Annotated in this window: 41 protein-coding genes and 1 riboswitch (1 of these 42 running past the window's edge); of the genes, 19 read left to right on the top strand and 22 right to left on the bottom strand. The window is 65.0% G+C overall.

Going from position 1 to position 57671, the window contains the following annotated elements:
* Together NF4_RS23765 and NF4_RS23760 are read left to right on the top strand one after the other, a co-directional pair.
* A protein-coding gene (locus tag NF4_RS23765; RefSeq protein WP_063129594.1) for an MFS transporter crosses the window boundary here: on the top strand, positions 1-6340 show its final stretch. It extends 20810 nt beyond the left edge of the window; 6340 of the gene's 27150 nt are visible here — the last part of the coding sequence; its start codon lies off the left edge, out of view; its stop codon occupies positions 6338-6340.
* A 983-nt stretch (positions 6341-7323) separates the two neighbouring features.
* A complete protein-coding gene (locus NF4_RS23760) occupies positions 7324-8169 on the top strand; it encodes an IS5 family transposase (RefSeq protein WP_198165445.1) in 846 nt (281 codons plus the stop codon).
* Between the two features lie 1132 nt (positions 8170-9301).
* Here NF4_RS23760 and NF4_RS23755 read toward each other — a convergent pair.
* From NF4_RS23755 to NF4_RS23730, 7 genes are all read right to left on the bottom strand, one after another.
* On the bottom strand, positions 9302-10492 hold the full coding sequence (locus NF4_RS23755) for an MFS transporter (RefSeq protein WP_063129646.1): 1191 nt from the start codon (positions 10490-10492) through the stop codon (positions 9302-9304).
* Positions 10493-11102: 610 nt separating this feature from the next.
* On the bottom strand, positions 11103-11390 hold the full coding sequence (locus tag NF4_RS37985; protein ID WP_157120540.1) for a hypothetical protein: 288 nt from the start codon (positions 11388-11390) through the stop codon (positions 11103-11105).
* Between the two features lie 268 nt (positions 11391-11658).
* Positions 11659-12387: a DUF8020 domain-containing protein gene (locus NF4_RS23750; RefSeq protein WP_063129593.1), complete on the bottom strand. Its 729-nt coding sequence runs from the start codon at positions 12385-12387 to the stop codon at positions 11659-11661.
* 72 nt (positions 12388-12459) lie between these two features.
* Positions 12460-13899 carry an aldehyde dehydrogenase gene (locus NF4_RS23745; protein WP_063129592.1) on the bottom strand — a complete coding sequence of 480 codons (1440 nt, stop codon included), beginning with the start codon at positions 13897-13899 and terminating at the stop codon, positions 12460-12462.
* A gap of 80 nt (positions 13900-13979) precedes the next feature.
* Positions 13980-14843: a nitroreductase gene (locus NF4_RS36770; protein WP_084533388.1), complete on the bottom strand. Its 864-nt coding sequence runs from the start codon at positions 14841-14843 to the stop codon at positions 13980-13982.
* An 11-nt stretch (positions 14844-14854) separates the two neighbouring features.
* Positions 14855-15367, bottom strand: coding sequence for a DUF4863 family protein (locus NF4_RS23735; RefSeq protein ID WP_063129590.1), 513 nt, complete (start codon positions 15365-15367; stop codon positions 14855-14857).
* 209 nt (positions 15368-15576) lie between these two features.
* Positions 15577-17040: a peptide MFS transporter gene (locus NF4_RS23730; RefSeq protein ID WP_063814683.1), complete on the bottom strand. Its 1464-nt coding sequence runs from the start codon at positions 17038-17040 to the stop codon at positions 15577-15579.
* A 514-nt stretch (positions 17041-17554) separates the two neighbouring features.
* On the opposite strand from NF4_RS23730, the gene NF4_RS23725 reads away from it, so the two are divergent.
* The 10 genes from NF4_RS23725 (at position 17555) to NF4_RS23680 (ending at position 31395) form a co-directional block, all read left to right on the top strand.
* Entirely contained in the window at positions 17555-18829 is a 1275-nt protein-coding gene (locus tag NF4_RS23725) for an amidohydrolase (protein ID WP_084533386.1), read from the top strand.
* Complete coding sequence (locus NF4_RS23720) at positions 18826-20001, top strand: threonine aldolase family protein (RefSeq protein WP_063814682.1); 1176 nt, start codon at positions 18826-18828, stop codon at positions 19999-20001. The genes NF4_RS23725 and NF4_RS23720 overlap by 4 nt, the downstream gene beginning before the upstream one ends.
* Positions 20001-21563 (top strand): GMC family oxidoreductase, encoded by a 1563-nt coding sequence (locus tag NF4_RS23715; protein WP_063129588.1) that lies wholly within the window; start codon positions 20001-20003, stop codon positions 21561-21563. The genes NF4_RS23720 and NF4_RS23715 overlap by 1 nt, the downstream gene beginning before the upstream one ends.
* Positions 21564-21597: 34 nt before the next feature.
* The gene (locus tag NF4_RS23710; protein WP_063129587.1) at positions 21598-23007 is read left to right on the top strand and encodes an aldehyde dehydrogenase family protein; all 1410 of its coding nucleotides are present in this window, start codon (positions 21598-21600) and stop codon (positions 23005-23007) included.
* Positions 23008-23145: 138 nt separating this feature from the next.
* Positions 23146-23937 (top strand): IclR family transcriptional regulator domain-containing protein, encoded by a 792-nt coding sequence (locus tag NF4_RS23705; protein WP_063814681.1) that lies wholly within the window; start codon positions 23146-23148, stop codon positions 23935-23937.
* Positions 23938-24030: 93 nt separating this feature from the next.
* A riboswitch (glycine riboswitch) is annotated at positions 24031-24123 on the top strand.
* 249 nt (positions 24124-24372) lie between these two features.
* Complete coding sequence (gcvP, locus tag NF4_RS23700; protein ID WP_232330619.1) at positions 24373-27171, top strand: aminomethyl-transferring glycine dehydrogenase; 2799 nt, start codon at positions 24373-24375, stop codon at positions 27169-27171.
* Positions 27168-28286, top strand: a complete 1119-nt coding sequence (gene gcvT, locus NF4_RS23695) for a glycine cleavage system aminomethyltransferase GcvT (protein WP_063129585.1) — start codon at positions 27168-27170, stop codon at positions 28284-28286. Before gcvP ends, gcvT begins: the two co-directional genes overlap by 4 nt.
* A 53-nt stretch (positions 28287-28339) precedes the next feature.
* Entirely contained in the window at positions 28340-28744 is a 405-nt protein-coding gene (locus NF4_RS23690; RefSeq protein ID WP_063129584.1) for a glycine cleavage system protein H, read from the top strand.
* Positions 28741-30009 (top strand): serine hydroxymethyltransferase, encoded by a 1269-nt coding sequence (gene glyA / locus NF4_RS23685; RefSeq protein ID WP_063129583.1) that lies wholly within the window; start codon positions 28741-28743, stop codon positions 30007-30009. Before NF4_RS23690 ends, glyA begins: the two co-directional genes overlap by 4 nt.
* Before the next feature lie 3 nt (positions 30010-30012).
* Positions 30013-31395 (top strand): L-serine ammonia-lyase, encoded by a 1383-nt coding sequence (locus NF4_RS23680; protein ID WP_063129582.1) that lies wholly within the window; start codon positions 30013-30015, stop codon positions 31393-31395.
* Between the two features lie 74 nt (positions 31396-31469).
* Here the strand turns inward: NF4_RS23680 and NF4_RS23675 are convergent, their stop codons facing one another.
* The 5 genes from NF4_RS23675 to NF4_RS23660 all read right to left on the bottom strand — a co-directional run bounded on the left by NF4_RS23675 (position 31470) and on the right by NF4_RS23660 (position 39651).
* Complete coding sequence (locus NF4_RS23675) at positions 31470-32978, bottom strand: hypothetical protein (protein ID WP_232330618.1); 1509 nt, start codon at positions 32976-32978, stop codon at positions 31470-31472.
* A 996-nt stretch (positions 32979-33974) separates the two neighbouring features.
* Positions 33975-36875, bottom strand: a complete 2901-nt coding sequence (locus tag NF4_RS23670; RefSeq protein WP_063129642.1) for a UPF0182 family protein — start codon at positions 36873-36875, stop codon at positions 33975-33977.
* 66 nt (positions 36876-36941) lie between these two features.
* Positions 36942-37364 (bottom strand): hypothetical protein, encoded by a 423-nt coding sequence (locus tag NF4_RS37980; protein ID WP_157120539.1) that lies wholly within the window; start codon positions 37362-37364, stop codon positions 36942-36944.
* A 36-nt stretch (positions 37365-37400) separates the two neighbouring features.
* Positions 37401-38546, bottom strand: a complete 1146-nt coding sequence (locus NF4_RS23665; protein WP_157120538.1) for an FAD-dependent oxidoreductase — start codon at positions 38544-38546, stop codon at positions 37401-37403.
* A 133-nt stretch (positions 38547-38679) separates the two neighbouring features.
* Positions 38680-39651 (bottom strand): alpha/beta fold hydrolase, encoded by a 972-nt coding sequence (locus NF4_RS23660; protein ID WP_157120537.1) that lies wholly within the window; start codon positions 39649-39651, stop codon positions 38680-38682.
* Between NF4_RS23660 and NF4_RS23655 the strand changes: the two genes are divergently transcribed.
* The gene (locus NF4_RS23655) at positions 39645-40349 is read left to right on the top strand and encodes a TetR family transcriptional regulator (RefSeq protein WP_063129580.1); all 705 of its coding nucleotides are present in this window, start codon (positions 39645-39647) and stop codon (positions 40347-40349) included. The genes NF4_RS23660 and NF4_RS23655 overlap by 7 nt on opposite strands.
* 66 nt (positions 40350-40415) lie before the next feature.
* On the opposite strand, the gene NF4_RS23650 is transcribed toward NF4_RS23655, so the two are convergent.
* On the bottom strand, positions 40416-41348 hold the full coding sequence (locus tag NF4_RS23650) for an alpha/beta fold hydrolase (protein ID WP_063129579.1): 933 nt from the start codon (positions 41346-41348) through the stop codon (positions 40416-40418).
* Between the two features lie 209 nt (positions 41349-41557).
* Here NF4_RS23650 and NF4_RS38745 point away from each other — a divergent pair, with 209 nt between their 5' ends.
* Entirely contained in the window at positions 41558-42514 is a 957-nt protein-coding gene (locus NF4_RS38745; protein ID WP_198165444.1) for a hypothetical protein, read from the top strand.
* A gap of 381 nt (positions 42515-42895) precedes the next feature.
* Here the strand turns inward: NF4_RS38745 and NF4_RS23640 are convergent, their stop codons facing one another.
* The 3 genes from NF4_RS23640 to NF4_RS23630 all read right to left on the bottom strand — a co-directional run bounded on the left by NF4_RS23640 (position 42896) and on the right by NF4_RS23630 (position 44294).
* On the bottom strand, positions 42896-43393 hold the full coding sequence (locus tag NF4_RS23640) for a MarR family winged helix-turn-helix transcriptional regulator (protein WP_063129577.1): 498 nt from the start codon (positions 43391-43393) through the stop codon (positions 42896-42898).
* Positions 43394-43429: 36 nt separating this feature from the next.
* Positions 43430-43630, bottom strand: a complete 201-nt coding sequence (locus NF4_RS23635) for a hypothetical protein (protein WP_063129576.1) — start codon at positions 43628-43630, stop codon at positions 43430-43432.
* A gap of 337 nt (positions 43631-43967) precedes the next feature.
* Entirely contained in the window at positions 43968-44294 is a 327-nt protein-coding gene (locus tag NF4_RS23630) for a hypothetical protein (protein ID WP_232330617.1), read from the bottom strand.
* Here NF4_RS23630 and NF4_RS37970 point away from each other — a divergent pair.
* The gene (locus NF4_RS37970; RefSeq protein ID WP_157120536.1) at positions 44287-44652 is read left to right on the top strand and encodes a hypothetical protein; all 366 of its coding nucleotides are present in this window, start codon (positions 44287-44289) and stop codon (positions 44650-44652) included. The genes NF4_RS23630 and NF4_RS37970 overlap by 8 nt on opposite strands.
* Before the next feature lie 414 nt (positions 44653-45066).
* Here NF4_RS37970 and NF4_RS23625 read toward each other — a convergent pair whose 3' ends face one another.
* From NF4_RS23625 to NF4_RS23610, 4 genes are all read right to left on the bottom strand, one after another.
* Entirely contained in the window at positions 45067-45525 is a 459-nt protein-coding gene (locus NF4_RS23625) for a DUF5994 family protein (RefSeq protein ID WP_157120535.1), read from the bottom strand.
* Between the two features lie 104 nt (positions 45526-45629).
* Positions 45630-46640 (bottom strand): hypothetical protein, encoded by a 1011-nt coding sequence (locus tag NF4_RS23620; RefSeq protein WP_063129574.1) that lies wholly within the window; start codon positions 46638-46640, stop codon positions 45630-45632.
* Positions 46637-48025, bottom strand: a complete 1389-nt coding sequence (locus NF4_RS23615) for a fatty acid desaturase family protein (RefSeq protein WP_084533384.1) — start codon at positions 48023-48025, stop codon at positions 46637-46639. The genes NF4_RS23620 and NF4_RS23615 overlap by 4 nt, the downstream gene beginning before the upstream one ends.
* A gap of 524 nt (positions 48026-48549) precedes the next feature.
* Positions 48550-48798 (bottom strand): TetR family transcriptional regulator, encoded by a 249-nt coding sequence (locus NF4_RS23610; RefSeq protein WP_157120534.1) that lies wholly within the window; start codon positions 48796-48798, stop codon positions 48550-48552.
* A gap of 256 nt (positions 48799-49054) precedes the next feature.
* Here NF4_RS23610 and NF4_RS23605 point away from each other — a divergent pair, with 256 nt between their 5' ends.
* Complete coding sequence (locus NF4_RS23605) at positions 49055-51280, top strand: MMPL family transporter (RefSeq protein ID WP_063129572.1); 2226 nt, start codon at positions 49055-49057, stop codon at positions 51278-51280.
* Between the two features lie 4 nt (positions 51281-51284).
* On the top strand, positions 51285-51866 hold the full coding sequence (locus tag NF4_RS23600; RefSeq protein ID WP_063129571.1) for a TetR/AcrR family transcriptional regulator: 582 nt from the start codon (positions 51285-51287) through the stop codon (positions 51864-51866).
* A gap of 144 nt (positions 51867-52010) precedes the next feature.
* Here the strand turns inward: NF4_RS23600 and NF4_RS23595 are convergent, their stop codons facing one another.
* A complete protein-coding gene (locus NF4_RS23595; protein ID WP_063129570.1) occupies positions 52011-53387 on the bottom strand; it encodes an MFS transporter in 1377 nt (458 codons plus the stop codon).
* Positions 53388-53661: 274 nt separating this feature from the next.
* Between NF4_RS23595 and NF4_RS23590 the strand changes: the two genes are divergently transcribed.
* Positions 53662-54240 (top strand): dihydrofolate reductase family protein, encoded by a 579-nt coding sequence (locus NF4_RS23590; RefSeq protein WP_063129569.1) that lies wholly within the window; start codon positions 53662-53664, stop codon positions 54238-54240.
* Positions 54241-54302: 62 nt separating this feature from the next.
* Here NF4_RS23590 and NF4_RS23585 read toward each other — a convergent pair whose 3' ends face one another.
* Positions 54303-55472 (bottom strand): methyltransferase, encoded by a 1170-nt coding sequence (locus tag NF4_RS23585; RefSeq protein WP_063129568.1) that lies wholly within the window; start codon positions 55470-55472, stop codon positions 54303-54305.
* 1949 nt (positions 55473-57421) lie between these two features.
* On the opposite strand from NF4_RS23585, the gene NF4_RS23575 reads away from it, so the two are divergent.
* On the top strand, positions 57422-57671 hold a 250-nt coding region (locus NF4_RS23575; RefSeq protein WP_198165443.1), incomplete at its 3' end, for a hypothetical protein.

The raw sequence follows: 57671 nt of genomic DNA, 5'->3' as shown, positions 1-57671 counted from the left end.
GGCGACCGTCCTCGACGACCCAACCCGGCTCCCCGCCGACGACGCCATACGGCCACTGGTCGAACGGTGGGGACCAGCGGATCGACAGCGCGCGGCGGCCGTCCGGAAGCGGGCCGAAGCGATCATCCGCCTCGACGCGGTGGTCGCCGAACTCCACGACGCACAGCAGGTACTCGACGACGAAGCGACCCGCCGCCACCACGAGCATCGGTATCGCAAGTCTGAAGGGGGCACCTGGCTCACCGACCACGCCAAGCTGGTGCCGGCCGAGCCCGGCAGGAAGCCCACGCTGCTCATCGTTGCCACGCACGGCCGGCACGAGCGGGCTCGGCGTGAGCTGGTTGCCGAGCATGCGGAGTTCGCCGGGGCATTGGCGCGCTCGTCGCCCTACAACGTCGCCTATATAACGGTCAGCCCGCGTGCGGACGGAGAAGTCGACTACCAGATCGAGAGCAAGGAGTACCGCCCGAGCAACGCCGAGATCGGCGCTCGGCTGATGATGGCGTACGCCGATGCCTTGCTCGCGGGTCGGCCGGCGGGTCCGATCGGATTCGACACCTGGATGGAGTCGCTCGGCGGGTTCAGTTCCTCGACCACCCTCGATGAACTGGAAGCGCGGATCGACATCACCGAGGACGTCGACGACACCAGCGCGCGTGCGGCCGTGATCCGGATGCTGACCGAGGAGCATCATCCCCGCGCACGGTGGCGGGACACACCCCCGGACCTCCCGGTCGCCACCACGTCGCACGAGATCGTGGTCGGCGGCGTAGTGATCCAAGTCCAGATGCGCGAGAACGGTGAGGCGAACAGGTGGAATCGGTTCGAACTCGCTCATACCTATCGTGCCGCGGATACGGACAAGGCCGTGGCGTGGATGTTCGCGGGAGGTCTGCGGGCCCGCTCGAAGGAGGCGCTGGCCAAAAAGGTTGCCCGGGCGCTCGGGAACGGCCGGATCGACCCGGCGTTCACCGGTGAGGGGCGACCGCCGGCGTCCGATTCGGCCTCGGATCGCGGCGGGCAAGGCGACAGCCCGATTGGATCTCGACCCGGCCAAGGCCCCTCGGACCGAGCGGCCGCCGACGCCGCGGGACCACTGGCGCTCTTGTCGGCTGCGCGCGCCGGTGACGAGACGGCAAGAGAGCGACTGTGGCAGCGGTTCTCCCGCGATATCGCTATGCGGGTCTCCGCAGGGGCGATGGCCGACCGACCCGATCGGCGCGAGCTGGTCGGGCAGGTCCTGCGGGAGGTCTTCGACCTCGCTTTCGATCCGAAGGGGCCCGTTGCGCCTGTGCGGGACGTCGAGCCATGGTTGCGCGCGATAGCTCGGGACGTAGTCGACCGCATGGTGTTCCGCCATGTGTGCACCGGTGTCGCCACGGTACTGCGAGGGAAGGGGATGGAGTCCAGTCCGGCATACCGCCTGCTGGTGGACCCGATCCCGGCAGCTGCCGCCCAGCAGGCAATGGCAGCGCTGGCCGCCACGCGGCATGACCAGCGGTTGCGGCAGACTTTCTGGGTGGGTGGCAGCCTGGCCGACGGCACGAATCTTCCGCAATTCGATCAAACTGCCGTTCTACAGCTGTTGCGCGTTGTGGCAGAGGCTGTCGGCAAGCACGTTCCGGCGATGCCGGAAGAATCCGACTCATATCCAGTGGACGCGGCACTCGACCAGATTTTCGATGCCACTCATTTCCCGCAGGTGGCACCGGCTGGTCCGCTCGGGGAAATATCGGAGCAAACGGATGAAGGCTCCGACCCGGGTGCTGCCCCGCCCTCGCCCGCGTTGCTGCGGGTGGCCCTACTCCGCGACCCGGACCTGGTGATACCGCATTTCGCGAGTCCGCCCGGACGGGAGGCACTGTATGCGGAACTGTACTTCGGATACAGCCGTCCCATCGACAAAGTAGCGAAAAGCACGGACAGCACCGAGAGCATGGTCAGCGACGGGCTGGAGCATATTGCCCAGGTGGCGGTCGGGAAACTTCCCCCGAAGTTGGTGGCGAGTTATCAGGAGGCGGTTGCAGACCACGCATCAACAATCGAGGGTGTGGCGGAGAAGGCCGGGACAGGCCCTGTCGAGGCCGATAATGCGCTCAACGGTTCTCCCGGTGTAGGTCCCGAGACGCGGCAGAAGGTGTACACGGCAGCTGACCAGCTCGGGTACCAGCGGAGCGACTTCATGCGGCTGCGCCGGGAATTGATGTGCGCTCTCATGTTCCATGATCACCAATCGTCCTGGGGACTGGATGGTCGAGTGCTGGCCGCGGCGACGATGTCCGATCTGGAGAGCGCGTTCGTTCGGCTGGGCATGCTCGAGCAGCAGGTGATCGTATCGCGATTCGAGGCGGTGCGGTCGGTTGCCGAGAGTGCGCAGCATTTGGACATATCGGAGCCCATGGTCCGGATGTTGGAGCGGACCGCGATGCGTGACCTGGTCGAGTCGTTGACTGCGGTGGTGGTTCCTGCGGTGGCCAGGGAGTTCGCTGCTCCTGCGGCTGAGGTGCGGTTCGCCGCGTTCGAGGCCATGGTGCGGTTGCGGCGGTTGGAGCGCGACTATCCCGGGGTGCTGCAACCGGCAGAGTTCGCAGAGGCGGCACAACTGCCCGATTCCGCTGTTCGCCTGATCAACCAAGTCCACGGCATAGTTTCGAAGGAGGACTCCGCCGGTGCGGCGTCGCGGGCCCTGGCGATCCTGCGGGTTGCCCTTCGCGACCCGGATCCTGCGATACCGCATTTTCCGGATCTGCCCGAACCGGAAGTACTGTATGCAGAACTGCACTTCGGGTACGGCTTGCCCATAGACAAGGTAGCGGCAAGCGCGGGCGTCGACCAGAAAAGCGTCTACGACCGGCTGGCGCGCTTCGCCCAGCTGTCTGTCGCGCAGCTTCCCTTGGAGATAGTGGCGAGGCATCGGGTTGCCGGTGCACACCGCACACTTACCACCGAGGATCTGGCGAAGACGGTCAGGGCAAGTTCGGCCAGGATCAAGGTAAGTCCGGCCGGGGTCAGCAGGGCACTCAACGGTTCTCCCGGCGTGGGCCCCGAGACGCGGCAGATGGTGTACGCGGTAGCTGATCGGCTCGGGTACCAGCGGAGCGACTTCATGCGGCTGCGCCGGGAATTGATGTGCGCTCTCATGTTCCATGATCACCAATCGTCCTGGGGACTGGATGGGCGAGTGCTGGCCGCGGCGACGAGGGACGAGCTGCATGGTGCGATCGGCCGACTGGGTGAGACCTCGGAGCGGGTGGTCAGATTGCGGTTCGAGGAGTTGCGGTCGGTTGCCGAGACCGCGGCGCGGCTGGGTATGGCGGAGTCCACGGTCCGGGAGTTGGAGCGGACCGCGGTGCGTGACCTGGTCGGGGAGTTGGCTGCGGTTGTGAAACCTGCGGTGGCCAGGGAGTTCAGTGCTCCTGCTGTGGGGGTGCGGTTCGCTGCGTTCGAGGCCCTGGTGCGGTTGCGGCGGCTGGAGCGCGACTACCCGGGGGTGCTGCAACCGTCACAGTTCGCGGAGGCGGCACAAGCGCCCAACTCCGCTGTTCGCCTGATCAACCAAGTTCTCGGCTCGGCTTCTGTTGCCGGAGAGGGGCAACCGCCCGCTGCCCCCACGCCGGCGCCGGACGGGTCGGCTGCGCGTCCACCGCGGGGTGGTGGAGCGGCGGCGGGGCTACCGCCGGAGCGCTTGTCCTTCGACGATCCAGGCGGCCACGGCCTCGACCGCACCGCGTCCGAGCCTCGCATCCCGGCGCGGCCCACACCGTGGAGCGGGGCTGCACAGCGAAAATCGGATGATCGAGATCCGCGCGGTGGGCCGACGAGATCGTCCGCCTCGGGAGATGCCGACGGCGCAATAGGCTCCCGGCCGGATCGGCTTCCGCCCTCCGATCCGAACAACCCACCCGAGCCCGGCCGGTCGAATATGCACGTCACCATGTTCCGGCCGCTCGGTGCGGTGAACGACGCACGCCCGAGCATGCCGAAAACGGTGGCCGAGGCCGCGACGCAGGAGGCGCTGCGACGCGGGCAGCAGCTGCAAGGGTTCAACAACTTCAACTACGCGCTCCCGGAGCTCGGTCTGTTCGCCCGGATGCGTAAGCCTTCCGAGGGCGTGGACCCGCGGGTGTTGCGGGAGTACGACACCCTGCGGCTACTGGCGAAGTACGAGGTGAAGAATGTGCCCCTGCCGTATGCGAGGCTGACCGATCTGTGTCTCGAGGACCGGTGGGTTGCCACCGAGTCCACACCGATCGTGCTCACGAATATGCTGCCGGGGCGGCAGGCCACCGCATCGGACTTCTACGACAACCGCGATGAGATACTGGCCGGTTTCCGCGGGCTGTGGGCGCAATTGGATCGGATTCCGGAATCGGAAATCCGCGAGCTGTTGCAAGAATCGATGCCCGAAGATCGGGATACCGCAGGGTTTTTCCGATGGATTATCGACAAACAGCGGCGCTTGTTCGAGGATCTGCTGCAAAATCCCGCGGCAGCACGGATTTTCGATGAGCTCCAGATTCCGCGCGATATGTTCGATCTGGTCGAGGCGATGGTCGAGGAGGCCGAACCCGAAGACTTCACGCTGCTGCACGGTGACGTCATTCCGGACAACACGCTGCTCCCGTTCGGGATGGTGGATTGGGATCTGGCACTGCTGGGCCCACGATGCTGGGACAAGGCGATTCTGGACCATCGGGGTGTGGCCGGGATCTTGTCCAGCGCCGATATGCCCGTCAACGTACGGATCGCCAGAGCGATTCTCGATGTGCAGCGGGTAGCGCATGACACCGTGCCCGCAATCCTCGGCCGGGAGATTGACCCCAGTCGTGACACCGCCTACATGGCCAGCTATGCCGCGGTGCTCGAGATGGCGGGCACATCCGCCCGGGGCAGTGCCGATCTGGTCCGACGGGCGTTGGGGCACGACCACCAGTTGGTCGTCGATACCGCGTCGAACCCGAGGGTGATCACAGTTCCGCTCCGTGAGGACGGACAGGCCTTCGACGAGCCCAGGATCCGGAACGTCACACACGCGATCCGAGGGTTCGTCCGTGAAACGATGAGCGACTGGCCCGGCTGGAAACAAAGCGCGGCCGCCGCGACCACCGCGCTGTCCGTCGGCGCAGCGTTGCGCACGTCCGTGGGCAGAGCAGTGCTCACGCTGGTCAGCACCAATGAACCATGGTGGAACCGGGTCACCCGGGTGACTGTGCTGGACACCGGCACCGAACCCGTCGCCCTCGATATTCCCGCCGGCGCCCGCGACTGGATCGGGGAGTTCGAGGACACCCGGCTCAGCGACAACAGCGAGGGATGGAACCGGTCCCTGACCTTCGTCATGCGCACGCGGTACTTCGGCACGGTCAGCGCGGACAAGACTATGACCGCCACGCGGGCGCCGGACCGGCTGATCGGCTCGGAGGTCGCCGGCCCACTGCGCAGGGCACGGGAATATTCGACGCTTGGTGAGCGCGGATCTCAGGCCGTGGCGATGACCGAAGACGAAGCGTCGATGTTGCGCGACCTGGCCTCGAGCACGCGCGCCTTCCGCATCGAGAGCCCTCATCGCTGGAGCACGGTCGTCGCCGATAGTTTCTTCCTGGTCGGCGATCAGCCCGCAGTCGCGCCCACCACCATGAGGGAGGCACAGTTGCTGGCGCTGCTGCACCGCCACGGGGTGACACGCGTGCCGCGCCCACTGTGCGTGCTCGAACCGCAGGCGCCGCATGACGGCTCGGCGCCGGTGATCGTCGAGGAGCGGCTGCCCGGGCACCCGGTCGCTGCCGCCGATTGGGGCCATGTGGTGGACGAGGTCGACGCTCCGGTGCAGACATTGCTGGAACAATTGCGGCAGGTCCCCGCCACCGCGCTGACCGACGGCTATCTCGTCGCCGACGATCCTGCCCGGCTGCTGCGCACATTGGTCGACGAGGACATGCGAACGGCAGCGGCACATGGAGACAAGCTTGCCGCCCATAACATTCCGGCCCAACCGTTCGCCCCGATCCTCGCGATGGCGCTTCGGCCGAAGCGATCCCAGCTGATTCCCGCTGCCCTCACCATCGACAACATCCTGTTCGTGAACGGCCGCGTATCCGGCTTCACCGGATGGCGACGGGTGATGTGGGCTGACCCTGACTTCGCTTGGGCGACACTGGGTTTATCGCTGGGCACCGAGCCCGGCGGCGGAAACCAGCGGGTGTATCGCGACTATCTCCGGATCAGTCGATTGCTCCGGGCGCTGGCCGAGTCGAAATCGGACAAGCTGTCCGCGGAGCTGCGCTCCGATCTACGCTTTGCCCGCGCGCTGTGGGACGCGGCCACCGATCCCGCATCGTAGGAGTCCGAACCGCGCACACCTGCCCGGCACACGCCGTGGGGCTGGGCTGCCGAGTTCCCATCGGATGATCGGCAACGGTGAGCCCCCGAAATGGCCGTTGTCGTGATACGGGTCGAGGATGGTTGTATGACAGCCTCGAACAACACCACCCCTCAACGGGCCGAGTTCCATGTGCACGGCGTCCGCCGTGACCCGCCCGATGCCAGGAAGATCGCAAGAGTACTCAACTGATATTCCGACTCTGTCCTGAACTAGGAATATCTCGCATCCCAATCCGACCTCTCGCCGAGCATCGTTGGCCCCGTGGCCGGCCCCCTGGCGCGACACGGCCGCCCTCGATCATGGCACCGGCAGATCAGGCGGTGACCAGCACGTCACGGCAGATCCTGCTCAGGTATCGCAAAGCGTCCTTGTGCTCGCGCGACATGAAGCCCGCCACGGGCCCCGCCGTTCGCCGCTGTGCGAGCCGGTGGAGGGTATTTATTCAAGGCCTGCAGTATTCGGAGCGGAGCGGTCTTGCGGCCTCGGGGAACCATCGGTACACGCGGTCGCGTCTTTCGTCGGTGCGCACATCCCGGTCACCGAGGTACTCGCCAGCCCAGGCCGTCGGTGGGTCCTGAACAGCGGGCCGCGGATGCGGTCGCGGATCAGCCGGTGCAGCAGCCGCGTGATGTCGGCGTCCCAGTACAAGTTCTCCGGAACGAATTCGGTGTGGGTTGCGCGCGAGGAGTGGTGCCTCACGCCCAGAGAGTTGCGTAGCCGATCCGAGAGCTCACTGCCTGTTCTGGGGCCTGTCCCGGCCGCCCCCGCGGTGTTGACTGTTCATCATGCCGGACTCGAATGCCCCTATGCCCCAGCGGCCCCCACCTCGGTGTTGGGGAACCCGGCGCTGTAAGCGCGTGTCGCTCATGCTATTCGGGGTGTCGGGTCGACGATGTCGGCTGGTGTGCCCGTGTTCGTGCAAGCCTGCCTATGACTCGTCGTTGACCGATGACCAGTGGGCGGTGATAGAAACGCTGCTACCGGCCGTCCCGAACCGGCGCCTGGGTGGCCGGCCCCGGGTGCACCCGCGTTGGCTGCTGGTCGACACCATCTTGTATGTGCTGTTCACGGGGTGCGCGTGCCGTTTGGTGCCGCACAACCTCGCGCCGTGGAACACCGCCTACAAGGTGTTCGCTGTCTGGACCGCTGATGGCACGTGGGCACGAGTGCACGACGAACTACGAGACCGGGTCCGTGACGTCGACGGGCGCGACCCGCAACCGTCGGCGGCGGTGCTGGACTCCCAATCGGTGCGCACCCACCAAAGGGGTGAGCAGATCGGTTACGACGCCGGCAAACGGGTGGCGTGGCCGCAAACGGCATCTACTCGTCGACACCGATGGGTTGCTGCTGCATGCCCTGGTGCATTCGGCCTCGGTGCAGGACCGGCCCGGTGCCCGCCAGGTGCTGGCCGGTATCCGGGCGCGGCTCCCTCTGCTGGGTTGGTCTGGGTCGACGGCGGCTACGTCAACACCGTCGACACCAGCCTGGTCGGATGGGCTGCGGTTACCGAGGGTCTCGAGATCGTGGCGGTGCCCCGCAACGCCGATGTGAAAGGCTTCCAGGTGCTACCCCGCAGGCGGGTGGTCGAGCGAACCTTCTCCTGGCTGACGAGGTGCAGACGATTGGCACGCGACTACGAACGCAAAACCGCCCACGCCGAAGCGATGATCCAGGTCGCGATGATCCGGCTCATGGCCGCCCGCCTTGCCGGTGAAATCGTGGAACCCTCCGGCCCGATCGAAACCGAAGCCGCCCGCCGGATAGCAGAGGACCTCAACAACTGACCAACAAGGTTCGCCAACATCTTCTCAGCCGCCGGATGCCTCCGTAACCACCAGGACCGGGCCGGCCGGGCGAGGTCTGTTGGCCGCCGCGATCCTTGTCGCCGGGGTCGGCGGGGTCTGTTCTCGTGGCACCCGTGGGACGAGGGGCCCGTACCGGAGCCGGCCAAAGATCCACACCACATCACCATCCAGAGCGTCGGTGAACCGCGTGACCCGACCGGGGACTCCGACGCGGACCGACCAGTGTGTTGCATGACCATGAGTGAGATCCGGCCGCTGCTGTCCGCCCGCGGATTCGCCGTGCCCGACCCGGCCGAGGTGCGGCTGCGCACGCGCTGGCGGAGGTGTTCACCCAAGCCCAGGCAGAGTGGGTGACGCTGCAGCTCGACGCCACCGAAACCCAGGTCCGACGCCCCGCTGCCTCCCCGGGCCGGGCGGCGGGCGTTCGTCTTCGGCAACAAGACCCTCAACACCGTCAAGACCAGCATCATCAGCGATGCTGCCGGGCGGGCCCTATGGGTCCGGCGCGACCCGTCCCGGACGCCGGCACGACCAGACCGCGATCACCACCGAGGGCATCGACGACCGCCTCGACCGCCACCCGCCGGGTCCGGATGTTGGTCGACGCCGCTACCGGGCCTGCGCCGCAACCACAAACGCCGGGGCATCGCCCCAACACCGAAGTCGCGCAAGCACACCGAAATCCTCACGGCGACAATCGATATGCGCGCGGGCACGCACACGGCACTCTTCTGGACGAATTCCGGTCGAACACGCCATCGCCGCGCACAAGAACTGGCGCGGCCTGCGTCGCTGACGCCCCCACCGCCACACGCTCCCGCAGACCTACCTTGCCGTCGCAGGGCTGGTCTCCGACCGCGACGTTACCCGGTAAACCGCCCGCCTCCCCATGTCGGCACGTCTCGATCTCAATAGCGGATCAAGTCGTAAGTCCTGGCCCCGATCTGCACACCATGCGCCGACAGCGCACGGCAGATCGACTCGATGCCATAGACCTGGCGGTACTCGTCGATGAACCCGCCGATCATCGGTGTCGCGGGTCGAGTTCCGAAGCGTTACCCGGCAGAGGATTGTGAACGCTACGCGGGTGGTTTCGAGGGCTTTGGGCAACTCAGAGCCTGACTGTTTTGCGCAGGTGAGCGATGGGCAGGAGCATCAGCAGGGCGAGTCCCCCCAGCAAACCGAAGCTGAGAGTGAAACCGCCCGTCAGATCGCGTAGTGCGCCCACCAGGAGCCCGGCCAGCGCCGCGCACCCATAGCCGACGAAGAACGCCATCGCACTGATACGCCCGGCATCTCCAGGGTCGCGGCCAACTAGTACGGGCAGGGCGAGAACTAGCGTGAACAGACCGCCGTGCCCCACACCCAACACTACGATCCACACCCACGCACCCGCGCCCGGCGCGAGGGCCAACCCGAGGAAGCCGATGCCGGTCAGCACCGTCATAGCGGCGAGTCCCCTCCAGGTGCTGCGGCGTTCACCCAGGAGCGCTGGCACGGCCAGCATGGCAACGACCTGAATGGAGATCATCACGGTCAGCATGACACCTGCGGTGGCTGCGTCACGGCCGGAGTCATCGTGTAGAAGGGGCGCAACCCAGGCAAGATCACAATAGTAGAGTGCGGCGTTGACGGCCGACAGGATAGTGATGCGCCAGGCCGTACCGCTGCGCCAGGGTCCTTCTCCGGTCGCAGGTCCGGTGCGGGCTTCGACACCGTCCAGGCTCAGCGAACCCTTACCGGCGGTCCATAACACGGCACCCGACAACGCGAGCACAGACCAGGAGGCGAGCGCTGCCGGCCAGGAGTCGAACGCATTGGCCAATGGTGCGGTCATTCCGGCGGCCACCGCGCCGCCCAGTCCGAGTCCGGAGGTGAATAGTCCAGTGAGTAGGCCGGCCCGGGCAGCGAAACGTGACTTGATCACAGCGGGCAGCAGAGTTTGGACAATGGCGATTCCTGCTCCGACGATCGCCGCACTGCCCAGCTGCCACCATACAGATGTACCGAACAGTCGAGCCCCAGTGGCCAAAGCAATGATGATCAGTCCAGCGAGAACGCCGGACTGTAGCCCATATCGCCTCCCTGCGTAGGCGCCCAGCGGTGCGCACAATCCCATGGCCAACGTCGGGACGGTAGTCAACAGCGACACCTCGGTCGCTGAGAGGTCCAAGTCGGCGCGGATGTCGTCAACCAAGGGCGAGACCGCCGCGATAGCAGGCCGCAGGTTCGCCGCAGCGACGAACAATGCCAGGGCAGCCAACCCCAGGGACGTGCGACTGGATGGCACGGTTTTCAGCATCAGTGCACTCCAACGATCGAGCTCGAACCCGATGGGCCGCAACAACTGAACCTGAAGCTTCCCGCAGGCATGGGCACAAGCGCGGAGCATGTCCGCAATACGGCAACCAGGTGGCTCGTCCGGCTGCGGCCGACCAGGGTTGTTGTTCGGCCGCCGACCAGCGCGTGACTTGGTGAGGAGGAGCACTGTGTCCCCAGGGCAGCAATCTGTTGCACCCGGTGTGCTTGCAGGGCGGACGGGTATCGCCGTTGATCCCTCGGTTCGTCGTTGAACCGCCGCCCTGCAGGCGTAACCGTGACGGAAAACGGAGATGCTCGTTGAACTGCGTGAGCCTCGCCGAACGCAGTTGGGCCGTCGCGTGGGTACCAATCGCTCGTTCCGGCCTGGCGAGGCTTCAGCCACTCGGCTTTCACGTAGGAGGTCCGAACACAAGCGCGCAGCTCATGCTCCACCCATCTCCGGAACCGGTCGGATTTCGCGCCAGCCACAGGGATCGAGCCAGGGTCGGATCGCTGCCCAGTCTTCGCCGGTGAGTTCCACTGTGCCATTCTCGCTCCGACTGTTTTCTCTCTTCTGCCGCCGCAGAGAAGTGCTGACACGCACGTCGCGTTCAGACCTGTTGTGCACGGTCATCAGCAACCTCCCGATCGTATTGTCCGGCCTCGTAACGCAGGACCGCCTCTCGAGCTTCTCCTGGTCCGAGGACACTATGAGAAAGTAATTCCCGTTCCGCGTCAGGGCAGGTATGTTTTGCCCATTCGTATGCGTAAAGGGCTCTTCGCAGCCAATGCGTAGGACTGTCGCCGAACGAGCTGTGCGGATACGGATCGTCCATAACAAGCGCTTCCATTGCTGCCTCGAATCCGGCAGGATTCACCATGATGTCTCGATCCTTCATCGTTATCCCTCTCCTAAGTTCATAAAGGGGCGCGGGCCAATTTTTCGGAAATTGTTGGTTCAACCTCCTTTCGGGAACGAATCGGACAGGTTGCGTGGGGAAGTTGTGCGCTCCTTCCGAAGACGTGAGTTGCCGAGTATTCGCGATATTCCATCACCGACGGTTCTGTTCTTCGTCGACCCGGAGCTGGCCTGAAGTGCATTGAGTGGGCGAACGCCACTCCGGGTGGCGGGACGCCCGGAAACCCGGGCATCCCGCCGGTTTCCGGCTACAATGCGCCTTGCGGGGCAGGTGGGTTGACAGTGTTGAAGAACTGAATACCTGCGGCTACTGCGGCCGGTACACCGACAACAATCATTCCGACCATTCCACCGATGGGGCCGGTGACCGCTGCTGTGGACACGCAGCCGCCGAGGAATCCCGGGATGGCGAGCACCCCGACGGTCGGAACTCCTACGGCAGCGCCGACTGCCGCACCACCGGCAACGCAACCGATGCCGGCACCGATCGCGGTGCCGATCAACGTGCCGAGCGCAACGCCCAAGGAAAGCTGCATGAAGGCATTCGAAATCGCTTGGTTGAACAACGCATCGGAAGCGGCGTCGACATCTTTCAGCATCGGTTCTGTGGAGGTGGGCTGCGCGTCGGCCGGATCGGTACTCGGAGTCAGAGTCGCTGTGCGACCATCGATACTCGCCGCGATCGGCCAGTCCTTCCCATCTCGTTGATAGGTGAGTGGGATCCCGCCGACTACATTGCCCGCAGTGTCGAGCACCCGGAATTCACCATCTTGTACGGACAGTGATCCCAGATCGGTACTGAATACCACAGACCGGCCGACGACGCTGCCCTTATAGTTGATGCCCGGAACGATCGAAGTGTCGATCACCGAACCGGCTGTCGAGCTTTCCGGATTCGCGTTCGCAGTACCGCCGGTCAGCGCGAGCGTAGTGGTCGCCGCGATTGCCATTATCGCGGTTGCGCCCGTTCTCTTCATGGAAACTCCTCGGTTGTGGATGTAGAAATAGTTTGCGCAGGTTTCGAGATCATCTGATTCGAGTACGGAACACTAGAGGTGAACCGACTGCAGATGGGTGTACGCGGCCAACCCCTCGGGCCCGAACTCGCGACTTGCTCCGCTGTCCTTCACGCCGCCGAAAGGAATAGCCGGGTCCGGTATGTATCCGTTTATTCCGATCGTGCCGGTGCGAACACGACGTGCGACCGCCAAGCCGCGGTCGAGGTCAGCGGTCCATACAGTGCCTCCAAGTCCGTAGTTCGATTCGTTCGCGAGTCGGACGGCCTCGTTCTCGTCCGAATAACTGGTAATGGTCACGACCGGTCCGAAGACCTCTTCTTGTGCGATACGGGACGAGTTGTTGACGTCGGCCATGACCGCAGGTGTTACGAACCACCCCTCGGGCAGGTCCGCGGGGCGGCTTCCTCCGGTCGTCAGCTTGCCGCCGTCGGCGATTCCCATCGAGAGATAGGATTCGAAGCGGTCCCGTTGGCGCGCGGTGGTCAATGGTCCCACTTGGGTGTCCGGCGACAGCGGGTCGCCGACAGTGAGTGTGGATACGAACGAGGTCAATTGTTCGACGATTTCGTCGTATCGGGATTCGGGGGCGAGCACGCGGGTTGTTGCATAGCAGCACTGCCCGTTGTTGAGAAGTGCTGCGCCGAAGAAACTCTCGAGGTGGTCGGTCATGTTCGCGTCGTCGAGCACGATGGCCGCGGACCTCCCACCGAGCTCGAGGCTCACCGGACGCAGCAGCTGACCGCAAACCGATGCGATGGCGCGCCCGGTATCGGTGGACCCGGTGAACGCGACTTTGTCCACTCCAGGATGCGCGACAAGGTACTCCCCAAGGGATCGACCACCAGGGACGATGTTCACGACTCCTGGAGGCAGCCCCGACTCGGTGATCGCTCGCGCGAGCACCATGCTGTCCAGCACGGTTTCCGGTGAGGGTTTCAGCACCACCGTGCAGCCTGCGGCCAAAGCGGGCGCGAGTTTGGTGAAGGCCAAGGTCTGCGGGAAGTTCCACGGGACGATTGCCGCAACCACACCTATCGGCTGCCGGAGGACTCGGACGTCTCCGCCCAGGTATCCACGCCGATTGTCGTCGCCCTGCTCACGGATGAGGCCGGCGAAGTATCGCAACGTCGCCACGGGCATACCGGTCTCCAGTTGCCGAGCGAGATTGATCGGCATGCCGTTTTGAACGGTGACGCTGTAAGCGATGTCCGAGGCGTGCGCTTCGAGGGCTGTCGCGAGTGCGTCGAGACCGGCTGCTCGGCGTGTGGGAGACCAGGCTGCCCATCCTTCCGGATCGTTGAATGCCCGCTGCGCCGATTCGACGGCGTAATCGACTTCCCTGTGGGCCGAGCTCGGAACGGATCCGACGCGCTTCCCTGTCGCCGCACCGATGACATCGATTCGCTCAGGGGTCGATGGGGCGGACCATTCACCATTGATGTACAGATAGTCGTAATCCAGCGTATTCATAATTCCTCGAGTGGTTTTGCGGGTTGTGCACGAAACGTGAATTGGGCCATGTCCGGGCTGGTCGCCATGAGCTTCAGGGTTCAGGGGGTCGGCGGTGGACTACTTCCGCAGGACGCGGCGTGAAGGCCTCGATCCGGAAGAGGTGATCTTCCGGGAACAGCCTGATCTGCCGTTGCGCTCACAGGGTTCTCGTGAAACTCTCCGTGGAAAGTGACGAACGAGTCGACATGCTCTCGTGTAGTGCGATGGTCGGCCAAACGGTGCTTGTGGTCGGCGTAGCCCAGCGCCAGGCCGCAAACGATGAGATGATCCTCCGGAATACTCAGCTGCTCGCGAATCACGGGGTAGAAGTCGATGAGCGAGGCCTGTGGGCAACTGTCCAGGCCGACACTGCGGGCAGCCAACATGAGGGCCTGGAGGAAAAGCCCGGCGTCGACGAGAGCACCGTAGTGTGGGCCTTTGGCCACGGTGAGCACAATGCCTACAGGCGCGCCGAAGAAGTCGTAGTTTCGTCGATGATGTGCCAGGCGACCGTCGAGGTCGGTCTCGTCGAGGCCCAATGCATGTTTGTAGAGGCCTTCGCCGAAGCTTCGGCGACGGGACGCAAAGGGCTCGGGCCAGTCCTCAGGACTTGGCTGGTAGTCGTATTCGCGTGTGTGGACTCTCCCGCCGTTGTCATGCGCTTTGACCATTTCTGCGGTCAGCCGCGCTTTTGCGGTCCCTGTCACGACATGAACGCTCCACGGCTGTGTGTTGGAGTTGCTGGCCGACAACGCGGCCAGCGCGATGAGTGACTCGACCTGTGCGCGGGAGACCGAGCGGGGAAGATAGGCGCGGGTGCTCCGCCTGGAGGAAAGTGCCTGCTCGACGGTGAGCACAGCGGGTTCCGAACCGACCGATACCGGGGTATCGCCCTGCTTGTGTCCAGTGTGTTCCTCGATCATGTCTGCTCGCCTCAGTTATCCCCGGGCGGGGTGATGTCGTAGGAGATACGGCCGGCGGGGAGGTAGAACAGGGCGATCAACGCGCCTCCGCGAACCTCCGGGTAGTGATGGCTGCCGGGCTCGGGAGCCGTCCACCCTGCTCCGCACCACCCACGCGGCCCCGCGAGTTGTGCGTCGCGAGTAAGCGGCACCACGAGGTTGAGTTCACCGTATGGGTGCTGGTGGTACTGGCCGCGGTAGCGCGGCACACTGTTCATGTAAACCGCTGTAATGCTGAAGTAGTGGAGCTGTTCGGACGGGGGCGCAATCCGGCTCCGTCGATAGCGCGGACCGTCGACCTCGATGTTGGCTGCCCACCCGTCCTCGACGCCCTGAGTGATCAGCTGCGCGAGTCCCTGGTACAGACTCGTCTCCGGTCCGTACTGCGTGTTGAGCCATGTCTCCAGATCGGCGCCGGCGGTACGGTTCTTGACCTCTTCGAGAAACGGAATACTGCAGTCGATCAGATCTTGTGGAGAATTCATTTGTTGCTCCTCAGATGAAGTGCTCTGACGTGATGGAGGCGGGGTCCGGAAACGATTTCGCTCGAAGCTCTGGCCCGAGACGCGGTACGAACGCGAAGCGTGGGAAGGTAACTACCCGGACAGCACCTGCAAGACCGGTGGTAGCCGAAGGAAGAGTCCGGTGGACTGTGGCCGACCGAATGGTGGTCACGGAAACACGCTGGTTTCGGTCAGGAATCTGCATTGAGCATTCTCTTCGTCCAAGGAATCGTGAGTGCGTAGACAGCTGCGACAACGAGGGCGCCGAGCGCGACGGTCAGGAAGTAGTTGAACTCGGTGGCCGGGTCATAGGATTTCGCAATAATTCCGCCACCCGAGGATCCCAGGGCGATCGACAGATACATCAGCGACACCGTTTGCGTCCGGAAGGCTGTGGGAGCAATCTCTGTCGCCAGAGACAGTTGGACCGGCGCCACGAACAGCTCCGACAAGGTGAAGACCAGCAGGATGCCGATCAGCGTGATGGGTGCGATGACAGCGCCACGGCTGGCTGCGGTCGGAAGGAAAAGAAGGAATGCCAGGACTATCACCAGTAGCCCGATCAGGAACTTCACAGGGGAAGAAGGCTGTCGGCTTCCGAGCGAAGTCCACAGAGCAGCGTAGGCCGGTCCGATGGCGATAACGAAGGCCGGGATCACCGAGTTGAAGAACTCGGGCGGAATCGGGAATCCGAACGCATCGAGGTTCACCCTTTCCGCGGCGTACACCTGCACGACGGTGAACTGCTGGTGATACAGGGCGAAGAACACCGCCACTGCGATAAACAGTGGAATCAGTGCGCGGACCCTACGGCGCTCAGCGGTATTCGTCTTCGGGCTTCGGAGCATGATGACGAAGTAACTCACCGAGGTAAGCGCCACGATCACCGTGACGATGAACCCGAGGTTGTCCAACGTCACGATGCCGAGCGCGGTAGCCGCCGCGAACACCGAAATGCACAGCACGATGGCGGCGGCAACGGACGCGACCGAATCACGCGGCAACGGATTCGGGGCCACCCGACCCGCCGGACCGATACGCTTCCGGCCAGGAGCATACAGCGCCAAGCCGAACGCGAGACCGACAGCAGCCAGGCCGAATCCGAAATGGAAGCCCAGATGGCTTCGTACGAGCCCCGTCAGCAGCGGCCCGGCGAGCGCACCGACATTGAGCCCGGTATAGAGCAGTATGAATCCTGCATCTCGCCTGGGATCCTTGTCCTTATAGAGAAGTCCCACCGACGAGGGAAGGTTGCTCACCGAACCTCCGGTGCCCACAACCAGGAGCGAAAGACCCACCGCAAGCCCGAGCATGCCCGGCAGAACGGCGAGCGCCAGATGACCGAACATGATCGTGAAAATGCTGTAGTACAGCGTGCGTTCCGGGCCGAGTAGCCGGTCGGACACCCAAGCTCCGATGACGGTCGCACAGTAGACCAGCGCACCGAAGGTCGCGGTGAGGGAGATAGCCGTCGAAGTCGCCAGCCCGAGCCCGCCATCGGACACCGAGAAGTACAAGTAGTACATCAGGATGATCTGAGTTCCGAAGAACGAGAACCGTTCCCAGATCCCCAAGCCGGCGAGGTTCATGATTGCACGTGGGTGACCGAGGATAGTTCTCTCTTCGACGAGTGTCTCTGAGGTCGAAGTGACCATCAATTCTCCTTCTTGTGCGTCCGACGTGTCGGACCTCGCCGGCCCAGCAGAAAAGCACCGCATGCTGCCGTGTGCGACGAAGGGCATAGAGCCCACTTGCCCTCGCCGACTGTTGCGACTGTGGCCCACACCGCGACGGGGCGATGTCGACCGCCTCGGGACCAGGCATAGCGAGAGGGCTCGCGGAATGGAGGCCCCTGCGGGCACGGTAGTGGCTACGGGCCACTGGTTGCCGAATAAATTGTGTGAGTTCGATTAACGAACATCAGTCCGTTTATCGGATATGATCCTAAGCACAGAGTGACCATGATCGCAATGCCCGATTTGTACGCCACGCCCGAGCGCGGTGAGTCAATGAACGGCTGCTAACAGGTGGCATTCCGGAGTGTCGGGCGATCCGCGACGGCATGGGCATGAATGCCGTTGACATCGGCCGGTGCTCACACGTACTTTTTAATGATCGCACTAATGTGCGCTAATCGAACAAGTGACTTTGACGAACGGGATCCCTCAGATGGACGCTGTACTCGGCAGGCTCGCTGAAGCGATGCCTGAGCTCGAAAACGTCTACCGCGACCTGCACGCTCATCCGGAGTTGGCGTATGCCGAGTACCGGACAGCAAAGATCGTCGCGGACCGCCTGCGTGTCGATGGATTCGACGTGTACGACGGAATCGGCGTAACGGGCGTGGTCGGTATCCGGCGAAACGGCGATGGCCCCACAGTTGTGCTCCGCGCCGATATGGATGGCTTGCCGGTCGAGGAACAGACCGGACTCGACTACGCGAGCACAGCGACCGGGTTGAGCGAGAAAGGCGAGGTTGTCCCATTGATGCATGCCTGCGGGCATGATGTCCACGTGACTTGCCTGCTCGGCGCCGTGCAGGTGATGTCCGCTGCCGCGGATCGATGGTCCGGGACGTTGGTGGCATTGTTCCAGCCGGCCGAAGAAGGCCGCGGGGGCGCCCGCGCGATGATCGACGACGGCTTGTTCGACCTGATCGGTAAGCCCGACATCATTCTCGGTCAGCACGTCTTTCCGACACCCGCGGGCACTGTCGGCTACCGCTCGGGGGCGATTCTCAGCGCATCCGATGCCTTCGACATCCGCGTCTTCGGCCGCGGCGGGCACGGCTCTCAACCACACTCGACCGTCGATCCGGTGGTTCTCGCTTCGTCGATCGTCATGCGTCTGCAGACCATCGTTTCCCGGGAGATCGCGCCCGCTGATCGGGTAGCGCTGACCGTAGGATCGATACAGGCGGGCAGCACCGGAAATATCATCAGTGACCACGCCGATTTGATCGTCAGTGCCCGATCCTTCGATGAAGGCGTCGCCGAGCGGGTCGTCGCCTCGATTCGCCGAATAGTCGAGGCCGAATGTTTGGCATCGAATTCACCGAAGCCACCCGAGTTCGTCGAGCTGGTCGGATTCAAGCCGACGATCAACGACGCCGAGTCCACCGATCGAGTAGTCCAGAGCCTACGCGCTCGACTCGGAGATGAGGCCGTGGTCGAGGTCGAACCATACATGGGAAGCGAGGATTTTCCCGAGTTCGGCCGTTCCTCCGGTGCGCCCTACGTGTTCTGGATCCTCGGCGGCACGGATCCCGACGCATACGCTGAGGCCGAAGCAAACGGCACGCTGGATTCCGCGATCCCGACGAATCACTCTCCATACTTCGCGCCCGTCATTCAGCCCACACTTACTACCGGCGTGACAGCCCTGGTGGCAGCTGCAATGGAATGGCTGAGCACGAACCGTCCGCCGAACGGGAGAGAAGGGTGAATCCCGCCGACAGCCCACCGTCGGCGATCATGCACAGCTTCGCCAGTGACAACGTCTCGGGAATCCACCCGGAGATCCTTGCGGCGATTGTCGAGGCCAACAGCGGCCATATGGGAAGCTACGGCGCCGATCCGCACACCGCACAGGCGGAATCACTGCTGTCCGAAGCGTTCGGCGACGGAAGCCGGGCATATCTGGCCTTCACCGGAACCGGGGCCAATGTCATCGGTTTGAGTGCCATGCTGCGCCCGTACCACGCTGTTCTGTGTTCGCGCGACGCCCACATCCTTACCGACGAGTGTGGTGCGCCACAGCGCTTCACGGGCGCAAGCATCGTCGGAATCCAGGCCGAGCACGGTCTGCTCTCGCCGGAAATCCTCGAGGATGCCTGTGCCGGGATAACACGCGGAGAACATCAGTCCCTGCCTGCGGTGGTGTCTTTGACCAACGCCACCGAACTGGGTGCAAGCTACCGGCCGGCCCAGATCACAGCGATTGCCGAATGGGCCCACCGCAGGGGTCTGCTCGTCCACATGGACGGGGCACGCCTTGCCAATGCTGCTGCCTTTCAGAACTGTTCGCTGGCCGAGATCAGCACCGCCGCCGGAGTGGACGTGGTGTCGTTCGGTGGGACCAAGAATGGCCTGCTGGCCGGCGACGCTGTGGTTTTTGCAGGCACTGCCGCAGGCACGGAGTTGGCTTCGGAAATTCTTTACGTCCGCAAGCAGGCTACACAGTTGGCGTCGAAGATGCGGTATCTGAGTGCTCAGTTCGTGGCGCTGCTCACCGACGAACTGTGGTTCCGAAACGCCCGAGACGCCAATACGGCAGCACAGAACCTCGCAAGCCGGCTCGCAGGTATCCCTGGGATAGAGATTGTGCATCCTGTGGAAGCGAATATGGTTTTCGCATCGATGCCACTCGGTCTGGTGGACCATTTCGCCGATGGTATCCACGGCTACCTCTGGGATCGTGCTACCCGAGTGGTCCGGATGGTGTGCTCCTTCGACACCACGCCCAGCGATGTCGACAGACTCATCGGCAGGGTGCTGTCCCTCTCCACCACGGCACTACAACAGCCGACTCCGGTCGCCGCAAAAGGGGCCGGACGCCGGCCCCGCCAGCGCAAAACACCGACAACCAACCCAACAACCCGAGGTAAGGAATTGTGATGAGCAAACACTGGGACATGATCGTGGTCGGTGCCGGTTCCGCCGGCGCCGCGCTTGCTGCGAGGTCAGCCGACAAGGGAAAGCGAGTCCTGCTGCTCGAGGCCGGGCCCGATTATCGGTCAGCGCAGATGCCGCCGGTTTGGCGATCGCCGAATCCGATGCGCGCTTTGCTGGAGCCCAGCGCCGGTGACTCGCTGAAGTGGGAGAACCTCACTGCGAGCCGAACCGACAACCAGGAACCGTCGCTGTTCTGGCGCGGTCGGGGCGTCGGGGGAAGTTCGGCAATAAACGGCCAGATAGCAATTCGGCCGCCGATGGAGGATTTCGACACGTGGGCCAGTTGGGGTTGCGAAGGTCTGGCCCGCGATGAGGTGCTTCCATATCTCAACCGGTTGGAAGACGATCAGGAGTTCGGTGACGCCCCGTACCACGGACGTGGCGGCCCCACGCCCATCTACCGGACACCACAGTCGGAGTGGGGAGCCGTGGACAAGGCGCTGGTGGCCGCCGCGCGAGCGGCGGGTTTCCCTTGGGCACCTGATCTGAACGCGCCCGGCGCAACCGGAGTTTCGCCGTACCCGATCAACTCCTCGAATCATCAGCGGGTCTCCACCAACGACGCCTATCTCGAACCGCGGCGAAGCAATGAGTTCCTGACGATCTGGGGCGGCTCACTCGTCGAGCGAGTGCGGTTCGAGGGTGACCGAGCAGTTGGCGTCGACGTCGTGCGCGACGGCTCTGCCCTCAGCGTGTTCGCCGACGAGATTGTGATCAGCGCCGGCGCGATCCACTCGCCGGCCATCCTGATGCGGTCCGGCATCGGCCCTGTGAGTGAGCTCGAGCGGCTGGGCATCGAAGTTCGAAACGATTTGCCCGTCGGAGTGGGCCTTCAAGATCACCCCACGGTATTCGTACAGATTCCCCTGCGGGAGGAAGCAGCGGCAAGAACACCGGATGACCGGCACACCAATGTGACCATCCGGTACACCAGCGATGATCCCTCCGCACAGTTCAACGACCTGATGATCGTTGCCGGGAACCAGAACGTTCTGGCGATGGAGCACGCCGACGTGAATTTCGGAGCAGGGGCCTTCTACATCTGGGTGAATCAGGTGTACTCGCGGGGCACCGTGCGGCTCGCTTCAATCGATGCCGGGATCGATCCGCAGGTGCAGATGCGGATGCTGTCCGATCCGCGCGACCTGTCGCGGATGCGCTCGGGCGTCCGCACTGCGGTCGAGCTCACCAACAGCACCGCAGTCGAAGCGATCACCTCGGGCGCGCCGAACCGCCTCGACGAAGGATTGATGAGGGTAATCGACGATGACGCCGACCTCGACCGCTACCTTCTCGAGGTAGCGGCCGATGCTCAGCACACCACCAGCACGTGCCGAATGGGGCCGGCTTCCGATCCGGCCAGCGTCGTCGACTCGCGTTGCCAGGTGCACGGAGAGCACGGACTGTACGTGGTGGACGCGTCCATCTTCCCTTCCGCGCCCCGGGCGAACACCAACTTGGTCACGATCATGATCGGCGAGCTGATGGCGGATCGACTTGGCTGACCATTCGCATACCGACACAACGAAAGGAGTTGTCGTGACCGTCCTTCCGAACTATTACGGCGGGCTATGGCACGAACCGCTCGATGGTTCGTCCCAGCAGCTGCGCAACCCATCGACCGAAGAGGTTCTCGCCTCGGTCAGCACTGGCTCGTCCGCTGATGTCGACGCGGCTGTCGCGGCGGCCCGCACCGGTCAGCCATCCTGGGCGGGGCTCTCGTTGACCGAGCGACTCGCCATGCTCCGGGCGTTCGCCGCGGTCGTGTCCGATAACGTGGACGAACTTGCACGCCTGCAATTCGAAGAGATGGGTCAACCGGTCGATTTCGGAGCCACTATGCTCCGATCGGGGCTGATGGAGTTCCGGTCGAGTCTCGATGACGCCGAGACCTACGCTTTCGAACGGCAAGTCGCCGCTACTGCCAATGGCGTAACGACCGTCGTTCGACATCCCGTCGGTGTCGCGGCGGTTATCACGCCGTGGAACTTTCCTGTATGCAACGTCCTGACCGCGATCGGTCCGCTTCTGGCTTCGGGTAACACTGTGGTCGTCAAACCCTCCGAGCACTCGCCCGTGTCGGTCTCACGGCTGTTCGAGTTGGCCGCAGCATTGCCTGCGGGAGTGCTGAACCTTGTTCACGGGGATGTCCGGGCGGGCGCTCCGCTCAGCGGCCATCAGGATGCTTCGCTCGTACACTTCACCGGTTCGGTGGAAGCAGGCCGTGCGGTGGCCCGCGCAGCAGGCGGTCAACTCAACCGGACGATCCTGGAGCTGGGCGGAAACGACCCGGTGGTGGTGGATGCCGACGTCGACCCGGTGCAGACCGCCGAGAAGGTTGCCTTCGGCGCCTTCATCAACTCCGGCCAGATTTGCACCTCGATGGAAAGAATCTATGTGCACACCGATATCGCTCGAGAGTTCATCCGGGCTTTGACGTCGGCAGCCGATCGTTTCACCGAGTCCGCACACGGACCGACCGTGCTCGGACCACTCGTTTCCGAAGACCAGCGCGGCAAAGTGCACCAGCAGGTGTCAGCGGCGGTGCGGGGCGGCGCAAAACTGCTGACCGGGGGTGGTATCCCTGACCGTCCGGGCTATTTCTATCCGGCGACCGTTCTCACCGAGGTCGACCATACGATGCCGATCATGACCGAGGAGACTTTCGGACCGGTGGCGCCGGTAGCCGTGGTCTCGTCTTTCGATCAAGGCATTCGGCTGGCAAGCCAGTCGGACTTCGCGCTCGCTGCGACGGTGTATACGAACAATCACGAACACATTCGGGCAGCAGGAAGGATCCCTGCGGCATTGACCTGGGTTAATGAGTGGCAAGGCCATGCTCACGGGTGCGTCTACGAGCCGGGCCGGACCAGCGGTATGGGAGCTACAGGAGGACACGCTTCATACGATGCCGCCACGCGGCCGTCGACGGTGTTCGTCGCGTCCTGAACGTTCGTACTGCCAGGCCCGGCGGAGAACCGCGGAAGCCGGCACTCGAAGCCGAAGGCCTGAGCAGCAGCGTTCGATTAACGCACAAATGCTCAGGTATTGGTAGGCTGGGATCAACGACAGAGGGCAGGTGACACGATGACACGACTCACAGAAGAAGATTCCGCCGCACGCAAAGCTCGTACGATCGAGGGTGTGCCGAACGCCTCGGATTTCTCCGAGGCGTTGGCCCGGGGACTGATGGTTCTGAACGCGTTCGGCGGAGAGCGGCGGCATCTGACGCAGGCAGACCTTGCCCGTGAACTGGGTCTTTCCCGCGCTACTGTCCGGCGGGCTGTGCTCACACTCGAGCACCTGGGTTATCTCGAGGCCCATGGTCGCGCCTATGATCTCACGCCGAAGGTGCTCGAGTTGGCAGGGTCATATCTGACATCAAATATTGTCAGCGCGGTTGTCCAGCCCCTGTGTGATCGCGTCAGTGCGGAGCTACACGAAGCCTGTTCGGTAGCGGTTCTCGATGGCATGGACGCCCTTATCATCGCGCGAGCAGTACCCAATCGGATGATCGCCGTCGGAAACAATATCGGCTACCGGACGCCGGCTCTGATCTCCTCATTGGGCAGGGTGTTGATCGCCCATCTCGATCCCGACGAGCGAGAATTGCACATCGCTGATTCCGATTCGGGTACCGCCGCTGCGAAGACTGCTGAATGGGAGTCCATCAAGTCGAACGGGTTTTCATACGTCGCGAATGATATCGAGCTCGGTGCTCATTCGATTGCAGTTCCGATCAGACGACGTGACGGCCAGGTAGTCGCGGCTTTGCACGTCGGATGTTCGATTGAGCGCATTGCCCCCAATGTCATGCTCGGCGATGTGCTGATGATGTTGAGGAAGGAGGCAGAGAGTTTGCAGCGCATGCTTGTCTGATCAGTGCCGACAAGACCATGCTACGTGCCCGGTTGCAAGGGTAGATAACAGCGCACAGTCGATACTGCGCTGCGTTATAACCGAATACGCCGACGACGCGCAGCGGGAGAACCTCCTCATGAGGAGGCGCCGTAGGAGCAATACCCTCCCCGGGAATCTCTCAGGCCCAAGTACCGCAGCGAACAGGCAACTCTGGAGAACAGGACCGGCAGTACGACCGGGACTTACCGAAGGTGTAGAGCACACCGCATGTGGTGTGCCCAGACTCTCAGGTTTCAAGGACAGAGCGGGGAGGTGTTTCAAGTCAGTGTCCGGTGCGATCCGGACATCACCGAAACCGGAGTCACCTTGTCCGACCAGACCAATAATGCCACTTCACACCTCGGGGAATTCACTGCCCGCCACATAGGCTCCGACACGAGAGCGACTCGGATTATGCTCGACAGTCTGGGGTTCGAGAGTCTCGACGCCCTCATCGACGCGGCAGTCCCTGAACAGATCCGCAGTAAGCAAACCCTCCGCTTGCCCGAGGCACGTAGCGAGCATCAAGTTCTTGCCGACCTGCGTAAGCTCGCCGAAGGAAACGAGACGCGGGTCCAGATGATCGGACTCGGGTATTACGACACCGTCACACCGGCAGTGCTGCGTCGCAACCTGCTCGAGTCGCCCGCCTGGTACACCGCTTACACTCCGTATCAGCCGGAGATCTCCCAGGGCAGGCTCGAAGCTCTGCTGACATTTCAGACCATGATCGAGGATCTCACGGCACTGCCGTTGGCGGGTGCTTCACTGTTGGATGAGGCTACCGCGGTTACGGAAGCAGTGCTTCTCATGCGCCGAGCGAACACAGCAAAGGGAGCAGCATCTCGCATAATCGTCGACGCGGAAATTCTCCCTCAGACGCTGGCAGTTGTCCGTGGCCGAGCCAAAGCCCTCGACATCGATGTCGAAGTGCACGACATGAACACTGGGCTACCTGGAGGCGAGTTCTTCGGCCTGGTGCTGCAGGCGCCGGGCGCCAGCGGTGTGATTCGTGATCTCGCACCGGTGATCAGAGCGGCGAAGGAACAGGGTGCGCTCACCGCAGTGGCCGCCGACCTGCTGTCGTTGACCCTGTTGACCCCGCCCGGGGAACAGGGCGCGGATATCGCAGTCGGTTCGGCCCAGCGCTTCGGAGTCCCCTTGTTTTTCGGCGGCCCGCACGCCGGCTACATGGCAGTACGTGCCGGGCTCGAACGACTGCTACCCGGCCGCCTCGTGGGTGTTTCCATGGACGTCGACGGCAACCTCGCCTACCGACTCGCCTTGCAGACCCGTGAACAGCACATACGCCGGGACAAGGCGACGAGCAACATCTGCACGGCACAAGCCCTCCTGGCCAACGTCGCCGCGATGTATGCGGTGTACCACGGCCCAGCAGGGCTACGCGCGATCGCCGACCGGGTTCACGGGCACGCGACCGCACTCGCGGACGGCCTGCGCACTGCGGGACACGTCGTAGTTCACGATCAATTCTTCGACACCGTTCTCGTTCGAGTGCCCGGCGCGGCACGAGAAATCATCGACCGCGCCGACCGCGCCGGCATCAACCTGCGCTCGGTCGACGCCGATCACGTCGCGATCGCTTGCGACGAATGCACCACCGACGACATCGTCAGTCGTGTTCTCGCTGTCTTCGAGAGCGAGATGCGGCCGAGCGCAGTATCGGCACTGGACAATTCGCTGCTGCGGACCACGACTTACCTGCAGCACCCTGTCTTTCACGAACACCGCTCGGAGACTGCGATGTTGCGGTTCCTGCGCGCACTCTCCGACAAAGACCTCGCGCTCGACCGGACCATGATTCCCCTCGGCTCGTGCACGATGAAACTGAACTCGGCTGTGGAAATGGAGCCGATCAGTTGGCGCGGATTCGCGTCGATCCACCCGTACGCGCCGGTCGAACAAATCACAGGATTCCTGCAGCTTATCCGGGACCTGGAGACCTGGTTGAGCGAGATCACCGGGTACGACCGGATCTCGTTGCAGCCCAACGCCGGCTCTCAGGGCGAACTGGCCGGTCTGCTCGCGATCAAGGGATTTCATGACAGCAGGGGTGACGTCGGTCGCGATATCTGCTTGATACCGCAGTCCGCGCACGGCACCAATGCAGCCTCCGCGGTCCTCGCCGGGATGCGTGTCATTGTCGTCGCGACCGCGGAGAACGGCGACATCGATCTGGACAGCCTTCGCGCCGAGATCTCTGCGCACAGTGATGAAATCGCAGCCATCATGCTCACCTACCCGTCAACCCACGGGGTGTATGAGGCCGACGTGCGCACGGTGTGCGATCTGGTACACGACGCCGGCGGACAGGTGTACGTCGACGGCGCAAACCTCAACGCTCTTGTCGGATTGGCTCGTCCCGGACGATTCGGCGGCGATGTCTCACACCTGAATCTGCACAAGACATTCTGCATCCCGCACGGCGGCGGGGGCCCTGGCGTCGGCCCGGTGGCAGTCCGAGACCACCTCGCGCCATTTCTTCCAGGTAACCCGCTCGGCATCGGGCAACTCGGGTCCCCGGTGTCGGCAACCGAATACGGCTCCGCCGGTATCTTGCCGATCACCTGGGCCTATATCGCATTGATGGGGCCGGAAGGTCTGACCGAGGCCACCAAGAAAGCGGTGCTGGCCTCGAACTATATTGCCAATGCACTCCGCACGCACTTTCCGGTCCTTTACACCGGGCCGTCCGGACTGGTTGCGCACGAATGTATTCTTGACCTGCGCCCGCTCACCAAGGCCACCGGCGTAACTGCCGAAGATGTCGCCAAGCGGTTGATCGACTACGGCTTCCACGCCCCGACTCTGTCCTTTCCTGTCAACGGAACCCTCATGGTGGAGCCGACCGAATCGGAGGACCTTGCCGAACTCGATCGGTTCATCGAAGCCATGAACTCGATCGGCCGCGAGATCGACTGCGTCCGGAAAGGTATCTGGCCACTCGACCGGAGTCCGCTCCGTCAGGCCCCGCACACGGCGGAACAGGTCACAGCCGACCTCTGGGATCTGCCTTACCCTCGGCACACCGCCGCGTACCCGGCCGACTTCGGGAAAGCCACAAAGTACTGGCCTCCGGTACGCCGCATCGACGGCGTCCACGGCGACCGGAACCTCGTCTGCTCGTGTCCGTCGCCCGAAGATTTCAAGACAACCATCGCCTCCACCTCCGAACAGGAGAACTCACTATGACGCCGCCGGCCGATGCAGTATCGCCACTGCTCGAAGAGCACACCATCCTGGGCGCAACCATCACCGACTTCGCGGGCTGGCGCATGCCGCTCAAGTACGACAGCGAACTTGCCGAGCACCGCGCTGTACGCAGCGCCGCAGGGCTGTTCGACCTCTGCCACATGGGCGAGATCGAGGTCGTCGGCCCCGATGCGGGTGCTTTCCTGGACTATGCCTTGGTCAGCGAGCTGTCGGGGATCCCTGCCGGCCGCGCCAAGTACTCACTGCTGTGCAACGCGGACGGTGGAGTGGTCGATGACCTCGTTGCGTATCGCCTCGCCGAGGACCATTTCTTCATCGTCGCCAATGCTGCGAACACACGGTTCGTCTTCGACGAACTATCCTCGCGTGCCGCAGGGTTCGACGCCACGATCACGGACCGCTCAACCGACACCTCGCTGATCGCCGTACAAGGACCACTCGCACAGGACATCGTCACTGCACTCGTGCCAACAGACCAGGCGCAGCTCGTCTCCGACATCAAGTACTACGCCGTCGCTCCGGCCGAGGTCGCCGGCAGACAAGCGTTGCTCGCCCGCACCGGGTACACCGGCGAAGACGGATTCGAGCTGTACGTGCCATCCGCTGATGCCGTGCCACTCTGGCGGGCGCTTCTGGATGTTACCGTCGCGCACGGTGGCGTGCCCGCAGGGCTCGCGTCCCGGGACACCCTTCGTCTCGAAGCTGGAATGGCGCTTTACGGGCACGAATTAACCCGCGAAACCAACCCCTATGAGACCGGTCTCGGCAAGATCGTCCACCTCGACAAGGACTTCGCCGGCCGCGACGCCCTGAGCCGGCTCGCCGAGCGGCCGCCCCGACGTCTCCTCGTCGGACTCGTCGGCTCCGGCCGTCGCGCTGCACGAGCGGGCTATGTCGTGCATGATGCCGCCGGTGATCTGCCGGTCGGCGTCGTGACATCCGGTGCATTGTCACCGACGCTGGGCCATCCGATCGCTCTCGCATTCGTCGACATGGCGACGCACGCACCCGGCACAGCCGTGACCGTCGATATCCGGGGAAACCGAGAACCTTTCACTGTGACTCCTGCCCCGTTCTACCGCCGACCGCGGTAGTGGAGCAGGTTTTGCGAACGACTGCCTCTATATACACTGCGAAGGACAATGCAATGACCTCTCACACCATCCCTGCTGATCGAAGCTATTCCGATGACCACGAATGGGTGCTTCTCGCGCCCGGAGCTCCACTTCCGGACAATCCGGTCCGTATTGGCATAACCTCGATCGCCATCGATGCACTCGGTGAGCTCGTCTACATCGACCTCCCAGAGGCCGGGTCCGCCGTTGCGGTAGGTGAACCTTGTGGGGAAGTAGAGTCGACCAAAACTGTCTCCGAAATCTACCCGCCCGTCAGCGGCCGAGTGACCCTCGTCAACACCGCCGCCCTCGAGGACCCCGGACTCGTCACTGCCGACCCCTATGGCGAGGGCTGGCTCTTCGCCGTCCAGCCGACCAGCACCGGCGAACTGCTCACCGCTGAACAGTATGCCGATCGGAACGGAATCGAAGCATGAGCATTCTGAACCGTCGCCTCGCCGAATTCGATCCGGAAATCGCGGCGCTCATCGGCAAGGAGCTCGACCGCCAGCGCACCGGATTGGAGATGATCGCTTCGGAGAATCACGCACCCCTCGCGGTGCTGGAAGCTCAAGGGTCGATTCTGACCAACAAATACGCCGAGGGATATCCGGGCCGGCGTTACTACGGTGGCTGTGAACACGTCGACGCGATCGAACAGCTAGCGATAGAACGCTTGAAAGCCCTGTTCGGCGCTTCGTTCGCCAACGTCCAGCCCCATTCTGGAGCCACCGCGAACGCGGCGGTAATGCAAGCCCTACTTACGCCCGGAGACACCATCCTGGGACTGTCGCTGGCCTCCGGCGGGCACCTTACCCACGGGATGCGCCTCAATTTCTCCGGCAAGCTCTACAACGTAGCCACCTATGAGGTGACCGAGCGTGATCATCGCATCGATATGGAGATCGTTGCCGCTCAGGCACGCGAGCACCGTCCCCAGCTGATCATCGCGGGCTGGTCCGCATACCCTCGTCACCTCGACTTCGCCCGGTTCCGTGAGATAGCCGACGAGGTCGGCGCATACCTGATGGTCGATATGGCCCATTTCGCGGGCTTGGTGGCAACGGGTCTACACCCGTCACCCGTGCCACACGCACATGTCGTGACGACGACGACGCACAAAACGCTCGGTGGTCCGCGGGGCGGCGCCATCCTCTGCAACGACGCCCACATCGCAAAGAAGGTCGACAGCGCAGTCTTTCCGGGCCAGCAAGGCGGACCTCTCGAACATGTGATCGCCGGGAAGGCCACTGCCTTCAAAATGGCCGCGGAGCCCGAGTTCGTAGAGCGCCAGCAGCGGGTCCTCGGCGGCGCAAAGGTACTCGCGGGGCGGCTGTGCAAGCCTGACGTCGCCGATGCGGGTATCAGCGTCCTTACCGGCGGCACCGACGTCCACCTGGTTCTCGTCGACTTACGCAATGCCACCCTGAACGGGCGCGAGGCAGAAGACCGCCTCGCCTCGATCGGCATCACTGTCAACCGCAACGCCGTTCCCTTCGATCCCCGCCCGCCCATGGTGACCTCTGGATTGCGAATCGGGACTCCCGCGCTGGCAGCACGGGGATTCGATCAGGATGCCTTCACGGTCGTCGGTGATCTCATTGCGCGTGCCCTCACGTCGGATGGCGCCGACGAGATCGCACGGCTCTCCGAGAAGGTACATGATCTCGCCGTCCGACACCCCCTCTATCCAGGACTGTAGACGATGACGACCAGTGTGTTCGAACTGTTCTCTGTTGGCCTCGGACCGTCGAGCTCGCACACGGTCGGCCCGATGCGGGCCGCAGCCCGGTTCGTTGCGGACCTGGATCAGACGGGTCTGATTTCGGAGGTCGCCGACGTTCGCGTGGATCTGTTCGGATCCCTTGCGGCCACCGGCGCCGGGCACAACACTATGGCCGCTGTCCTTCTCGGACTCGAAGGGAATCTCCCCGAGGAGATCGAAACCGAGGCGATGGAACAGAGACTCGCTGCGGTCCGATCCTCGCGCCGGCTCCGATTGGGCGGCCGGGTGGATATCCCGCTTGCCGAAGATGAGATGGTTCTGCATCCATTGACATTCCTCGACCGGCACCCCAATGCTTTGACACTCACAGCAATAGGCGGCGACGGCCGAGTTCGTCACACGGGCACCTACTTCTCGATCGGCGGGGGATTCGTCGTCACCGACGACGAGGCGGGATTCGAAACAACCGGGCCGAAGAACGAGTTCTCCTTCAGCTCCGCGCGCGAACTACTCGACCTCACCGTCCGGCTCGGAACAACAGTCAGCGGAGTGATGCTGGCCTTTGAGAGCGTGAACCGAAGCGAAGACCACGTGCGGAGCCGGCTACTACACATACGAGACATCATGGTTGCCTCTCAGCGGCGCGGCATCTCACGTGGCGGCTATCTGCCCGGGAAGCTGCGGGTACGCCGCCGGGCCAAATCCTGGTATGAACATCTCTCGGCCGAAGACCCCGGCCGTGATCCCGCCTACGCCGAAGACTGGGTGAACCTCGTGGCCCTCGCCATAAACGAGGAGAACGCCTCAGGCGGCCGTATAGTCACAGCTCCGACCAACGGCGCCGCCGGAATCGTTCCCGCCGTCCTGCACTATGCAATTCACTACACACCCGCGGGGAGAGCAGACCCGGACGACACAGCGATCCGCTTCATGCTGGTCGCTGGTGCTATCGGTTCGCTCTACAAGGAAAACGCGTCTATCTCCGGCGCCCAGGTCGGATGCCAGGGCGAAATCGGATCGGCGGCGTCCATGGCCGCCGCCGCACTTGCCGAGATCTTGGGCGGCACAGCCGAACAAGTGGAGAACGCTGCCGAGATCGCCATGGAGCACAGCCTCGGGCTCACCTGCGACCCGATAGCCGGTCTGGTCCAAATCCCGTGTATCGAACGCAACGCCATCTCCGCTGGGAAGGCGATCAATGCCGCGCGTATGGCCCTGCGAGGCGACGGAAGCCATCGCGTCAGTCTCGACCAGGTGATCGAGACCATGCGCTCCACAGGAGCTGATATGAGCGCCAAATACAAGGAAACATCTATGGGCGGCCTCGCCGCCAACGTTCCCGTGAACCTCGCCGAGTGTTGATTCCGCTCGTCGACGCCTACCAGTGAACGGCGCGCCGATATCCATCAGGCGCTACTGAGCCTGGCCTGCCTGACTCAAGTGTGTGCGTGGGCGAGGTATTCTGCCCGGCTGGCTTGGGCGTAGTGGGCCCATTTCTGGGCGGTGCCGGGGTCGATGCCGAACAGGTCGCTCATGACCATGGGTGGGAGTTCTCCGGCGGCGGTGATCATGGCGGTGTTGCGGGCTGTCCGGATTGGAAGCCCGTGCTCGGCGAGTATTTCTCGCAACGAGTGGGGGTGGCGCGGGCGCCCTGGTGGTCGGCCGGGAAACAGGTAGGCCGGTCCGGGTCCTCCGGGCCTGATCATCGTGTGGATAGCGTCGGAGGCGATGAGCCGGTCGATCAGGCGAGCCAGGGTCGGTGGAAGCAGAACGGGGTGGCGGTCGATGGTGAGGAAGGCTCCGGTGTCGTCGCGGTGGAATCGGTCGGTGGTGAACTCGACGATGAGGACCAGTGGTGGGGCGTAGAGCCTGACCAGTGCTCCCGCGACTCGTGCTTCCAGCGGGATGGATTCGTCGGTCAGGCAACGGTGTAGTTGCTGTTGGTGGGCTTCGAAGTCTTGAAAGTCGTTGGGTAGCCCGCTGGTTTGGGTAGGAACGTCGAGGCCGGGAGCGAATCCGCGAGCTTGGAGCCAGTGGAAGAACGCGATGACCGGATGGGTTTTCGACGGGCGGGAGAGCAGGAACCCGTCGATGTGCTCTTGGGACAGGTTCTCGATGCCGGCGCGTTGGGCGTTCAGCCAGGTCAGGGACTTGATGGCGGCCCGGATCTGAGTGCGGTCGGCGCTGGCAGCGCCGACGCGATAGGGGCCGCGGGCGGCGCGGCGGCGAGCGTCGCGGACGACGTGCCAGTCGGCGAAGGGCCGGATGAGGTGTTGCTGGCTGCGAGGCAGTTGGGTGAGGGTTCGCTCGGACCATAGTTCGAGCTGGGCGAGGGGTTCGTTGCGGGTGGGTAGGACGCCGGCGCCGACGAGCAGCGCTCGGATGTTGTGGGTGGCGTGGCGTTGGGGTGGTTCGTCGAGGGCGGCGTGGGTGATTTCGCGGTGTTCGGCGACGAGCTGGGACAGCAGTTTCCGGGATTGGCCGGTCCGCAGCCAGGTGATCACCGAGCCGGGGTTCGCGTCGGCGAGGGAATCGAGCAGAGGCTGCAGTTGTGGGATGACGGTGCCGGTGTCGTCACTGAGTAGGTTGCGGACCCGTTCGGCGGCGACGCATTTCATGCAGGTGTGATCGACCATGAGGTTGCCGTCGCTGCCGCAGCGTCGGCAGGTGAAGTTCAGTTCCAGCCCGCAGCAGGTGGTGCAGAGTCCGCCACCGTGCTCGACGCCGACCAGAACCCGGGTTTGTCCGCAGCCGTGGCAGGGGCTGGGGTGGTTGACACGGAATTTGTAGCAGCGTCGGCAGACCGTGCCCAGCGGCCAGCGCGCGCCGACCACATCGTCGTTGTCGCAGATAGCGCAGGTCTGGGTCTTGCGCGGCCAGCAGGTGGCGCAGTGGAACGCCTCACCGCCGACCTTGGCTCCTCGCCTGGTCTTCCCGCAGACCACGCATTCGCCTGAGTTGCGGTAGCAGCCGTAGCAGGTATCGGGCTTGCTTCCTTTGGCTCGTGAGTGGATCGGTGCGTAGTCGCCGCAGATGCCGCAGAGCCGCGGTGGAGGCCGATAGCAGTTGCGGCAGGGGCCGACCCGGCCTGGCTGGAGCCCGGACTCAAGGTCTTCCACATACCGCAGGTCCATCACGGCCGCCGGGGCCTCGGGTTCACCCGGTGGTCGCAACACTCGATGCGGGAGGGTTGCGACGGCCGTGTCGATGGAGCACCGGCCAGTGCGTCGGTGTCAGCCGCGAGGACAGTGGCAACGGGTAGAAGCGCCGATGCGCCGCGGAGGTCGCTTGCCGGAATCGTTTTCTGGATCCGGTGTCGGCAGCTGGTGTCGCCGGCATCGCGCTTGCCGCAGGAGCTGCTGTGGCGTGGTCGTGACGGCGCGGGAGAGGGGCACCTGATTGGGCCTGGCCGTCGAATGAACCGAAGGTGAGTATCCGCTGTCGGGGGTGCGTTCGCGGCAGCCAAGTGCCGATGCCGTGCAGGTCGGCCCCGACGGGAGGTTCTCGCGTGCGCTTTTACCGTTGCGGCCGAACATTGATTCGTTGGGTGCCGGCCACGGGTGCCTCGCCGGACCGATGAGTCTTTATCAACCTCTTCGTGGGGTCAGGGGTTCGAGTCCCCTTAGCTCCACCGGAAACCCAGGTCAGGCCCGGTTTGGTACCGGGCCTGACCTGTTTCTTTGACCCAACCCCACATTTACCCACGGTTTGGGCGGCCCGAAAATGGTGTAGATGATGGTTCTGCCGTCGTATTGCGAGCGAAACAGCGGGACCTGATCTGGGTGTGTCCGGGATCGGGAGTCATTGTGGCAGGTCGGGTAGGCCGGCCGGTGTCTGTAGTGCTCCTTGGCACCAGGCGTGGACGGCCCGCCGGAGATCGGGCGGATGTCCTTTCTCGGGTGCCGTCGCCGATCACGATTGCTCAGGTGTTCCGGTGCATGTCATCCATCGGGGCCGTTGAGCTGCTGCTGGATCCGGTCGAGCGCGTCGCGGATGGCCTCAATCTGGGCGTTGAGCTCGGCGATCGTCGCCTCGTCCAGCGGTGGCGGCGCCTGCTCGGGTAGCGGGGTCCCCGGCACGGGTGGTGCCGGTGGCGGCCGGCCGGGCGGTGGTGCGGCCGGGCTGCCCCCGGGCGCAGTGGCGAGGTTTCCGGTATCGACGCCGAACACCTGGTCCAGTGCCTCGGCGAGGGTGGGGGCGTAGCCGACCCGGACGCCGGCGGTCGCGGGATCGCGGTAGCTGACGAGCACCCGGGCCAGTTGCGGGAAGGTCGACCCGTTGGGTGTGGTGGAGATTCGTTCGGTGAACAGCGGTTCGACGTAGAGGATGCCGCCCTCGGCGATCGGCAGGGTGAGCAGATTGCCGTACTGGATGCGGTTCGAACGTTCGAGCAGCGTGCGTTCGGAGGCGACCCGGGTATCGGAGATCATCGAGTTCTGGATCTGCTGCGGCCCCTGGGTGAGGGTGTCGGTGGGGAGTTGCAGGATGGTGAAGCGGCCGTAGTCGCCGGGGTCGGAACCGACCGATATATAGGCGGACAGGAACTCCCGGTTGAAGCCGACCATCGCGCTCGCCAGCCGGAACGACGGCTGGGCGGTCTGCGGGTCTCCCACCAGTACATAGAACGGGGGCTGGTGCGGGTTGGTATCGACGGTCGGATCGCTGGGTACCGACCAGAAAGCGTTGGTGGTGAAGAACTCTCGCGGTTCGTTCACGTGGTACTTCGCGAGCATCGCGCGCTGGATGCCGAACAGATCCTGCGGATACCGGAAGTGTGCCCGTAGCTCGTCGCTGATCGATTCCTCCGGTTCGACGGTTCCGGGGAAAACACTCATCCACGCCTCGAGTACCGGGTCGTCGTGATCGATCTGATAGAGGGTCACCGTGCCGTCGTAGGCGTCGACGGTGGCTTTGATCGAGTTGCGCGCGTAGGAAATCTCCTCGAACGGACCGGCGGCGGGGTCGCCGGGATGGGCGAGGGCTTCCCACGAACTGGTCTTGGCATAGGGATAGCCGTCGATCGCGGTGTACGCGTCGACAATCCAGACGATCCGCCCGTCCACGACCGCTGGGTAAGGATCGTTGTCGGTGGTCAGCCAGGGGGCGACCAGTTCCACGCGGTGCCGTGGGTCCCGGTTGAAGATGATCTTCGAATCCGGGCCGATCGCGCCGGAGAAGATGATGTTGCGTTCGGCGTAGGTCATGGCGAAGGCCAGGCGGTTGAACCAGTTGCCGAGCGGGACACCACCAGCCCCGGTGTAGGTGTATTTCGTACTGTCGGTGTCGTACTCGCGCGGTTCCGTGCCGCCGCCGACGATGGCGTAATCGGGGTCGGCCGCGGCGATCACTTCACCGAAATAGATGCGGGGCTGATCGACGGGAATCAGCTGGTTACCGGTCGCCCCGGCGGCGATATCACTGACCGTGTAGATCGGGTAGCCGCTGTTGCTGCTCTCGGTATCCCCGCCGGCATCACCGACCGCGGCGTTGACGCGGTTGGCCGGGGCGGCGACGAACCCGTTGCCGTGGGTGTAGACGGTGTGCCGGTTGACCCAATGCTGCTGATTGCCGCTCAGCGCGCCCGGGGTCAGCTCCCGCGCGGCGACCACGTAGTCACGCAGTTGCCCGTCGATGCGATAGCGATCCAGATCCAGGTGCTCCGGGAAGCTGTAGAAGTTCTTCAGTTGCTGCTGCTGGGTGAAGGTTCGCGAAAGCACGTTCGGGTCGAGCAGCCGGACATCGGCGAGGGTTGTCGCGTCCGCCGCGACCTCCGGCGGCGGCCGGGTCCCGATACCCGGGTACGGCTGGTACTCGACGCGATCGCCGCCGATCCCGTACGCCTGCCGGGTCGCGTCGATATTCCGCTCGATGTAGACACGTTGCCTGTCGGCGGCGTTCGGGCGGACCGAGAGTTGCTCCACGGCCAGCGGCCAGGCCCCGCCCACCAGGATCGACGACAGCAGCAGCATCGCGGCGGCCAGCGCGGGAATGCGCAGATCCCGAACCACGACGGCGGAGAAAAAGGCCGCGGCGCAGATCAGAGCGATCGCGAAGAGGATGAGCTTGCCCGGTAGCACCGCGTTGATATCGGTGTATCCGGCGCCGGTGAACGTGGGTTCCTGGCTCTCACCCGCGAGCAGCGCATATCGGTCGAGCCAGTAGGCGATGGCTTTCACCAGGACGAAGAGCCCGGCGAATACCACGAGCTGTACCCGGGCAGCGTGACTCAGACCGGGACGCCCGCCGGAGATCCGCAGGCCACCGAACAGGTAATTGGCCAACAGACCGGCGAGGAAGCCGAGGAAGATCACCACGAGCAGCCAGGTCACCACGAGCCGGTAGAGCGGCAGGTCGAAGACGTAGAAACCGATATCGTGCCCGAATTCGGGGTCGCGGATATCGAACGACCCGCCGTGCAGGAACAGTTGTACGGTCATCCACCGTGACTGGCCGACGAGGGCGCAGATCGTCCCGATGACACCGGCGATACCCAGTCCGAACCACAAAGGCCGCCGCAGCACCGTGGCGCGATAGGGCAGCAGGTAGTCGACCTGCTTCGGGTCGCCGGCTATGCGTGGACGATAACGGAACGCGAGCCACATCGCTGTGAAAAGGACACCGCCGACGAGCACCGAGATCGCGACGAACAGCGACAGGCGGGTGAGCAAGACCGTTCGCCAGACCTCTCGGAAGCCCACCTCGCCGTACCACAACCAGCTGGTATAGACACCGACCAGCCGGGATACCACGAGCAGGAACACGAGAAGCCCGGCAGAAACGATCAGCAGCAGTCGCGCGCTGCGGGGCAACCGCGGCAGGCTCAGACCCTCGTGTGCGCTCATCTCCCACACTCCCGTGGCTGCGCTCGCCTGATGGGTGGGCGGCCGGCACCGGCCGTAGCTCCGATACTACCGGCGCCGCCGGACACCGGATCGAAACCGGAAGCGCCGAGAGTTCCCGTATCCGCGCGGTGCGGCGGTCGAAGCCGGGATGTGGGGCTCGGCCGGCTCAACTGCATCTGAACAAAGTTCGCTGCTGGGTGCAGGCCGTGCGCGCTGGTGACGAGAGCGACCGGCAAGTCGCAGTAGCCGCCCGCCCTCGCCGGGCGGCCGCAGCGTCGCCCGGAACGGCGTCACCTCGAGCACGTCATCGCGGCGGGCCAGCCGCGCGCACAGCGGCCGCGCCTGGGCAAGGACACGGCCACGCGACCGCGCGGGCAGCGGGAACGGTCCGGCCCAGCGGCCTGTTTCGGCGGCCAGGAGCAGAAAGCCGTTCTCGGTGGGTGTGGTCAGGCGGGCCTTGACCGCCAAATGGTCGTTGACGATTTTCACAGCGGTTTCCTCTCGTAGTTGGAGTTCCGTGGAGATTCAGCGGCGGTCGAGACCGGACAGCCGCCAGGCCAGTCGGTTCCGTACGGCTGGGGCCTTCCCGGCCAGGGCCATGGCGGTGTTGCGCATCGGCCGCACGCGCGCCGAGGCGGTGGCCAGATCGGTGAGCCGGCTCGCGATGGAGACCACGGCTCCGGCCGTGCGGCGGCGGGTCTCGGCGTAGTTGTCGAGCAGGCTGTCGGATTCCCCGGCCAGCACCCGGGACAGGGTCGTCGCGGCCGTGACGGCGTCCTCGATCCCGAGGTTCATACCTTGCCCACCGGCCGGTGAGTGCACATGGCCGGCATCACCGGCCAGCAGGACCCGGCCGTGGCGGAAGGTGTCGGCGATGCGGTGATGGACCCGGAAACGCGAACCCCACACCACGTCCTCGACCACCACCGGGTGCGCTTGCGGGCCGCGTTCGTCGAGCAATTTCTGGACGAACGCGGCATCCGGGTCGTGTGGAGCCTCGTCCACGGTGGCCACGATGCGGAACCTGCCGTCGGGTATCGGTGCGACCACGACGAGCCCCGCCGGGGAGAAGTACAGGATGACCTCGTCGGTGGGTACTCCGCCGGAGAGGTGGACGTCGGCGAGGGTGAACGATTCGGCGTAGGTGCCGCCGGTGAATCCGATACCTGATCGTTCGCGGGCGAGGCTGTGCATACCGTCGGCAGCCAGCAGGTAGCGGGCGCGGATCGGTTCACCCTCGGCCAGGGTCGCGGTGACCGAATCCGGCTCCTGCGTGATACCGGTGACCTCGGCCGGGCGGGTCACTTTTCCGCCGAGCTCGATGAGGCGTTCCAGCAGGAATTTCTCGGTATCGGCCTGGGAGATCATGAGGGTGTAGGGGTAGGCGGTGGGCAGGTCGCTGAACGGCACCGCCATCAGCAGGCGGTCCCGGTCACGGATGGCGAAGGTGGGGGTGTGCACGCCACGCGCCACCAGCGCCGGGACCACGCCGTAGGGCTCCAGTATTTCCAGGGTGTGCGGGTGGACCACCGCGGCGCGGGAGGTGTTGGCGCCGGCCGGCTGCCGGTCGACGATCACGACGTCGTGGCCGAGTTGTTTCAGCGCGACCGCGGCGGTGAGGCCGACCGGGCCGGCTCCGACGATCAGGACGTCTGCGATGGGCGTGTTCACGGGGACTCCTTGAGGTCAACACTTGTTGGCATTGAAGGTAGAAGACGTTCCGGATGTTGTCAACAGATGTTGGCCAACATTCGTTGACATGATGGAGGCGTTCGAACCAAACCACACGGAGGTGTACCGGGTGTCAGGCCCCCGCCATCGCCTTGCGGTAGAAGCCGATCTGATCGGCGACGACGGTGTCGCGGAATGCCGGGTCGGTATAGAAGGAGAAATGGGTTCCGGGATAGACCCGCAACTCACCGTGTGGCGCGGCGTCGGCCAGTGCGCGACTCGTGGCCACCGGCGTTTCGTGGTCGTCGGCGGCGGCGCAGACCAGCAAGGGGCATCGCAGCCGCGCGGCGGACTCGGCCGGCCGGTAGCGCATCATCGTCAGGAGGGCCCGGGGGGCGATGCTGTTGCGCCACAGGGTCTCCCCGTCGCCGGTGAGGGTGCGGATGTGGTGGTCGGCTTCGGGCGTCGCGGTAACGGCGAGTTCTCCGGGACGTCCGACCATCGGGATGTAGTACGGGCGCATGCCCGCCATGCCACGCATCCTGTCCCAGAGGATGGCCCCGAGCAATGCCGCGGTCTCCCATGCCTTCCGTCCCTCGACCTGTCGAGGGAACCCGTTGAACGGAATTTGCGCCACCACGGCAGCTATTCGCGGGTCGTCGGCCGCGGCGACAACGGCGTGTGCCCCACCGAGGGAGTTGCCCCACAGCAGAATCCGGTCGGCGTCGATGCGCTCGTGTGCGCGGGCGAATGTGACAGCGGCACGGATATCGGTGAGCTGACCTCGGATATCGGGGACCTGCCGGGGTTCGCCCGCGCTTTCGCCGAAGCTGCGGTAGTCGAACACCAGCGCGGCGAAGCCTGCCTTCGCGAAACGTTCGGCATAGTCGAACAGCCGATCCATCGTTCCGCTGAAGCCGTGGCAGAGCACCACGCAGGGTCGTGGGCCGGTATCGGTGGGTAGCTGGAGGTATCCGGTGCAGCGGACGCCGGCGGCACTGAACGAGACCTTGCTTCGCATACGGATCGCCCCTTTGGCAATAGACTGACTGGCGGTAAGTACTGTAGCGAATCTCCTGACCGTAGGTAAGTAGCCGAATGACATACGAGCGAATCCTGACCGCGGCGCGCGTCCTTTTCGCCGCCCGTGGTTACCGCGCCACCTCCATGCAGGCCATCGCGGACGAAGTGGGTATCACCAAAGCCGCCCTCTACTACCACTTCGACTCCAAGGACGCGATCCTGCACCAGCTCACCCTGCCGTTACTGGATGAGCTGGACGCGGTGCTGGCGGGGGCCGAGGCCGAGCCGACGCCCGCGGGAGTGCGGTGGCGGGCGATCGAAGGCTATGTAGACGTGCACCTGCGCCACCGGCACACCCTCACCATGCTCGTGCGGGATATGACCCTGCTGGTCCAGGCCCCTGTCGGCGACCGTTTCCGGGCCGCGATCGCCCTGGCGAACGAGCTCGTGGCCGGCCCCGGCGCCGGGATCGAGCAGCGGGTGCGCGCCTCCCAGGTGGTGGCGGGCCTGGCCGATCCGGTGGTGCTCTTCCGCAACGAACCCGCCGACCGGCTCCGGTGGCTGATCCTCGACGGTGCCCGGGCGCTGCTGGGTGAACCGGCCGAGCCCCGGCCCCGCGGGCGGGCCAGGGGCCGCAGCGGAGGGCGACCCGCGAAACTCACCGGCGAACAGATCGAACTGGCGCGCTCGATGTACGCCGCTGGTTCGGACCCCGAGGGGATCGCTGCCCGCTTCGGGGTGTCCCGGGCAACCCTCTACCGGCATCTCAAAAACAAATAGTAATGAGAATTGATTTTGAGATCGCTTGACGCACCGGGCGGAGCAGGGCGGCTCATCACCCGGACCTCAGCGCAGGAACTCGTCGATCAGCGAGTTGGTCTGCGCCGGGCAGTCCTCATGGACGGTGTGCCCGCAGCCCGGGAGCGTGACTGCGTGGGCGCTCGGGATCCGTGCCGCCAGTCCGTGTGCCTGAGAGGCGGGCAGCCAGGTGTCCTCGGCGCCCCAGACAATCAATGTGGGTGCGGTGACCCGGCCGAGCCCGGCGTCGGTGAGCCGGTAGTCCAGGTTTCGCCACAGTGCCAGGAAACCGGCGCGGTTGGCCGGCCGGGAGAATGGTGCGTAGAGCTCGTCGATCACCTCGTCGGTGACCAGGTGCCGGTTGTGGAACGTGCCGCGGATGCTCTCGGCGTAGAAGGTGCGGTCGGTAAGGGTCGTGGTCAGCTCGCCCAGTAGCGGCGTGGTGAACAACGGTGTGGTGGGCGCCTTTTCGGCGTCCAGTCCAGGTGCGTCGAGCAGGACGAGGCGTTCGACGCGGTCGGGGTACTGTTCGGCGAAGTACAGGCTCCAGGCGCCGCCCCACGAGTGGCCGACGAGCGCGGTCCGGTGCAGGCCGAGGGCGTCGAGGAAGGTCGCGAGCGCTTGCGACATCGCGGGCAGGTCATAGGCGAAATCGCCGCCGCGCAGTTCGGTGAATCCCTGGCTGGGCAGATCGACGGTGTAGACGGTGTGCTCGGCCGCCAGGGCCGGGACCGTATCCCGCCAGGAATACCCCCACAGCCCACCGCCGGCGACCAGCACGACGGGTGACCCGGTGCCGGTCCGGGTGTAGTGGAAACGAGCCAGGTCGGTGTCGACGAACAACGACTCCACGCGGGTCAGGTACCGCGACTGGCCGGCCGAGCTCGGCGGCTGCCCGGACGCCACCGGAATGAGGGCGGTGAACATGCAGGCCAGGGCGACGGCCACCACGGTGAGCCGTTGGAGCAGCTTCGATGTCATTGCAGAACTTTCTGACGTGCGGAACTTCTGCTGCTTGGACGAGACGGCACCGCCCGGCGTAACGAGGCGTGCGGGAGGTCACACTGTGGCGGTTCCGGTTTCGGTACGACCGACGTCACCGAATTCCTCTTCGACCGGTGGAGTGTTGCTGTCTACCCGCCTCGCAGCAGGATCGCACCGCTCGAGGCGATACTCGTCGACTCCTCGATATGGTCGAGGATCCTGTGGTCCGGGTCGGCGAGGCAGACGATCGTGGTTCGCTCGCTCAGCGCGCGAACCACATGCCACTGGTCGGAGCTGGTGCGCTGGACCGCGTAGGTGTGGTCGTAGGCGACGCGGATGTTGTGGACATCTCCGGTGACCTGGATGTCGTGGAACTCGCCGGACTCGGAGTCGTCGTGGTGCTTGTGGCCACCGTCTCGGTCGGCGTTGTGGTGCTGACTGGTGGCGTTGTGGTGCTGACTGGTGGCGTTGTCGTGGTGGTCGGTGCCGTGGTGGTGGTCGGCACTGTGGTGGTCGCCGGGGCGGATGTGACGGTGATCGTCGACGGATCGGCCGACACCGTCACCGTGCTCGGATCGGCGGTCATCGTGACCGTCGATGTCTCCGTCGGAGTCGTGGTGACGGTCACCGTGGATATCGACGTCGAGGTGACCGTACCCGGGTCCGGCACGCTGGACGTGGCCTGGACCGAAAGGCTCGCCGTGGCAGAGAAACTCACGCTCACCGACGCATCCGTCGGGTTCGTCGCGAGGGCATCCGGCGTCATTGCTGTCGTCGATTCCGGCGCCGTGGCCGTGCCGGTACCGGGGTCGGTGGAATCGGCCGTCGGCCGGGCGGTCCCGGTATCGGTGGCCGTGTCGGTGCCCGCGACGTCGCCCGGTACGGAGACCTCGCTCGGTGCGGCCGATGTCGTGCTCGTGTTCGTCAGGCTGGTCCGGCTTCGGACGGTGCCGTGGTCGGACGCCTGGATGGTGGGTTCGCACGAGTTGTTCGCCGGCACCGGCGGGCTCGAATCCGTCCGCACCATGAGCGTTATCCCGACCGCTGTTGTCACCAACGCGGCCGCCACGCCCGCACGCGACATCTGCCGCCGGAACCGATCGGCCTGCCGACCGGACCACCGTAGGATCCGAGGCCGAGGCGGCTCGGCATTGATCTCCTGATCGGGCGCAGGGTCTTCGCTGCTGTCAACGGTTTGCATCGAACTACTGCTTTCTCCGTCGAGATGTGCCGACCGCTGGAAACCGGTGACGACACTTCGGACGGCATTGCTTGTGAAATCCGCGACCACTGCGTCTTCACCACCGGAAAACAAGCCCGAGTATCGGACATTGAATTCCGGAAGTTCGGCCGAACATCGAAGTGCGAGCGGTACGGTGCCGCCTCGCCGAACAGCCCGAGCGAAGCATCCATTATTCAGGGATTTACCGAGAAGAGCAGTGCGCAGACACCGCGCATCCGAACTTCCACAGCAAATTCCGGGCACCGAATTTCGAAGTGCCTCGGATTTCTCTCGAATTGTGCAAGGCTTCGTGATCGAGGTTTCAGGGTTTCGAGTAGGGATCCACGTCCCGCAGCCGTTGCCGGTGAATTTGTTGCAGTTCACCCGCGCGGGTGAGAAAGTCGGCGATTATATCGAGTTCGGCGGAGTCGTACGAGCTCAGCAACATCTTGTAGCTCTCGACGATCATGGGTACGACGAGTTCCTGTACGCGATGGGCCGCGAGTTCGGTGGCCATCACAATCACGCGACGACGATCGGTCGGGTGCAGCGATCGGGCGATGTAGCCCTGCTTCTCCAGCCGGTTGAGCATGATCGTGACGCCGGCAGCGGTGAGGCCGAGCCGTTCGGCCAGCATTCCTGGTGTCGTAGCCTTCTCATCCTCGAGCAGGACGATCTCCAGTGCACGCCGATCGGTCTCGTTCACGCCCAGCACTCTGACCAATTCGCGGATCAGGTCCTCGACGGTTCCGTGATAGAACTCCAGGGCCCTTTTGAGCTCGACCGAGATCCGGGCGGGTTCGGTTGTTCTCGGGCACATTGGCCTTCCCCTTGATCACTTGAAACATGGAACCGCTCAGCAGAAGTCACCGATCAGGCAGCGCTCGATTGCCGAGCGCCCGATTCCGTCCGGGGAGTCAGGGATATCGGTGGACTCGATGAATGCCACAGGCCGCGGTAGCGCAGCGCGGATCGAGGGGTGCCGGGTGATCACCAGTGCATGCCATCGTTTTCCCTGCGTGCGGTAGGGATCGCCGCCGGGCGTTTGAAGCGGCATGTGGGCTCCTGTCAATCGATTGGCCGGCAGCCCGAACCGCGGCTGGCGATCATCACGAAAGCGGGCACCGCTCCGGCCGTCGAAGCGACCGTGGCTGTGTCGGACATGCACTGTACGACACAGCGGCCGATGCGATACTGTGCTTCGCATTATTCGGTCGAAGTGGCTACCCCTACACCAAACCCGAAGCGGGGCAATCACTATCAGGAACGGGTCTCACCCGGTCCGGCTCGGGTGAGACCTGGACCGGGCTGCTGGCACAACCCGGTCCAGGCATGTTCACCACCGTCCGCCGGCGCGGGCACCGGTCATTACGCCGTGGCGCCTGTCCGCAGGCTCAGCTGACAGTTGTGGTGGTGAGGGTCGGGGACGGGTTCGGGTAGCACGAGGTCGCGACATTACCCACCAATGCGACGTTGGTCGTCATGGTCATGCCGGGACTGGTATAGCTGGTCCCCGCGTACTTGCTGGTGATCGGTGTTCCGGCGGCGCCGGCGGTGACGTTGATGGTCACCGCCGGCGGGGTGAAGCTGGTGCCGCCGGCGATCGGACCCGGGACGGTCAGAACGACATTCCCACCTGAGGTGGAGACGGAGCCGGCCACGGTGCCCCCGGAGGCGGTAGCCGAGACCAATGTCGAATTCGCCGGAGTCGGAATGGTCATCTTCAGGTTGCTGATGTTGTTCACGGTGAAGCCGGAAGCCGAACTGGGAACCGACGAGGCACCCGGTGTGATGGTGATGGCCACCGCGGAACCCGACGCCGCCGAGCTCGGCGCGGTGCCGGTGACCGATGTGGTCATGGTCGAGGTTTGGCCGATACCGAGGATCGTGCCCCGGCAGTTCCAGTTCACGCTGACGGGATCGGCATTTGCCGGCGCAGCCAAACAAAAGACGGTAGCGACGGCCACCGGAGCAAGAAGGCCGGCACGAAGCAGGGATGAGGTCGATCTCATGGCTATCTCCAGGAAATGTCGAGCAACGGTACGACTGGATGTCGGACCCTCCGAAATGGGTGTTTAAAATATAGCCTGTTCTCATCCGGCTGTGGTCGAAACCGTCAATCTCGGTGTGCTGAAAATGTAATTATCCGTTATTAAATATCCACTCTGAATAGTTAATTGCGGCAAGGTTTCTACCAGGGCCGATGTTTTCTTCGTCGCATATCGGCGAATCCTTCGCGGATAGGTGAGCCTGCAATTCTCTGGAATATAAGCCCGACCTGAGATTATATATACTTCTGCTGATCGCCAGCTTTCATATGGTTACCGTTCACGGCATTCTCTCACCCACCGGCTCCCCACATGATACGGAACCCGGCGCAGGGTAACGGGGTCGAGAATTTCCGGTCCACCTCACGCTGGAGCATGTTTCTCCCGCCGTGGACATTCCCCACCAGGACGGAACGCTACCCGGCGCCGGACTGCCGGCTACTGCTCAACGGCCTTGCCGCGGTGCCGTCCGCCGCCGCGCTCGGAGCCACGCGTCGATATCGTGGCTCGCGTCGTCTTCGGAGTCGCCACGGTGCCGCGCGCCGTTGGTAGCGGCGTCGGCGACCGGTGTGATCAGCCGAAGGGTGAGCGCGGTGTCGGCCCCGACGATACCGAGAGTGCGTACGGGCCGGTGCCGATAGCCGTCCAGCCGGATCCGCCGGCCGCCGCTTTCCAGCTCACCGGGTGCGGCGGACCATTCGTCGAAGTGGTAGATCACGCGGTGGACCGGGCCGAAGCCTGGTTGCAGGACCGAGAAAAGGCCGGCCAGTTCCGCGACGAGGTCACGACTGTGCGGCCACCAGACCCCGTCGGCGCCTCGGTCGGCGGCATCCAGGTCGAGCCGCAGGTGGCGAGTCGACCATTCCGGCCTCCGAGCGTTGAACGCGTTCAGTCGTGACGTCATGATCGACACTCCTGTCGCGGCGGGCCGTGGTGGTTCTGTTCGGGGGGTTGCTCGCCGCGGGCGCCGGATCGGCCGGGCGAGCGACGTGCCGGATCGCACGTCGGCTACGACTGCTCCTGCGCGAGTCGCCGGGCTTGCTGCTGGGTGGAGAGGAGTGAGAGCGTCGCTTCGGCGCCCTGGTTTTCATTCCTACCGGTGTGCTCCAGTCCGTCGGAGCAGCCGCCGCTGTCCGGATCGAGCAGCGGGGTGCCGATATCGTTCGCGCCCCGGAACCAGGCTTCGCACAGCATGACGGCGTCTTTCCAATGCTGGTCGCCGGTGGCGTCGTAGGCGCGGGCACAGGCGTCGGCCAGGCAGGCGACCTCGACGGGCTGCTGATCGAACCCGGGCCGGGGCTCACCTGTCGTCCAGCCGTCGACCGGGGTCACGGAAAGGTGATCACCGGCTGTCTCGGTCTCGAGCAGCCAGCGCAACATCGCCAATCCATCGGCCTGTATGCGCTCCCTGCCGGGTAACGAGCCGACCGCGAGCAACGCCTCGGCCAGGACAGCGTTGGCGTATTCCAGTCGCGGCTCGGGCCATCGCCAGTCGAATCGGCGGGTCGGCGCACCGATCAGCGTCGCGGTGTCGGCCATAAAGTCACGCGCCCGGTGGTTTCCCGGATATACGCGCAAGACCTCGGCCGCACCCAGTGCGCCGAACGCCATCGCGCGCGCCGACCGCGGCCGCTGCTCGGCAGCGACCATGAAGTGCGCCAACGCGGTCTCGGCCAGATCGGGCCGGTGCGCGACGACGGCGCCGAGTGCCCACAACGCCCGGCCCCAGTGATCGTCGAGGCCGGGTTCGTCCTGCCAGTGCCGGTCCGATCCGCGCCGATTGTGGCAGCGTCCGTCCGGAGTCAGCGCAGCGACCACGAAGTCGAAATACACCTTGGTGAGGTCGAGCAACCGGGGTGGGGGCTCGGTTTCGCGGACGGCGACGACGAGACCGCGGGCGACATCGTCGACGCAGTAACCGTACTCGAGGAGGGGCTCGGTGAGCCTCGCATGCTCGAGAATCCCACACTCGTCACTGAGCCGGAACAGGTGTGCGTAGGAGATGGTGATCGTATTCATGCACACCACTTCCTGGTGCTGCGCGGTGAAGGGAATCGGCCACCGCGGCGCCGCGGTGCGGTACTCGAAGGTCTCTCGGCTCGAATCCGGAGATATCCACCTTTCCTCGGCCGGCGGCCGTCGAGCGGCCGGTTCGCGCCGCCTCGGGTGTCGGCCGCAGCCGCGGCGCCGGCGGGGCCGGCCGCCATCGCGCGCAGCGCCGAGCGCAGTCCGCGCCGGCCGGGCGGGCCGTCGGCATCGTTGTTGCCGGAGGTGTCGTGGCCGTCGAACTTCTTCTCCGATGCTGTCTCGGGAGCGTCATCGCTGGTCGCGATCAGGAAGCTGTCCGGGAGCGCGAGCTTGTGAATCGTGCGCACGGTCAGCAGGTATTGGCGCAGCAGAGGACCGGTGGTGTACGGAAGGTCGTACTTATCGCACAGTGCCCGTACCCGGCGACTGATTTCGGCGTATCGGTTGCTCGGCAGGTCGGGGAACAGATGGTGCTCGATCTGGTAACAGAGGTTCCCGCTCAGGAAGGCCAGCGCCGGGCCGGCGTCGAAGTTGGCGGTGCCCAACATCTGCCGCAGATACCACTCTGCCTTCGACTCTTTCTCGACCACGGTGGGGGCGAACTTCTCCGCACCGTCGGGAAAGTGGCCGCAGAAGATCACCACATATGCCCACAGGTTGCGCGCTGTATTGGCCGCCGCGTTCGCGGCGAGGGTGCGCCGCCACCGCCGTCCGCTCAGCGCCGGGAACAGTAGATAGTCCTTGCCGAGCTGCCTGCCGACCTTCGCGGCGAACGCCTTGGTCTCCGCGGCCTTCCCTCCGGGGGTGGCCGCACGATCGCGTTCGGAGTACAGGTCGTGCAGGGCGATACCCCATTCGAAGACGGAGGCCAGAAACAGATTCTGTAAAGGCTGCACCAGTAGTCGTGGCCGCCACGGCTGGTCTCGCGTCACCCGCATCACGCCGAAGCCGATATCGTCGTCCATGCCGAGCACGTTGGTGTACACGTGGTGGCGGAAATTGTGGGAGTAGCGCCACTGCGACGACAGTCCGACCATATCCCATTCCCAAGTGCGAGAATGGATTTCGGGATCGTTCATCCAATCCCATTGGCCGTGGCCGATATTGTGACCGAGCTCCATGTTCTCGATGGCCTTTGCCGCCGCCAGGCCGGCGGTTCCCACAGCCCAGCCGGTCCTACCCCGGCTCAGCGCGATCACCAGGCGAGAGGATATGTCCAACATCCGTTGGAAGGCGATGGTGCGGCGGATGTACGCCGCGTCTCGCGCGCCCCGCTGGGCCACGATGTCACTTCGGATCGCGTCGAGTTCGCGGCCGAGTGCTTCGACATCGGCGGGGTTCAGGTGTGCGTAGGCACCGACTTCGGTGATTGCCATTGTCCATACCCTCCAATCGCCGGGTGTTGTGCAGTCGCGGAACTATCGACGTGCGCCGGCGCAGGTACCCCGCACGCGTGGAGCCGGTCGGCACCGCACTGGCGCCGGCGTTTCCGGCCTGTCGATGAAGCAGCGGATGCCCAAGGTCCTCCGCCCGTGTGCGGCCGGCTCTGGTCGAACAGCTCGGCCGAGCTCGTCGTCGCTGCCCGAACTCGGTGGGGTGATCGTGTTGTGTGCGGCCGACGAAGTGCTTTCGTCTCTGGTCGAGTGCCCGGCCGCGGCCGTCCGAAACAGCCGACCGGTCGATGTATGAACCGGGTTGCCCTCACAGACTATCCTCGAATACATCGTCTGTCTACAGTGTAGAATTACGCTGTTGTCAACGGGCGATGAACCGGCGGGTCGTCCGATGGACGAGAAGAGAGCGCAGCCGTTCGCCGGCCCGGCACGACCGGACGATCCTCCCGGGGGCCATCGAGTCCGTCCGCTGACCCGCCCGGCGATATCGGCCGCCGCGCTGGAGATCATCGACCGCGACAGCGTCGAGCGATTGTCCATGCGACGCATGTGGTGCCGCTGCTGGTGACCCGGCGGAACTCCCGGGCCATCCGCCGCATCTCGGCGACCCAGTCGGACGCCGCGGCGTCGACCGTGAGTTCCGCGAAGACCGCCTCGGCAACACCGTCGAGGACAGCGGCCTTGTTCGGCACATGCCGGTAGATCACCATCGGATTGCGGCCCACCGCCTGGGCCATCCGGCGCTCAGTTGTCACGAAGCGCTCCGTTCCTCGGGACCGTTGCGTTCTGATGTAGATCTACAACGTTGACACATCGTCGCGGCCCGCGTCCGCACCGCGGGATATCGCCGGGGCGACGGCGCCCCGAAGTTCGTCGTGATCCTCGGTGGTCATCCGGTGCGCGAGGGTTCCTCGAACCCGGCCGAACCCGCATTCTGCGCTGTTTCATTGCCATTCGAGAAAGTGGTAGTTACTGTCAGTAGACAGTAACTACCACTTTAAAGAGGCTGTCATGTCGACTCTGTTGTATCGGATCGGGCGGTTCAGTTTTCGCGCTCGACGGCTCGTGCTCCTGTGCTGGATCCTGCTGGTGGCCGCCCTGGGGGCGGGGGCCGCCATCCTGGCCTCCCCTTCCGCGACGTCCTTCAGCCTGCCCGGTACGCAATCCCAGGAAGCTCTCGATCTGCTGGCGGAGCGGTTCGCCGAGGTCCCTCTCGACGGCGGGTCCGCCCAGATCGTCTTTGTCGCCGAGAACGGCACGGTGACCGATCCCGCGCTGCGCCGGCAGATCACCGAGGTGGTCGACGCCGCCGCCCGGGCCGCCGAGGTGGCGGCCGTGCGGACCCCGTTCGACAGCGGCCTGATCTCGGCGGATCGGCGGATCGCCGTCGCCGAGGTGACCTACGCGGTGTCCTTCGAAGCAGTGCGTGATTCGAGTCGTCAGGAGCTCATGGATCTGGTCGACCGGAGTGGTTCGGCCGACCTGCGGGTCGCGGTGGGCGGGGACGTGATGGAGCTGATGCCGGATGTGAGCAAGGAACTCATCGGATTGCTCATCGCCGCGGTGGTTCTCGTGATCACCCTGGGATCGTTGGTCGCCGCGGGGATGTCGCTGGTGACCGGGGTCACCGGAGTCGCGGTGGGTCTCCTGGGGATCCTCGCGGCCACCGCCTTTCTCGACCTCGGCGTCACGACCCCGATCCTCGCGCTCATGCTCGGTCTCGCCGTCGGCATCGACTACGCGCTGTTCATCGTCTCCCGCTACACCCATGAGCTGACCCGGAACCCCGATCCCGAGGAGGCGATCGGCCGGGCGGTGGGCACCGCCGGATCCGCCGTCCTCTTCGCCGGCCTGACCGTGGTGATCGCGCTGCTCGGGCTCGGCGTCGTGGGGATCGGGCTGCTCACCGAGATGGGGGTCGCCGCCGCGGTGACCGTGGTCGTCGCGGTGCTGGTGGCCGTCACCCTGCTGCCGGCGCTGCTCGGGTTCGCCGGGCGGCGGGTGTTGCCGCGCGGCCGACGGCGGCAATCGACCGAGGGCGCCCCGCCCGCCGCGACCGGCCGGCCGCGGTTCACACTCGGGCAGCGCTGGGCGTCACTGACCACTCGGCGGCCGGTGACGACACTGATCGTCGCGCTGCTCGGACTCGGTGTCCTGACGTTTCCGGCGCTGGACCTGCGTCTCGGCGTCCCGGATCAGGGCACCTACCCCGAGCATTCGACGCAGCGTCAGGCCTACGACGCGGTGGCGGAAGGGTTCGGCCCGGGATTCAACGGCCCGCTGCTGGTGGTCGCCGACCTCACCGGTGCGCCACAGCCCGAGGACGCCGCGCGACGGGTGCACGCGGCCCTGGCCGGAACCGAAGGGGTCGCCATGGCCGCACCGCCGGAATTCAACCCGGCCGGCGACACGGCCATCATCGGAGTCGTCCCGGGCAGTGGACCCGACAGCGAACAGACCGAGCAACTGGTTCAGCGGCTGCGCGGCGGTGTCGCCGACAGCGTCGCCCGGTTCGGCGCCCGGATCGCGGTCACCGGAACCGCTGCGGTCATCATCGATTTCAGCGACCGGATGGCGGACGCCCTGTGGATCTACCTCCTGGTGGTGGTCGGTCTGTCGTTCCTACTGCTGATGACGGTTTTCCGCTCGATCGTCGTACCGCTGAAGGCGACGGTGGGTTTCCTGCTCACCGTGGCGGCGACCTTCGGTGTCCTGGTGGCCACCTTCCAGTGGGGTCATCTGGAATGGCTGGGCATCCGCGATACCGACGTCGTGGTGAGCATGCTGCCGATCTTCATCATCGGCGTCGTATTCGGGCTGGCCATGGACTACGAGGTGTTCCTGGTGACCCGGATGCGGGAGGAGTACGTCCACGGCGCCTCGGCGACCTCGTCGATCCGTGCCGGTTTCGGGCACGGCGCGCGCGTGGTGGCCGCGGCCGCGATCATCATGGTGAGTGTGTTCGCCGGGTTCGCCACCGGTGAGGCCAGCGATATCGTGCAGATCGGCGTGGCGCTGGCGGCGGCGGTCGCGGTCGACGCCTTCGTCGTGCGGATGACCATCGTCCCGGCGGTTCTCGCGCTCGTCGGGGACAGGGCCTGGTGGTTGCCGGAGTGGCTGGACCGGATACTGCCGAACCTCGACGTCGAGGGTGAGAAACTGCGGAAAGCGCCGGGGCCCGACCCAGCCGACGCGCACCACCGCGTTGTTACGCCGGCGAAAGGTTCGGCAGGATGAAGCCATGAGCACCGGCGGGCTGCGAGAACTCAAGAAGAAGCGGACGCGTGAAGCCATCCAGGATCACGCGCTGCGCCTCTACCGGGAAAAGGGGTACGCCAACACCACACTCGAGGAGGTGGCCGCGGCCGCCGAGGTTTCGCCGAGCACGCTGTTCCGCTATTTCCCCACCAAACCGGATACGGTGCTGTTCGACCGCGTGGACCCCATCTTCCTGGACAAGTTCCTCGCCGAGCCGGCCGATCTGTCGCCACTCGAAGCCGCACGCAACGCGCTGCTCGCGGTACTCGACAGCGCACATGTCGACTTGGCCGCGGTGGAGACCACTCGGATGAGGCTCATCGCCACCGTGCCCGAACTACGTGCCGCCGTGGCGCACAAGGTGGAGACGGATCTGCCGCCGTTCATCGAAGCCGTCGCCCGGCGGACCGGCCGGGAACCGGACGACCCGCGAGTCCGGTACTGGACCGGAGCGATAGCCGGTGTAGCAGTGATGGCCTACCTGCGCGCGATCGACAACAATGAGGACATCTACGCCGTCGTCGACGAGGCGCTGGAGTTCCTCGCGAGCGGAATGTCGCTCTGACAGAGGGCATTCGGGATCAACGACCGTTACGGCACCACCGGGGCCGAGCGGCCCGTCGCCGACGGGCCGCTCGGTTGCGTGTGTACACCGGTCGGACGTCGCCCGCGGGCGAGGCTCCGATCCGCGATTCCGGGTCGCGTGCCGTTACCCGAACGCGCGCCCCTGCTCCTTGTCCAGTGCGGTCTCGCTCTTGTTCTTCAGTACGAAGAGGTAGACGACCAGCGAGATACCGATGACGACCGTCACGTACCCGATGAACCACGGCACCTGTCCGCCGTTCTTCGCGGCCTGGTAGATCATCGGCGCGGTACCGCCGAATACCGAATTGGCCAGGGCGTATCCGACACCGACTCCCAGTGCCCGGATATGTGAGGGGAACAGTTCGGCTTTGACGATGGCATTGATCGACGTATAGCCGGTGAGCAGCACATAGCCGACGCAGGTCACCACCAGTGTCGCCGCCACCGAGGTGGCGTCCTGGAGGAAGGTGATGAGGAACCAGGTGTAGAGGACGCCACCGATGCCGAAGAACACCAGGACGGGTTTGCGGCCCACCTTGTCGCTGATCAGCCCACCGACCGGCTGCAACAGCATGAGGAAGACCAGCCCGGCCAGGTTGATCCAGGTGGCCGTCATACCCTGACCTTCGAACGCGGTCTTGACCATGGCCGGGGCGTTCACGCTGTAGGTGTAGAACGCGAGCGTGCCACCCATGGTGACCAGGAAGCACACCAGCAGCGGCCGCCAATACTCGGCCAGCAGGACGCGGAGGGAGCCCGATTCGGAGTCTTCACCGCGCCGGACCGCGTCGAGCTGTTCGGCGGTCAGCGATTCGTCCATGCTCCGGCGCAACCAGAAGACCACGACCGCGGCCACACCGCCGATGAAGAAGGCGATACGCCACCCGAAATCGGAGATCTCCGACTTGTCCAGGAACACCTGCAGAACCAGCAGGGTGAGCTGGGCGAGCACATGACCACCGACGAGGGTGACGTACTGGAACGACGAGAAGAAGCCGCGGCGTTCCCGGGTGGCCGCCTCGGACATATAGGTGGCCGACGCACCGTACTCGCCGCCGGTCGCGAAGCCCTGCACCAGCCGGCACAGGATCAGGATCACGGCCGCACCCACGCCGATCGTCTCGCGTCCCGGCACGAGCGCGATCACCAGCGAACACGCCGCCATCAGCGAGACGCTGAAGGTGAGCGCCGCGCGCCGGCCGCGCCGGTCGGCGTAGCGCCCGAAGAACCAGGAGCCGACCGGGCGCATGAGGAACGTGACGGCGAAGATCGCGTAGACGTAGAAGGTGGAGTTCTTGTCCGCCGAATCGAAGAAGTGGCTCTCGAAGTACGAGGCGAACACGGTGTAGACGTAGACGTCGTACCACTCGACGAGATTTCCCGACGATCCGCGCAGCGTGTTCCAGACCGCGCGGCGTGTCGCCGCCCGCGATGACGTCGACTCGGTGGCCGGTGGCGGTCCCTCGGGGACGGACAGTCCCGGGGTCGTGGTTTCGGACATAAGTGATCCCTCTCTTCACTCGTACACGGAGTGCGCGGTGACCGGAATCCCGCGCAGCCCCGCACACAGTGTGCAGGTAGGGGCCACGGTCGCGAGACGGGGTTCGGAATTTCCGCGTCCGGCGGATGAACCGGCTGCCCGCGGAACCACCTCGGTGAGGGCGTGAAGTCGAGCTCTCCCGGCTCCGGAACCGCGCCCGGGAGTTCCCGCTGCGATGAGTTCTGCCGCCGTTTCCGGTCTCGATCGACAAAGACCCGTACTCGAGGAGAACATCGTGACCGTTATCTACACGTTCGACGTCTTTTCCAGCCTCGACGGCTTCGGCGCCGCCGTCGGGGACTGGACCGGCTACTGGGGAAAACAGGGCCCTGAGCTGCTCGACCACCGCCTCGCCCGCTACAGTGCGGCGCAGCGCATGGTCTTCGGGGCCGACACCTATCGGGCGTTCGCGCAGATGGTGGCCGCCGGCACCGAGGAATCCGAGGTGAACGACCCATGGGTCACGCGGATGCGGCACCTGCCGGCCGCGGTGGTATCGACCACGCTGGCCGAACCACTCGACTGGCCGGACGCCACCGTCGTGCGCGGTGATGCCGTCGATATCGTCGCCCGGCTGAAGGAGGAGTCCGAGGTGCCGTTGTGCTCGCACGGGAGCCTGTCGATGAACCGGACGCTGATGGCCGCGGGCCTGGTCGACCGGGTGCAGGTGACAATCTTCCCGGTGATCACCGGCCGCAGCGGGCGGGAACCGATCTTCGCGGGCGCGGCGGACTTCGACCTCGAACTGCTCGAGAGCCGGACGCTCGACGGCCACATCCAGGAGCTCGTGTACCGGCCCACCCTGCATGGCTGAGCCCGTCCGATGCAGCTGTCCGGTGTCCGGCGTCTCCTCACCCGGCAGGCGCCACGACCCTATTATTCCGGCGGTCGAGTACCCGGCCCGGAGTCCCGCACCAATCGCCACAGCGACGTGACCTCGGACCGCCGGGCCTCGTGCAGTGGGTCGGTGGTATCCGAGGCCCGGGGATGCCGCGGCGTGGTGTCGTAGCGGTCCGCCACGCGAAGACCGGCGGCAGCGATACGGGCGAGAAGCTCGTCGCGCGTCCGTAATCCGAGCCGCTCGGCGAGATCCGACAGGACGAGCCACGCCTCACCGGTTTCGGTCAGGTGGGCCGGGAGGCCGTCCAGGAAGCGATGCAGCACGTCGGATCCGCGGTCGTAGATGCCCAGCTCCAGGGCGGAGGTCGGCTCCGCCGGCAGCCAGGGCGGGTTGCATACGATCAGGTCGGCTCGCCCACTCGGCCACAGGTCGGCCTCGATGATCCGCACGCGGTCGCCGAGGCCGAGCCGGCGCATGTTCGCACGTGCGCAGGTGACGGCACGGGGGTTGATATCGGTGGCCACCACCCGGGCGCCCCGGCGGGCGAGGACGGCGGCGAGCACCCCGGTGCCGGTGCCGAGGTCGAACGCCCGCGGCTGCCCGGCGCCGGCCGGGAACGGTGCCCGATCGACCAGATCGACGTACTCGCCGCGCACCGGCGAGAACACGCCGTAGTCCGGGTGGATGCGCGCGCCGAGCGCGGGGACATCGACACCCTTGCGATGCCACTGGTAGGCGCTGAGGACGCCGAGGAGTTCGGGCAGCGACACGCAGATCCGCTCGCCACCCACCGGGCCGCCGGTGGCCGCGCCGTACGCGTGGTCGCAGGCCGGCCGTACATCCGGTGCGCGCCGCAGCCGCAGCGAGCGGTCGCGTTCCAGCACGACCAGCAGCCTGCCGAGCAGTTCGGCTCGTTCGGCCCGCGCGGCGCGGTGGCCGTAGAAGAGAGCGGCGGGGTCGCTTCCGGCCCGTGTGGCACGCGGAACCTGCTGCCAGCGGCGGTCCACGGCTCGCACGATCTGGCGGGCATTGTGGAAATCGCCCTGCCAGAGCAGCCCCGTGCCCGCTCTCGCCAGGCCGTACGCGGCCTTCGCGGTGATGCGATCGTCTACGGCGACGACGCGTTCGGGGGCGGGGGTGGCATTCTCGGAATGCCACCGGGCGGGAAGAGAAGATTCGTGTTCGGTCCAATCGATCGTGGACATGACGTACTCCTGTGGGATACGAAGGTGCCTGCGGGCGGCGACGCTTCGACGCAGCAGTACCGCAGGGATCAGCCGCTGATCAGCACGATGACAGGCCGGATCACTCGCACGTCGAAACGTGGAAGCGGCGATCGCCGAGCACCATGCCCATGACCACGGTCGATTCCTTTCGTCGGGTATTCAGCATCGCACAGGCACGCTGCCGCACCGCACTCGGTGGGGTCCGGGATCGTCATGACCGCGAACGCCTGCCCAGGCCGCGACGTGGGGATCGGATGGCCAGGATCCGTGCCGGCGATCGGACGGTTCCGCCGAAGGGCTCGTGGAGCGAACACGATCCCGACTACGGGCGCCTGCGGAGAAACTGTGGCCCGGCAGCGGATTTCGTCGGAAGCGCCGCCGCCCTGTCGGTCGCCGCGGCGGCGGGCACTCCCACCACGCGACTACATGTGTGTCGGGGCGGGATATGGACTGTCCGAACAACGAACAGGTCCCGACCTTCGGTGGGCCTGGTATTGCCGGGCCACTGGTCGCCGACAGATCAACCCGGGTTCGCATTCCCATTGTTGAGGAGCCGACCGCGATACGGTTAGCGTTGTTCGGTCGACAACCAGGGGAAAGTTATATCGGTCGACTACTACGGGTGAAGTGAGATCGAGCCGCGCAGCACCGCTTCGTCGAGTGTGTCAGTACGCTCGACATCCTGACCGGTGCCGGTCCGACCAGAGAATAGCGGTATCAGTACAGGAAGTGTTGATATGAACCGTGTTTCGTGCGGAGGCTGTACGATGCGGCGTTCGGCTGGTGGATCGAACGAAATCGGTGCGGGCCACGGCGGGGTGCCACGTTTCTCGTATGAGCGGAAACGCCGCCGAATCACCCTACCGAGGGCAGGTTCGGGCGGGAGAGCGACTTCGTGTCGATAGCAAGCAGTTTGACGGCGATGCTGCAAGCGTCCCGGCGTCTGATTGGTGCGACCAGAGAAGGCTGGGACCTTCCTGAACGGGCCGTCGGAGACGCGCTACGCGGGGGGAGTCGAACTTTCGCGGACGCCGACGACCCGGCGCGGATTCGAAGAGCACTCGGTGAACGAGGGGACTTGTCCGACGCCAGCCCGGCACACCAGGCGATTCTCGACCTCACCCGGGAGGTCACGATTCGGGGTCAGCTGCGGGCTCTGGAGCGACGACGGTGGACGCTCGCGCAGCGGTTGGAGGAGCGACCGGGGTCACGTGGGCTCTTGCGGAGGCTCGATCGGGCCGAGCGGGAACACTCGGCGCTCACGGATGCGATGAACAGGCTCAATGCGCATCGAGCGGCCGAGGGCCGGGCGGTCTGGGTGCCGAACCACAGTGAGCGCGACATTGCGGAATTGCGAGTCGCGCAGAACAGGGTGCACGAGAGGAGGCGCGGCCTGGAGGAGCTGCAGGCACGACGGAACGAACTCCGGGCCCGACGGGATGAGCTGCGCAGGCAACAGCAAAGGGAGTGGAATGACACCACTCCGGGTACCGACGACCGGAGCGGTGTGACCGCCCAGCCGCGATGGCATGTCCTGGAAAGCCCGTACAGCGACCAGGAAGCACGGGTGCTGCCGGATCTGTCCGGGGCGCGGAACAACGCCCATTGGATGGCGGAAGAGCTGACGAGGGAACAGCAACGGGTGGCGCGGGAGATCCGGGGGCTGGAGGGCGACGTAACGAGAGAACAGAACCGCCTGGACACCGCGCGGGAAAGGGCACACGCCCGGGCGGAGGCGGAGGAGCAGGCACGCGTGGAAAGAGAGGCGCGGGAACAGGCACGCCTCGAGGAGGAGCGGCAGCGCCGCCTGGACCAGCAGGCGCGAGAACAGGCACGCATGGCCAGGGAGGCGGCGGAACAGGCCCGCCGGGACCGGGAAGCAGACCGGCCGAGTACGCGGGGAGGCCGGGACGCACTGGTGGTCATGCATGAGCCGGGGATCCCTGGCCGCAATCGTGCCGGCGTGGATCCGGCTGCCGGTGGGCGTGCCGGCGCGGATCCGGCTGCTGGTCGGCGTGGGGACGAACCGGCTCGTGGCAGTGGTTCGGGTGTTGGGTCTGGTTCGGGTGCTGGGTCTGGTTCGGGTGCTGGGTCTGGTTCGGGTGCTGGGTCTGGTTCGGGTGCTGGGTCTGGTTCGGGTGCTGGGTCTGGTTCGGGTGCTGGGTCTGGTTCGGGTGC

The sequence above is a fragment of the Nocardia fusca NBRC 14340 genome, from assembly GCF_001618425.1.
Classification (GTDB): domain Bacteria; phylum Actinomycetota; class Actinomycetes; order Mycobacteriales; family Mycobacteriaceae; genus Nocardia; species Nocardia fusca.
This window is presented reverse-complemented; position numbering and strand designations above follow the sequence as displayed.

Excerpts from the sequence above, each read along its gene's own strand:
- NF4_RS23755 (WP_063129646.1), bottom strand. The coding sequence starts at position 10,492 with ATGCTGAAAACCGTGCCATCCAGTCGCACGTCCCTGGGGTTGGCTGCC.
- NF4_RS37985 (WP_157120540.1), bottom strand. The coding sequence starts at position 11,390 with ATGAAGGATCGAGACATCATGGTGAATCCTGCCGGATTCGAGGCAGCA.
- NF4_RS23750 (WP_063129593.1), bottom strand. The coding sequence starts at position 12,387 with ATGAAGAGAACGGGCGCAACCGCGATAATGGCAATCGCGGCGACCACT.
- NF4_RS23745 (WP_063129592.1), bottom strand. The coding sequence starts at position 13,899 with ATGAATACGCTGGATTACGACTATCTGTACATCAATGGTGAATGGTCC.
- NF4_RS36770 (WP_084533388.1), bottom strand. The coding sequence starts at position 14,843 with ATGATCGAGGAACACACTGGACACAAGCAGGGCGATACCCCGGTATCG.
- NF4_RS23735 (WP_063129590.1), bottom strand. The coding sequence starts at position 15,367 with ATGAATTCTCCACAAGATCTGATCGACTGCAGTATTCCGTTTCTCGAA.
- NF4_RS23730 (WP_063814683.1), bottom strand. The coding sequence starts at position 17,040 with ATGGTCACTTCGACCTCAGAGACACTCGTCGAAGAGAGAACTATCCTC.
- NF4_RS23725 (WP_084533386.1), top strand. The coding sequence starts at position 17,555 with ATGGACGCTGTACTCGGCAGGCTCGCTGAAGCGATGCCTGAGCTCGAA.
- NF4_RS23715 (WP_063129588.1), top strand. The coding sequence starts at position 20,001 with ATGAGCAAACACTGGGACATGATCGTGGTCGGTGCCGGTTCCGCCGGC.
- NF4_RS23705 (WP_063814681.1), top strand. The coding sequence starts at position 23,146 with ATGACACGACTCACAGAAGAAGATTCCGCCGCACGCAAAGCTCGTACG.
- gcvP (WP_232330619.1), top strand. The coding sequence starts at position 24,373 with ATGCTCGACAGTCTGGGGTTCGAGAGTCTCGACGCCCTCATCGACGCG.
- gcvT (WP_063129585.1), top strand. The coding sequence starts at position 27,168 with ATGACGCCGCCGGCCGATGCAGTATCGCCACTGCTCGAAGAGCACACC.
- NF4_RS23690 (WP_063129584.1), top strand. The coding sequence starts at position 28,340 with ATGACCTCTCACACCATCCCTGCTGATCGAAGCTATTCCGATGACCAC.
- glyA (WP_063129583.1), top strand. The coding sequence starts at position 28,741 with ATGAGCATTCTGAACCGTCGCCTCGCCGAATTCGATCCGGAAATCGCG.
- NF4_RS23680 (WP_063129582.1), top strand. The coding sequence starts at position 30,013 with ATGACGACCAGTGTGTTCGAACTGTTCTCTGTTGGCCTCGGACCGTCG.
- NF4_RS23670 (WP_063129642.1), bottom strand. The coding sequence starts at position 36,875 with ATGAGCGCACACGAGGGTCTGAGCCTGCCGCGGTTGCCCCGCAGCGCG.
- NF4_RS23655 (WP_063129580.1), top strand. The coding sequence starts at position 39,645 with ATGACATACGAGCGAATCCTGACCGCGGCGCGCGTCCTTTTCGCCGCC.
- NF4_RS23660 (WP_157120537.1), bottom strand. The coding sequence starts at position 39,651 with ATGTCATTCGGCTACTTACCTACGGTCAGGAGATTCGCTACAGTACTT.
- NF4_RS23650 (WP_063129579.1), bottom strand. The coding sequence starts at position 41,348 with ATGACATCGAAGCTGCTCCAACGGCTCACCGTGGTGGCCGTCGCCCTG.
- NF4_RS38745 (WP_198165444.1), top strand. The coding sequence starts at position 41,558 with ATGGTCGAGGATCCTGTGGTCCGGGTCGGCGAGGCAGACGATCGTGGT.
- NF4_RS23640 (WP_063129577.1), bottom strand. The coding sequence starts at position 43,393 with ATGTGCCCGAGAACAACCGAACCCGCCCGGATCTCGGTCGAGCTCAAA.
- NF4_RS23635 (WP_063129576.1), bottom strand. The coding sequence starts at position 43,630 with ATGCCGCTTCAAACGCCCGGCGGCGATCCCTACCGCACGCAGGGAAAA.
- NF4_RS37970 (WP_157120536.1), top strand. The coding sequence starts at position 44,287 with ATGGTCATCTTCAGGTTGCTGATGTTGTTCACGGTGAAGCCGGAAGCC.
- NF4_RS23630 (WP_232330617.1), bottom strand. The coding sequence starts at position 44,294 with ATGACCATTCCGACTCCGGCGAATTCGACATTGGTCTCGGCTACCGCC.
- NF4_RS23625 (WP_157120535.1), bottom strand. The coding sequence starts at position 45,525 with ATGACGTCACGACTGAACGCGTTCAACGCTCGGAGGCCGGAATGGTCG.
- NF4_RS23620 (WP_063129574.1), bottom strand. The coding sequence starts at position 46,640 with ATGAATACGATCACCATCTCCTACGCACACCTGTTCCGGCTCAGTGAC.
- NF4_RS23615 (WP_084533384.1), bottom strand. The coding sequence starts at position 48,025 with ATGGCAATCACCGAAGTCGGTGCCTACGCACACCTGAACCCCGCCGAT.
- NF4_RS23605 (WP_063129572.1), top strand. The coding sequence starts at position 49,055 with ATGTCGACTCTGTTGTATCGGATCGGGCGGTTCAGTTTTCGCGCTCGA.
- NF4_RS23600 (WP_063129571.1), top strand. The coding sequence starts at position 51,285 with ATGAGCACCGGCGGGCTGCGAGAACTCAAGAAGAAGCGGACGCGTGAA.
- NF4_RS23595 (WP_063129570.1), bottom strand. The coding sequence starts at position 53,387 with ATGTCCGAAACCACGACCCCGGGACTGTCCGTCCCCGAGGGACCGCCA.
- NF4_RS23585 (WP_063129568.1), bottom strand. The coding sequence starts at position 55,472 with ATGTCCACGATCGATTGGACCGAACACGAATCTTCTCTTCCCGCCCGG.